This window comes from Chryseobacterium sp. CS2K3, assembly GCF_059515185.1.
On record NZ_JCAKRW010000001.1, the window covers coordinates 113,846 to 171,516 of the forward strand.

45 protein-coding genes, 4 tRNA genes and 2 riboswitches (1 of these 51 cut by a window edge) are annotated in these 57,671 nt (G+C 35.3%); of the genes, 16 read left to right on the forward strand and 33 right to left on the reverse strand.

The window, feature by feature from the left end; translation table 11 throughout:
- The first annotated feature begins 338 nt into the window (after positions 1–338).
- The gene (locus AC5YGG_RS00595; RefSeq protein ID WP_496142486.1) at positions 339–1,865 is read left to right on the forward strand and encodes a trypsin-like peptidase domain-containing protein; all 1,527 of its coding nucleotides are present in this window, start codon (positions 339–341) and stop codon (positions 1,863–1,865) included.
- Between the two features lie 185 nt (positions 1,866–2,050).
- Here AC5YGG_RS00595 and AC5YGG_RS00600 read toward each other — a convergent pair whose 3' ends face one another.
- The 3 genes from AC5YGG_RS00600 to AC5YGG_RS00610 all read right to left on the reverse strand — a co-directional run bounded on the left by AC5YGG_RS00600 (position 2,051) and on the right by AC5YGG_RS00610 (position 5,602).
- A complete protein-coding gene (locus tag AC5YGG_RS00600; protein ID WP_496142487.1) occupies positions 2,051–2,506 on the reverse strand; it encodes a hypothetical protein in 456 nt (151 codons plus the stop codon).
- On the reverse strand, positions 2,506–2,886 hold the full coding sequence (locus AC5YGG_RS00605; protein ID WP_045491236.1) for a RidA family protein: 381 nt from the start codon (positions 2,884–2,886) through the stop codon (positions 2,506–2,508). The genes AC5YGG_RS00600 and AC5YGG_RS00605 overlap by 1 nt, the downstream gene beginning before the upstream one ends.
- A 130-nt stretch (positions 2,887–3,016) precedes the next feature.
- Entirely contained in the window at positions 3,017–5,602 is a 2,586-nt protein-coding gene (locus tag AC5YGG_RS00610; protein WP_496142488.1) for a putative LPS assembly protein LptD, read from the reverse strand.
- Positions 5,603–5,655: 53 nt separating this feature from the next.
- On the opposite strand from AC5YGG_RS00610, the gene AC5YGG_RS00615 reads away from it, so the two are divergent.
- From AC5YGG_RS00615 to AC5YGG_RS00630, 4 genes are all read left to right on the forward strand, one after another.
- A complete protein-coding gene (locus tag AC5YGG_RS00615; RefSeq protein WP_496142489.1) occupies positions 5,656–6,942 on the forward strand; it encodes an N-acetylmuramoyl-L-alanine amidase family protein in 1,287 nt (428 codons plus the stop codon).
- Between the two features lie 56 nt (positions 6,943–6,998).
- Positions 6,999–7,070 (forward strand) — tRNA-Glu (locus AC5YGG_RS00620).
- A 181-nt stretch (positions 7,071–7,251) separates the two neighbouring features.
- Entirely contained in the window at positions 7,252–8,595 is a 1,344-nt protein-coding gene (locus AC5YGG_RS00625; protein ID WP_496142490.1) for a hypothetical protein, read from the forward strand.
- 20 nt (positions 8,596–8,615) lie between these two features.
- Positions 8,616–9,173 carry a DUF6705 family protein gene (locus AC5YGG_RS00630; RefSeq protein ID WP_496142491.1) on the forward strand — a complete coding sequence of 186 codons (558 nt, stop codon included), beginning with the start codon at positions 8,616–8,618 and terminating at the stop codon, positions 9,171–9,173.
- Positions 9,174–9,479: 306 nt separating this feature from the next.
- Here AC5YGG_RS00630 and AC5YGG_RS00635 read toward each other — a convergent pair whose 3' ends face one another.
- Both AC5YGG_RS00635 and AC5YGG_RS00640 read right to left on the reverse strand, forming a co-directional pair.
- Complete coding sequence (locus tag AC5YGG_RS00635; RefSeq protein ID WP_496142492.1) at positions 9,480–10,385, reverse strand: hypothetical protein; 906 nt, start codon at positions 10,383–10,385, stop codon at positions 9,480–9,482.
- 340 nt (positions 10,386–10,725) lie between these two features.
- Entirely contained in the window at positions 10,726–10,941 is a 216-nt protein-coding gene (locus AC5YGG_RS00640) for a helix-turn-helix domain-containing protein (RefSeq protein ID WP_496142982.1), read from the reverse strand.
- A 1,432-nt stretch (positions 10,942–12,373) separates the two neighbouring features.
- Between AC5YGG_RS00640 and AC5YGG_RS00645 the strand changes: the two genes are divergently transcribed.
- From AC5YGG_RS00645 to AC5YGG_RS00675, 7 genes are all read left to right on the forward strand, one after another.
- Entirely contained in the window at positions 12,374–12,694 is a 321-nt protein-coding gene (locus AC5YGG_RS00645) for a hypothetical protein (RefSeq protein WP_496142493.1), read from the forward strand.
- A gap of 67 nt (positions 12,695–12,761) precedes the next feature.
- Complete coding sequence (gene rpsT, locus AC5YGG_RS00650) at positions 12,762–13,016, forward strand: 30S ribosomal protein S20 (protein WP_062700759.1); 255 nt, start codon at positions 12,762–12,764, stop codon at positions 13,014–13,016.
- Between the two features lie 9 nt (positions 13,017–13,025).
- A tRNA-Glu gene (locus tag AC5YGG_RS00655) sits at positions 13,026–13,097 on the forward strand.
- 48 nt (positions 13,098–13,145) lie between these two features.
- Positions 13,146–13,217, forward strand: a tRNA-Glu gene (locus AC5YGG_RS00660).
- A 65-nt stretch (positions 13,218–13,282) separates the two neighbouring features.
- Positions 13,283–13,357: transfer RNA gene (locus AC5YGG_RS00665), tRNA-Glu, on the forward strand.
- Positions 13,358–14,157: 800 nt separating this feature from the next.
- Complete coding sequence (locus AC5YGG_RS00670) at positions 14,158–14,931, forward strand: T9SS type A sorting domain-containing protein (protein WP_496142494.1); 774 nt, start codon at positions 14,158–14,160, stop codon at positions 14,929–14,931.
- Between the two features lie 214 nt (positions 14,932–15,145).
- Positions 15,146–15,925, forward strand: a complete 780-nt coding sequence (locus tag AC5YGG_RS00675; RefSeq protein WP_496142495.1) for a T9SS type A sorting domain-containing protein — start codon at positions 15,146–15,148, stop codon at positions 15,923–15,925.
- A 168-nt stretch (positions 15,926–16,093) separates the two neighbouring features.
- Here the strand turns inward: AC5YGG_RS00675 and AC5YGG_RS00680 are convergent, their stop codons facing one another.
- The 12 genes from AC5YGG_RS00680 to AC5YGG_RS00735 all read right to left on the reverse strand — a co-directional run bounded on the left by AC5YGG_RS00680 (position 16,094) and on the right by AC5YGG_RS00735 (position 29,197).
- The gene (locus AC5YGG_RS00680) at positions 16,094–18,409 is read right to left on the reverse strand and encodes a DUF5074 domain-containing protein (protein ID WP_496142496.1); all 2,316 of its coding nucleotides are present in this window, start codon (positions 18,407–18,409) and stop codon (positions 16,094–16,096) included.
- Between the two features lie 31 nt (positions 18,410–18,440).
- Positions 18,441–19,658: a cell surface protein gene (locus AC5YGG_RS00685; RefSeq protein WP_496142497.1), complete on the reverse strand. Its 1,218-nt coding sequence runs from the start codon at positions 19,656–19,658 to the stop codon at positions 18,441–18,443.
- 14 nt (positions 19,659–19,672) lie between these two features.
- Positions 19,673–20,809, reverse strand: coding sequence for a YncE family protein (locus tag AC5YGG_RS00690; protein ID WP_496142498.1), 1,137 nt, complete (start codon positions 20,807–20,809; stop codon positions 19,673–19,675).
- Positions 20,806–22,857, reverse strand: a complete 2,052-nt coding sequence (locus AC5YGG_RS00695) for a TonB-dependent receptor plug domain-containing protein (RefSeq protein WP_496142499.1) — start codon at positions 22,855–22,857, stop codon at positions 20,806–20,808. The genes AC5YGG_RS00690 and AC5YGG_RS00695 overlap by 4 nt, the downstream gene beginning before the upstream one ends.
- Before the next feature lie 111 nt (positions 22,858–22,968).
- Positions 22,969–23,154, reverse strand: a riboswitch (cobalamin riboswitch).
- 236 nt (positions 23,155–23,390) lie between these two features.
- Complete coding sequence (locus AC5YGG_RS00700) at positions 23,391–24,338, reverse strand: transporter (protein WP_496142500.1); 948 nt, start codon at positions 24,336–24,338, stop codon at positions 23,391–23,393.
- A gap of 12 nt (positions 24,339–24,350) precedes the next feature.
- Positions 24,351–25,400, reverse strand: a complete 1,050-nt coding sequence (locus tag AC5YGG_RS00705) for a cytochrome-c peroxidase (RefSeq protein WP_496142501.1) — start codon at positions 25,398–25,400, stop codon at positions 24,351–24,353.
- The gene (locus AC5YGG_RS00710) at positions 25,393–26,223 is read right to left on the reverse strand and encodes an MbnP family protein (protein ID WP_496142502.1); all 831 of its coding nucleotides are present in this window, start codon (positions 26,221–26,223) and stop codon (positions 25,393–25,395) included. The genes AC5YGG_RS00705 and AC5YGG_RS00710 overlap by 8 nt, the downstream gene beginning before the upstream one ends.
- A gap of 260 nt (positions 26,224–26,483) precedes the next feature.
- Positions 26,484–26,855: a hypothetical protein gene (locus tag AC5YGG_RS00715; protein ID WP_496142503.1), complete on the reverse strand. Its 372-nt coding sequence runs from the start codon at positions 26,853–26,855 to the stop codon at positions 26,484–26,486.
- Positions 26,856–26,859: 4 nt separating this feature from the next.
- Entirely contained in the window at positions 26,860–27,534 is a 675-nt protein-coding gene (locus AC5YGG_RS00720) for a superoxide dismutase (protein WP_496142504.1), read from the reverse strand.
- A 141-nt stretch (positions 27,535–27,675) separates the two neighbouring features.
- On the reverse strand, positions 27,676–28,353 hold the full coding sequence (locus tag AC5YGG_RS00725; RefSeq protein WP_496142505.1) for an SCO family protein: 678 nt from the start codon (positions 28,351–28,353) through the stop codon (positions 27,676–27,678).
- Positions 28,340–28,612: a YHS domain-containing protein gene (locus AC5YGG_RS00730; RefSeq protein ID WP_496142506.1), complete on the reverse strand. Its 273-nt coding sequence runs from the start codon at positions 28,610–28,612 to the stop codon at positions 28,340–28,342. Before AC5YGG_RS00730 ends, AC5YGG_RS00725 begins: the two co-directional genes overlap by 14 nt.
- Positions 28,613–28,840: 228 nt before the next feature.
- Positions 28,841–29,197 (reverse strand): hypothetical protein, encoded by a 357-nt coding sequence (locus tag AC5YGG_RS00735; protein WP_496142507.1) that lies wholly within the window; start codon positions 29,195–29,197, stop codon positions 28,841–28,843.
- Between the two features lie 109 nt (positions 29,198–29,306).
- On the opposite strand from AC5YGG_RS00735, the gene AC5YGG_RS00740 reads away from it, so the two are divergent.
- On the forward strand, positions 29,307–29,459 hold the full coding sequence (locus AC5YGG_RS00740; protein WP_496142508.1) for a hypothetical protein: 153 nt from the start codon (positions 29,307–29,309) through the stop codon (positions 29,457–29,459).
- Positions 29,460–30,659: 1,200 nt separating this feature from the next.
- On the opposite strand, the gene AC5YGG_RS00745 is transcribed toward AC5YGG_RS00740, so the two are convergent.
- The 7 genes from AC5YGG_RS00745 to AC5YGG_RS00775 form a co-directional block, all read right to left on the reverse strand.
- Positions 30,660–32,654 carry a heavy metal translocating P-type ATPase gene (locus tag AC5YGG_RS00745; RefSeq protein WP_496142509.1) on the reverse strand — a complete coding sequence of 665 codons (1,995 nt, stop codon included), beginning with the start codon at positions 32,652–32,654 and terminating at the stop codon, positions 30,660–30,662.
- Between the two features lie 44 nt (positions 32,655–32,698).
- The gene (locus tag AC5YGG_RS00750) at positions 32,699–33,118 is read right to left on the reverse strand and encodes a Fur family transcriptional regulator (protein ID WP_496142510.1); all 420 of its coding nucleotides are present in this window, start codon (positions 33,116–33,118) and stop codon (positions 32,699–32,701) included.
- Positions 33,119–33,135: 17 nt separating this feature from the next.
- Positions 33,136–34,035, reverse strand: coding sequence for a cation diffusion facilitator family transporter (locus AC5YGG_RS00755; RefSeq protein WP_496142511.1), 900 nt, complete (start codon positions 34,033–34,035; stop codon positions 33,136–33,138).
- 14 nt (positions 34,036–34,049) lie between these two features.
- The gene (locus tag AC5YGG_RS00760; RefSeq protein ID WP_496142512.1) at positions 34,050–34,931 is read right to left on the reverse strand and encodes a bestrophin family protein; all 882 of its coding nucleotides are present in this window, start codon (positions 34,929–34,931) and stop codon (positions 34,050–34,052) included.
- Positions 34,932–35,060: 129 nt separating this feature from the next.
- Complete coding sequence (locus tag AC5YGG_RS00765; protein ID WP_496142513.1) at positions 35,061–36,290, reverse strand: efflux RND transporter periplasmic adaptor subunit; 1,230 nt, start codon at positions 36,288–36,290, stop codon at positions 35,061–35,063.
- A 46-nt stretch (positions 36,291–36,336) separates the two neighbouring features.
- On the reverse strand, positions 36,337–40,698 hold the full coding sequence (locus tag AC5YGG_RS00770) for a CusA/CzcA family heavy metal efflux RND transporter (RefSeq protein WP_496142514.1): 4,362 nt from the start codon (positions 40,696–40,698) through the stop codon (positions 36,337–36,339).
- 139 nt (positions 40,699–40,837) lie between these two features.
- Positions 40,838–41,164, reverse strand: a complete 327-nt coding sequence (locus AC5YGG_RS00775; protein WP_496142515.1) for a DUF6660 family protein — start codon at positions 41,162–41,164, stop codon at positions 40,838–40,840.
- A gap of 176 nt (positions 41,165–41,340) precedes the next feature.
- Between AC5YGG_RS00775 and AC5YGG_RS00780 the strand changes: the two genes are divergently transcribed.
- Both AC5YGG_RS00780 and AC5YGG_RS00785 read left to right on the forward strand, forming a co-directional pair.
- Positions 41,341–41,916 carry a hypothetical protein gene (locus AC5YGG_RS00780; RefSeq protein ID WP_496142516.1) on the forward strand — a complete coding sequence of 192 codons (576 nt, stop codon included), beginning with the start codon at positions 41,341–41,343 and terminating at the stop codon, positions 41,914–41,916.
- Positions 41,917–41,982: 66 nt separating this feature from the next.
- On the forward strand, positions 41,983–42,447 hold the full coding sequence (locus AC5YGG_RS00785; RefSeq protein WP_496142517.1) for a hypothetical protein: 465 nt from the start codon (positions 41,983–41,985) through the stop codon (positions 42,445–42,447).
- Between the two features lie 80 nt (positions 42,448–42,527).
- Here AC5YGG_RS00785 and AC5YGG_RS00790 read toward each other — a convergent pair whose 3' ends face one another.
- Both AC5YGG_RS00790 and AC5YGG_RS00795 read right to left on the reverse strand, forming a co-directional pair.
- Complete coding sequence (locus AC5YGG_RS00790; RefSeq protein WP_496142518.1) at positions 42,528–44,021, reverse strand: RagB/SusD family nutrient uptake outer membrane protein; 1,494 nt, start codon at positions 44,019–44,021, stop codon at positions 42,528–42,530.
- A gap of 17 nt (positions 44,022–44,038) precedes the next feature.
- Positions 44,039–46,984, reverse strand: a complete 2,946-nt coding sequence (locus AC5YGG_RS00795) for a SusC/RagA family TonB-linked outer membrane protein (RefSeq protein WP_496142519.1) — start codon at positions 46,982–46,984, stop codon at positions 44,039–44,041.
- An 83-nt stretch (positions 46,985–47,067) separates the two neighbouring features.
- A riboswitch (SAM riboswitch) is annotated at positions 47,068–47,164 on the reverse strand.
- 244 nt (positions 47,165–47,408) lie between these two features.
- Here AC5YGG_RS00795 and AC5YGG_RS00800 point away from each other — a divergent pair.
- Positions 47,409–47,816, forward strand: a complete 408-nt coding sequence (locus AC5YGG_RS00800; protein WP_496142520.1) for a type II 3-dehydroquinate dehydratase — start codon at positions 47,409–47,411, stop codon at positions 47,814–47,816.
- A gap of 192 nt (positions 47,817–48,008) precedes the next feature.
- Here the strand turns inward: AC5YGG_RS00800 and pckA are convergent, their stop codons facing one another.
- From pckA to AC5YGG_RS00835, 7 genes are all read right to left on the reverse strand, one after another.
- Positions 48,009–49,625 (reverse strand): phosphoenolpyruvate carboxykinase (ATP), encoded by a 1,617-nt coding sequence (gene pckA, locus AC5YGG_RS00805; RefSeq protein ID WP_496142521.1) that lies wholly within the window; start codon positions 49,623–49,625, stop codon positions 48,009–48,011.
- Between the two features lie 127 nt (positions 49,626–49,752).
- The gene (locus tag AC5YGG_RS00810; protein WP_496142522.1) at positions 49,753–50,658 is read right to left on the reverse strand and encodes a GYDIA family GHMP kinase; all 906 of its coding nucleotides are present in this window, start codon (positions 50,656–50,658) and stop codon (positions 49,753–49,755) included.
- Between the two features lie 12 nt (positions 50,659–50,670).
- A complete protein-coding gene (gene fabD / locus AC5YGG_RS00815) occupies positions 50,671–51,546 on the reverse strand; it encodes an ACP S-malonyltransferase (RefSeq protein ID WP_065395852.1) in 876 nt (291 codons plus the stop codon).
- A 69-nt stretch (positions 51,547–51,615) separates the two neighbouring features.
- On the reverse strand, positions 51,616–53,550 hold the full coding sequence (locus tag AC5YGG_RS00820) for an amino acid ABC transporter substrate-binding protein (protein ID WP_496142523.1): 1,935 nt from the start codon (positions 53,548–53,550) through the stop codon (positions 51,616–51,618).
- Between the two features lie 38 nt (positions 53,551–53,588).
- Positions 53,589–55,175, reverse strand: coding sequence for a bacillithiol biosynthesis cysteine-adding enzyme BshC (bshC, locus tag AC5YGG_RS00825; protein ID WP_496142524.1), 1,587 nt, complete (start codon positions 55,173–55,175; stop codon positions 53,589–53,591).
- 12 nt (positions 55,176–55,187) lie between these two features.
- A complete protein-coding gene (locus AC5YGG_RS00830) occupies positions 55,188–57,128 on the reverse strand; it encodes a putative porin (protein ID WP_496142525.1) in 1,941 nt (646 codons plus the stop codon).
- Positions 57,129–57,218: 90 nt separating this feature from the next.
- Positions 57,219–57,671, reverse strand: the final stretch of a protein-coding gene (locus tag AC5YGG_RS00835; protein ID WP_496142526.1) for a RagB/SusD family nutrient uptake outer membrane protein. The gene runs 1,137 nt beyond the window's last position; the window shows 453 of its 1,590 coding nt (coding positions 1,138–1,590); the start codon falls outside the window, past its right edge — the gene reads right to left on this strand; the stop codon is at positions 57,219–57,221.

Below are 57,671 nucleotides of genomic sequence, written 5' to 3' on the forward strand. Positions count from 1 at the left end.
TTTTAAGTGAGAAAAATATTTTTGCAAAGATAGTCATTTTTAATAAATGATAAATCATGAGTAATTACAGCTTCGACGAATGGTCATTTTTTCATATTATTATATTCTGTAATCGTACCATTACAAGGTGATATTACGTCACATTTTCTTTAATAATTTTTTAATTTTTGTTAACTCTGGCATTAACAATTATGACATAATGTATAAAATGACATAATACCCGTTAAATTTTAGTTAAAATTGAAACATAGCATACTAATTGCTTACTTATTTAACATTAAATTTGTTTACTCAAAAACAATAATAAGAAATTAATTAATAAACAAGAAAGATATACAATGAAGAGTACTTTAAAAAAACTATTACCATTTGCAGTAGTCGGAGTAATCTCAGGAGCTACTACCGTTGGAGCTATACAATATTTTGGACATGGCTCTAATAATGGAGATCAATCTTATTTCACAACAGCAGCACCTACCGCATCATTTGCAGGTATGAATACAGGAGCTGTAGGTGATGATTTTGTAAAGGCAGCTAAGACAACTGTTCCGGCTGTAGTTACGATTAAAAATTACCAAAGCAGAACAGCAAGCAGAGCTTCTGAACAGGATTTATTTGATTTCTTCTTCGGAGATCCATTTGGAGGAAGAGGACAACAAAGACAAAAGCAACAGGCTCCGGAAAATATGCCTTCAGGAATGGGTTCCGGTGTCATCATCTCTCCTGATGGATATATCATCTCAAATAACCACGTTGTAGCAGGTGCCAATAAACTGGAAGTTGTACTAAGCAACAAAAAATCATATATCGCAACTTTAGTGGGAACTGACCCAAACACGGATATTTCTTTATTAAAGATTGAAGAAAAAGGGCTTCCTTACCTGAACTTTGCGAACTCTGACAATATTGACGTAGGACAATGGGTACTTGCCGTAGGAAACCCACTGGGATTAAATTCTACCGTAACAGCAGGTATTGTTTCTGCTAAAGGAAGAGGAATTGGTATTTTAGGAAGCCAGGGGAAAGCAAGTAACCCGATAGAAAGTTTTATTCAGACGGATGCTGCTATTAACCCGGGTAACTCTGGAGGTGCATTAGTAAATACTAATGGAGAACTTATAGGAATTAACTCTGCCATCCAGTCTACGACAGGATATTATCAGGGATACGGATTTGCCGTTCCATCTAACTTAGCAAGAAAAATCGTTGAGGATATCAAGAAGTTTGGTATCGTACAAAGAGGATTCTTAGGAGTTTCATCACTTGACCTTTCAAATGACCAGCAGGTTCAGGCTTATAACAAACAATACAAAACTACTATTAAATCAGGTAGCGGAGTGTATGTAACAGGATTTGGAGACAACAGTGGTGCTGAAGATGCAGGATTGAAAAAAGGAGATATCATTACGAAAATAGATAATTACGACATCACTGACTTTGCTGATCTTTCTATGTCTATTGGTAGCAAACGTCCTGGTGATAAAGTTCAGGTAACTTATTCAAGAAATGGCAAAGAGGCTACAACAAGTGTAACTTTAAGAGACCAGAAAGGAGGAACTTCTACCAGAACTAAAGCAGACCTTAGTGTAACTGAAAAAATCGGTGCTGAATTTGATCCTCTTAATGAAAGATTCAAAACGGAATACGGATTGAATAGCGGAGTAGTTACTAAAAATGTATCCGAAGGAGGTGAAATGGCTAAGATTGGAATCGTAGACAATTATATCATCATTGAGGTAAACGGTAAGCCGGTTAACTCACAAAAAGACATCGAAAGTATATTGAGTAAATACCAAGGAAATGTACAGGTGAAATTTGTAGATGATTATGGAAGAATGTACACTAAAGGATTTAAAATGCCTTAATCAAGAACTAAATAATAGTTATTTTCATATCACAAAGAAAACCGCTGCAAGTATTTGCAGCGGTTTTTGATTATTTATTGACGTAAGTCCAAGATTATAATTTGATGGGGTTTAAGATTAAAAAGTATGTACAAGTACTTTCTTCCTCATTAATTTTTTCTTAATTCCCTATACTCGAACTTAGGTTATTTAGGTTTATTTATTTTCTCGGAGATTCTTTTCTTTTTATTACGCTCATAGATTACTTCTACAATCTTACCGCCAATCCATGAAAACGGAAAAAAGGTAAGAAAGATCGAGATCTTATAGAATGTGGGATGATAAGGAAATATAATCACATCCAGCATGGCAATGAAAAGCATAATAAATCCAATCAGAATAGCATAGGCAACTTTGGCATATTTAACAATGATGGCGGTTGCAACACCTCCAATTGTTGTTCCCAGTCCGGAAATAAACAAAAGAAAGCCAAAAAACGCCTTATCATCCTTCATACTGAAAAGAAACCTTTGCCAATGCTCAAAAGGAGCAAAAGCCTCGAAAGTAACCCATTGCGGAAAAACCCTGATACCAAGGGTAATGATAAGCCCTGCTATACCAAGACCCACTAACACCGCAATTGTATTTCTTATAAAATTCATTAATCCTGATGTGCGATCATAGAAATTTCGATATCCACATTTTTAGGAAGGCAAGAAACCTGTACTGTCTCACGTGCAGGATAGCTTTCCGCATCTAAATATGAAGCATAAATATCATTCATTACCGCAAAATCATCCATACTCTTAAGGAAGATTGTTGCCTTTACAACGTTCTTGAAAGTCATTCCGGCTTCAGTAAGAATTGCCTCAAGGTTTTTCATTACCTGGTGCGTTTCTTTTTCAATTCCTTCTACCAGTTTACCAGTTGCAGGATCTACAGGAATCTGTCCGGAGATATACAAAACTCCATTCGCCATATTAGCTTGTGAATAAGGTCCGATAGCTGCAGGTGCATTCACCGTGTTGATTATTTGTTTCATATGCGGATATTTATTTTTTTATGCATGAAATTGCTATTATTCACTTAAAAAAAGTTATTCAACAGAAATTTCATTAAAGTTTATTTTGGTTGCAAATATAAAATTTATATTCACAAATGCCAATCTGATATTAGAAAGGTGCATTAGGCTGGGTAAAGCTTCTGTCTTTATACTTCAGCGCATCACTTAAGATATTGGCTTTGATACCGATAAAGAAGTCATACACTTTATACTGTCCGAATGGAACCCAGTTAAAATTAATTGTAAAACTTCGTTGATCCCTTGAAAAACCTATCCTTGTATAGGCAAGTTCTTTAGTCACCAGGTCATAATGCGTACTTCCGTTGATATTCCAGTAAGGGGTCAGCTTAATACTTCCGTCAAGACCTATCGATGCAATTTTGTTACCAAATCTGTTTAATCCTTTAGAATAAGCATAATTTGCATTCACATTCAATGTCCATGACTGATCAAAATGTGCATAATTATCATCATCAAAATAATAATTTTCATTTCTTACCTCTCCTTTTGAAGAGTACTTTTTAGCATAGTCTGTCTTTTCTCCAAAGATTTCACTGCTTAAAGGATATGAAAGCTGAACATTGAATCCCTGCACACTGAAATGTCCGAACTGCTCCGTTCTGATTCCAGTATTTTCTCCCGGATTAAAAGCAATCTTATAAGGCTCAAGAGTAAGGCTGGTGTTTACAGTAAGCTTACTATTAAAGAAAGATGATTGTCCGTTAATACTGAATAATGACCAAGGGTGATCTTTAGCTGCAAAGTTATAACCTCCCGTAACGTTTAAGGATTCGAAAATCTTTACTTTTTTCACACCGGTAGAATCGCTCTTAGACTTCACTTTCATTTCAATATTGTTTCCAATACTGAAGTTCAGTGCTCCAACAGGTCCCATTGACGGGCTTCCTACAATACCTTTTTCGAAGATTGAATAGGGAGTAAGTGCTCCGTTTGCATTATAATAGTTTCTATAATATCCAAAACCTGGGCTTGAGAAATCAGGAGAATAGCTAAATCCAATACTAGGAGTCACCATATGTCGTACAGCTTCTACTATAGATCCCTTTTTGAATTTCATCATCCCATACAAAGTTGTCTGAAGACTTGCCGTGGTTGTAAATGTAGAAAAACCTGTAAAATTCTTATTGATTTCATCTACAGTAACATTGTTCACAGGATCATAATATCTGTTCAGTGTTTTTGTAGTTAAAGCATTATCAATATTTGCACTTAAGCTGAAAGTAAAATATTTCGCCAATGTAGTGTTTGTAGCCAGGGAAATGTTATTCTTAAGCCCTGTCTGCATTTTGTCCCACATTTCCTTTTTGAATAATTCGTTTTCTTGAGTATTTACAAAATTGGTAAGGTTGAAACCTGTATTTACCGTAATATTTTCAATAAGCCCTTGTCTTACTCCGGTTTTTGATTTAAATAGATAAAATTGGTTAACAGCAACGTTCATCTGTGGTAAACGAAGGTCTGCCAATCCAGTAGCAAAGTTCTGAGAATATGAAGCGGTTCCTGTAATCGTTACCGGAAGCTTTAAAAACCTCTTGGTAAGGGTTACTGTTGAATTTTGCTGGGTATTCAGAACATTTTGGTTGAAAATATAATTGTTGTTAAGCGGGTTGTTATAGAACTTTGTACTTACAACATCCACCGAAGCACTGAATGTAAGGAAAGGATTTGCTTTAGAATCCTGCGAGTGGCTCCAATTGATTCTATACGTACTGTTTCTGCTGTAATCATCCAATCCTTTAATTCCTCTTACCATTGTTCCGATATCCGCATTAAAGGTTCCCGAATAACGGTACTTTTTCTGATAATTCATTTGCGGACGTATATTCCAGCTTCCTTTTGTATAAATATCTGCCAGTACTTTAAGATCAAAGTGCTCTCCTATCGGTTGGTAATATCCAATTCCATTCAGGAAGAAACCTACATCTTCTCTTTCCCCAAAACTTGGGATCAGAATCCCTGCTGCTCTTTTATCTGAGAATGGTAAAATGGCAAAAGGAAGATATAAAGGCGTAGGAACCTTTTCAATATACATTTGAATAGGACCTGTAACAATCTGAGATTTCTTCTTAGTTTTAATAAGCTTAATATAGTAAGCTCTCATAAAATAATCGGCTGCAGTGTCTTTTTTCTTTATGAAATAATCATCGGTTGTATAATCTGCGTTTCTCATTGCGAAAACGGTATCATTATACTTTTTAGTTTTCTGAGCGATGATTACCCCCTCACTTTCTTCTGTTCTTGCATTGAAAGCGATTGCCTGTTTTGTCTTTGTATTATAACTAAACTCGTTGGTTTCGTACTTCTTACCTGCCTGGGTAGTAATTACAGGTTCTATAATCTTTCCTAATGAGTCTTGTTTACCACGGGCATAGATCAGATTTTTATTATCATCAATAGAAATATAATCTGCATCGATCTGCATATCCTGGTATTTCACCTGAGCATTTTTGTTCAGGAACGTCATTTTCTTGGGGATATCTCTTCGCTGATCATCTGCTTTAGTGCGGAGTACGTCATCTAATGCTTCTTTTTTTGCGACTATGGTATCCTTTTTGGAAATAGTATCTTTAACCGCATTTTTAGGCAATTTTTCGGGCGTTTTCTGTGCTAAAAAATTGTTAAAAATTAGGATAATTAAAATTTGTAATATATTTTTGAGGACGGTTTTGGTCAATTTTATGCTATATAATTAAGGCCCAAAATTAATATAATTTTTATAACTGTAAGATGCACAAACAAAATTTTAAAATAATTTTATCATTTCTCCTTATTCTAATCAGTAACTTTATTTTCTCTCAAAAGAAGTTCACAATCGTTCTGGATGCAGGACACGGAGGAAGTGATCACGGAGCCAACAGGACTTATTCTGACATTGGAAGGGTGGCAGAAAAAGATGTTACACTGGCAATTACGCTAAAAGTAGGCGCCATGTTAGAAAAAAACAGAGACTTCAAAGTAATCTATACCCGAAAAATTGATGAATATCCATCTTTATCGGACAGAACAAACCTTGCCAACAGAAGTAAGGCGGATCTTTTTGTATCCATTCACTGTAATTCATCAGCAAGACCTACGGCTTATGGTACGGAAACTTATGTACAGGGACCGAACCAGAATAATGAAAATCTTGAGGTCGCAAAAAGAGAGAATGACGTAATCTTTTTGGATGAGAAAGATAAACAGACTTTCGGTTCTTACAATCCTGATTCTCCGGAGTCTTTGATTGCATTGAAACTTCAACAAAGTAAATATCTGGAATCCAGTCTTCTTTTGGGAGGTCTGGTAGAAGGTAACTTCGTTAATAAAGATAAAAGATTCTCAAGAGGGGTTTTCCAGAAGAACCTTCACGTTCTTCGTATGAATGCCATGCCTTCAGTACTTATTGAGACAGGATTTATTAATCACCCTGAAGAAAGTCACTATATAGCCTCTGAAAAAGGTCAGAATGAAATTTCTGAAAGTATCTACAATGCGATCATTGATTATAAAAAAGCAATCGATAGAAAATCTGGTGGATCTATTTCTTTCAAAAAACCTGAGCCTGAAAAACCAGCTGAAGTACCCTTGAAAAATGATTTCAGAATATTACTGATGAGCTCTCCTACCAAGTATAATGAAAATGATCCGGCGTTAAAAGGGCTTAGCTATATTCTTACCATTAAGGAAAACGGACAGTACAAATACTATTACGCTGTAACGAACATGGCTTCTGTAAAGGATATTAATCTTAAATCTGCCAAAGATGCAGGCTTCAGGAATGCTTTTGCTGTAGGATTCATGCCTAATCAGAAAATAAGCATGGGTTATTACACTCTTGAGGTTTATACGGGTGAAAAACTTAATGGAAATTCTTACATTCTTCAGAACCTTAAAGATGTGGAAAGAGAGAAGGACAATGGGGTTTTCTATTATACCTACGGTAAAGTATATACTTTAGAGGATGCTGTAAAATTACAGAAAGAAGTTGAAGCAAAAGGAATTAAAAATACGGTGATTCAAAAAGTTTATAAATAATTAAAAATAATTTTGAGGTTTAAAAACTTTTTTCTAGTTTTGCGATCTCAAAATTTGGCCTATTCGTCTAGTGGTCAGGACTCAAGATTTTCATTCTTGCAACAGGGGTTCGATTCCCCTATAGGCTACAAAAAGCTATATATAGCTTTACACAAAATTAGCTAAAACCCCTTTTAAACAATGTTTATCAGGGGTTTTTATTTTTAATAATGTAAGGTGATGTAAAGCACTTTTTGTCCCTAAGATGTCCCCCCCATACTGTGAATTAAAAAATATTTTTATATTAGTAACCTAAATTATAAACATTAAATGAAAAACAAAATTATTTTAAAGCTATTCTTTCTGATAGCAATCATACCCTCACTCTACTCTTGCATTCATGATGAAGTATCTTCAGCATCTGAAATACAAAATCAAGAATACACCTCCAAAAGTCTTTGGAAAGAAGATGAAAAGTATATCAAAAACGTAAAGGCTGTCTTTGATGAGTATGCAGATAAAAGTTACTTTACAGCAAACTTTGGTACTATAAACTGGGATTATGCACTCACGATGGGTAATTTTGATGAAAGCTACTTAGAAACTCCTGTTATTAAAAACAGGAAAGTGAACTTTGTTCTTGTCGCATATAGAGAAGGTGACAGAGTCTTTTTTAAAAGAAAAGATGAAAGAGAATCAAACGATTTTTTTAACATTCTAGTATTTAAAGACAGAAAAGAATTAAAAGGAAAAATTGTAGGCAATGCTTCTCAAAACAGTAAAAGGCAATTATGCTATACTGTAGAAGTCACATGGACATGGACTAATGATGATGGGAGCACAGGAGAAACCTTTTCCTACAATAATACAATATGCAAAAGTACAGGTCCTTATTTACCCTGCCAAAGTGTAGAACCAAATAATAATTGTGGAGGTGCCACGGGAGGAGGTATGCCTAGCGGAGGAGGAGGAAATCTTGGCGGATATCCGTACACTCCTGATTTTAAAGAATTTACCGATAATTGTGCAAAAGTAAAGACTCTAAGAAATAATGCAACGTTTAAAAGTAATGTTATCAATTTAGAAGGGAAAACGGGTCTAAAAGGAGAAACCGGTTATATCCAAAGAGCTGATGGAAATTATACTTACAAAGATACAGCAGGGCAAAGTGAAACTTCCAATACTCTTTCGCTCCCAGATCCAGATTCACCAGAAAATAAAAATATAATAGCGTATATCCATACACATATTAATGACAATACATATATTGATGAAAATGGAGATGAGATAATAAGAACAGGAATAAAAATGTTTTCCCCAGCTGATATAGCCTATTTTATGGATATGCTTAGAAATGCTAAAGAACAAGGAAGACCATTATCCGATGTATATGCTGTAATGGTAACAAGCAAAGGAAATTACCAAATTCGATTTACAGGAAATCAGTATCAGATTAAAAGCTTCACAAAACAAGAAGTTGAAAACTTCACAAAAGAGTTTCCAATATTTATGGCTAAATATAACAATGATTTAGAAACTGGATTTTTGAATTTTATTAGTGAAAAAATGAATGTAAAGGCAACTAACCTTTACAAAATGGATTCCAATGGCACAAATTATGAAATAAAATTAACTGCTGAAAAAGCTAAAGTAACTACTGGATGCCCAAGTTAATAATTAAAAAATAAAAAATAATGAAAAATATATTAAGTATTATTTGCTTTGCAATTTTCACGTCGTGTATAGGACAAACTGTTTCACTTGAAACAATGGCGCAATGCGAGCCAGGAAGTTGCCCAACAGCAACATATGTGAAAGATATTAATAATTTATTGAACAATTATGTAGGAACGTGGAAAGGCACACGTGATGGTAAAAATTATGAATTCAATTTTGTTAAAAAAGAAAACTTTGGTTTAGAAAACAATTTGAAAGCAGATAGACTCATAGGTACATTAAAAATCATTAATTCCAACGGTGCTGTAGAATATGATAGTTTCAATAAACAAGATAGTGAAACGGATTTTTTTGGAAACAATTTTCAAAAAGATTTAAAAGCATATATGGTGCGTTTTGCTGGAGGAAAATTAGGATGTATAGACTATGGATATGTCTATTTAAGAATCAAACCAGAGACACAGAATAATATGAGCATTTTGTTTCTCCCTGACAATGATATAGTTAAACAAGACTGTAGTAATTTTAAAACCACAATACCAACTAGTAAAGTCATCAATTTAACAAGACAGTAAAAAAAATAAAATAAATTATCATAAATTTTCTGAGATAAAACATAAAATGATTGGCTCTACCACAGGCAGGTAAAGCCAATCATTTTAATTTTATAGTGATACAAACGATTGACTTTTCACTATATACATTATTGAATAATCAATCATTTACATGATTCTGTATCTTGTATACCATCATCTACCACCCCATAAAATAACTGTTCAAATTTCCTATCTAAAAGGTCTTTAAAATAAGCTTTTGTCTGCAACATATCATTATCTACCAATAACTTTTGAAACGTTTGTTTAGTCCTATTAATATTAGGCTTACCTTTTAGATCGCCAAAATGAGGGCTCTAAATAATTTCCAATCGCTTGTTTTACATTTTCTGCCAGACCTTCTTTTTGATTTCTGTTATCTGTCAAAATAAAATTATCCATTTTCTCACAAAAATATGCGTACAATTTCTCTATACTTCTATCAGCAAGTAAATCATCAAACCGAGTTATACACAGTTCCCTTAAATGGTTAGACTTTAACACAATCTCAACCCTCATAATATTAGTATGTAAATGCTTTTGTTTCTTCTTACTGTACACCTTAAAGCCAAATTTGCTATGTAAGAATTTTACAAAGCCTGTATTAGTATCATTATAATTACTCATTGGAGCTTTATAATTATACAGCAGGAAATTATAGTTAATATAATCGTCTGGATCACATTCCACTTTTAAATTGAAACCGAACTCAAGCTCTGTAATGGTCGCATCATTTAAATCCAGACCTTCAAAAAAATCCTGCAATGTTTCCAATGATTGTAAAACCTCAGCATAGTAGAAATCATTATAGTTATTATCCAATAAATGACTGTAATCATTATCGTCTTTCCTGCTACTTAAATCATTATGCATTAAATGATTAAAATACTTATGCATAGAACCTTCTAAAACCGCCATTTTTTCGCTTATCCTCAATTTAAGATTCTCTATATCAGCAATTATAGGATAGGTCGTAAATGAGGCTTTATTTTCCGTTAATTGCTTTTTTTGTAAAGCAGGAATATTTTTCCTAAAAACATCTAAACATTTCTCTATTAAAGTTTTTCGTCTGGATTCTGCAACATTTGTAGTTATGTGTTTTCTCTGTACAGTAGGAAATTTATCCCCATTAGCATTTAACCACTTTTCTACAATGGTTTTATCTTTAAATTGTAGTTTTATATTATCTAACATTATAAGCGGTTTTATGGTTATACAAAAACTTACATCACTATTTTTAATGAAAACAGTATCATTAGCTCCCGTTTCTTTTAATTTGCATATATCTGTCTGAACATAATTATTTGATTTTTAAGCAATAGAAATCCTATACAAAGGAATTTTCCATTGCTGATTATAGCTTAACTTTAAAATTTTAGTTTGAAAGTTTGAAAGAATCTAGAATGTTCAGACTTTTTTAGATTATAATTCTAAAACCTTATATTATATCGGCTTTGAATAGTTTGTTAAGATTTATTCATAATATTTCATTTGATATTGGTGCATTAATTAAAATTTGTTTATCTAAAGCATGTTAAGCGTTACAAAATTTCCCTGAATTACTAATAAAATTCAACACATCACTTTTTCTGTAAAGATAATTTCTCCCTGATTTACCAAAAGGTTTTAAAATGCCCTTTTTGCGCCAATCAATAATAGTAGGTCTTGATTTTCTCGTAAGCTTACATACTTCATTCGTTAATAAATATTCTTCTTCCGCATTTGAAGAGACTTTTTCAATACTTTCTATTTAGAAAGAATTACATTCATTTTCTCGTCAGAAGTACTCATTGAAGAGAAAGCTGCTAAAAACTGTGTGAGCGCAGTAATAACATTTGAGTTTTCAATGTTTTTGTTCATTATTTTATTAATTATCATTTTCTGCATAACAAATTTTTGGGTATAAAAAAAAGACCCCCTCATTCAAAAAGGTCTTTGATCTATCTTAAATTTTTATATGTCTATTGTTCTTTTTCTGCTATTATTTAATACAATTTAAAATTTAAGGACATAATTATCCTGTTAGACAATAAAACATCAATTATTGCCTTTAAAGCAGGAAACCTATGAATGCCAATGTAAAATTTATAGGTTTTTACATTATTTTGGCTTTTATTCGTCAAAATAATTAATAAAAGTCAAACTATATTATCTATTTGACAAAAATACCATTTAACTTTCTAACCAGCCACTTATCAGAAATCGTACCAAATTTATATTATTTCTGAATATTCGTATTTTATTTTACAATTGCTTGAAAGCGTTATATTATATGATACAACACACGTAAATAAACCATGATTATAATATTAGAAAAAAATGCTTATTTTTGCAACCACATATTTCTTTAAAGAGTTAAGATCAATTAAGGCACATGTCCCCAATTCATAAAAGAAAAATATAAATTATTGAATATTAATTAAATGGGTAAAGGGGTGATATCCCCCTATAGGATACAAAAAAAAGAGAAACGATACAGATCGTTTCTCCTTTTTATTTTAAATCAGTTAACCTAAATTTCAAAATATTACTCCTGTAGTTTGACATGCTAACTATACATTTTAGGGTTCCAGGAAGGTTCATATATAAGGAATCAGTCTCAAAATTTGGGAGCTAAGCAAAAAACATCTGCATACTTTTTATTAAATAAACACATTCTTTTAATTGCAAAGAAAGATGATTCAAATGTTTATTTCAGGAAACTAAGAAGGGCGACTCTATCGCTGAAAATCATTATGAATAAGCATTCGATTAGGAAGAATCAATGAAATTGATTCAACCCTTTGTTTTTAAGAATGTAAGATAAGGTTATGAAAACTTTGCGTTAAATTAAATTGAATAAATACAATATTATCCCCAGCTTTTGAGACTGATCTATAATAAGTATTAATAAAACGATTTATTATTTTATATATCTAATTATATTTACCATCAAATGCGAAAAATTTCATCACTACAGCATATTAGTAATGAAGGCGTTACAATTATTCAGGTAAAAATATCACAACTTTTTCTCTAAAAAACCATTCTATATTCGTTATATATCACAAAAGCATTATATTTGCAAAAGTTTTTTAACAACTATTAACCATAGATGGTCAAACAAATATGGTTACACAGATGAAAAATATTATTGATAACCCCCAGTCTGCAGGAAACTGTAGATTATCAAATTTTATATCATGCCGGATTTAAAGATACAAGAAGCGAAATTGCTTTTTAAGAAAATCCACTCTAACCCAAAAAGTTATGATTTACAAATCAATGAAGGCGGGATTACAGGCAGAGATGATAAAATAAGTTTCAGACTTTACAGGACCGGAGAAAGGGTTGCTTTTGAAGTAACAATAGATGAACTTACTTTCACCAATACTACTGGAGAATGGAACAACGCACTGATCATGCTGGGAAATACGATCAAAAAAATAGAGAAGGAACAAGAAAATTTAAAAATAGAACAAGCAATAGATAAGCTTAGAAAGTACCTTTCAGAAGAAAATTAAAATTTCTCAAAAATAAATTTGGTAGTTTAAAAAATAGTTTATACTTTTGCACTCACATTTGAACGATATGGCAAATCATAAATCAGCACTAAAGAGAATCAGACAGAACGAAACTAGAAGACTTCGTAATAGATATTATCACAAGACTGCTAGAACAGCATTGAAAGCCTTAAGAAATGAGGAGAATAAAGCTGTTGCAACAGAGCAACTGCCAAAAGTTATCGCTTTATTGGATAAATTAGCTAAGAAAAATATTATCCACAAAAACAAAGCAGCTAACTTAAAAAGTAAATTAACAAAACACGTTAATAAATTAGCGTAAAAGTATAGCGGCCCGTTCGTCTATCGGTTAGGACCTCAGATTTTCATTCTGGTAAGAGGGGTTCGATTCCCCTACGGGCTACTTAATTTTTAAAAACAAAGTAGAAAGCTAATACTTCATAAACTAACCGGCCCGTTCGTCTATCGGTTAGGACCTCAGATTTTCATTCTGGTAAGAGGGGTTCGATTCCCCTACGGGCTACTTAATAAGAGTTGATACTTATAAAAACAAAATCTAACACATTACTTTGGTAATGGAAGATAGAGGGCCCGTTCGTCTATCGGTTAGGACCTCAGATTTTCATTCTGGTAAGAGGGGTTCGATTCCCCTACGGGCTACCAAAAAGGACTTTTTCGAAAGTCCTTTTTTTGTTTATCTACCTTTCCTATTACTCATAGCTTCAGATAGGGCACGAAAGCCGGAAGCTAGTACACCATCTATACTTTTTTAGGATCAAGCGCAAAAGTTGTGGAGCTTAGAATATTAGATCTGTTTAATTTAAAAATTTAACGCAAAGGATTTCTATTATCTGGTATTGTATTTTAGGAAGCAAAGCTTGAATCAATTTCATTGATTCTTTCTAAGCGTACGCATATCTAGATCGCTTCATCAGCTACTTTTGTCGCTTTCTTAGCTCCCTTATCAATAATCAATTTCATCATGTCTTTGCGTTTAAATAAAATTTAAGTATAAAGCTTAAAGGAGTAAAAAGATAATTTGTTTTTTCTTCAGATTAACGAAACTTTTGCTCCTGACCCGATAAGGATTGCAACTGTCATGTTGAAGAAGCTTTTGTGGACATACATTTACTTAGAAAGAATAAATTTCATTGATTCCATCATTGTGCCTCCTTTGAAAATATGAGATAAGAGGCTGAAGCTTTGCGTTAAATTAAAACCCCAAAGCTTTTGAGACTGATCCATAACTTCTATGTTACAGAGCAAATTCTAACGCTCTTTATTCTGTTATTTCAAAATACATTCTCAGAAATCTAATCTTGGTCATCTTAAGATATTCATCAAACCTCTTTATTCGATCATATTAAATTTACTATAAAAATCACCATATTTGGAAATATTATTTTTTCCTTTTCTTCTTTATCCTTAAATTTGAATAAACTATTCATTTAAAAATAAATAACATGAAAATTAATTTACTTTTGGGAAATCATTTCTCTTTAAAAGCGTCAATGATGGCTTTATTTTTGTTTTCAGCGAGCACAGTATCATTTGCTCAGAACAGAATCTACGCACACGCTCAAAGTTCTGGGGTATTCGGAGTAGCATGTTTAGGATGTCGTGTTGAAAATCCTCAAAATGCAATTGGAAATAACCAGGATGACTATTCTACCATGATATTAGGTACAGCTTTACTAGGTGGTATTCAACAGACATTAACTTTTCCTGATTTAAGATCAAATACAAGATTGGTAGTAGGCATTGGAACAGACAGCATTCCTTTATCTGTACAATTATTAAGTGGTGTAACTCTCGAAACGATGAATGGCGGAACATCTAATGAAGATCGCAGAACAATTGATGTTAGTTTACTTAAACTAGGAGCTACTCCAAACAGAGGGACTGTAGAGTTCAAGCCAGAGAAACCTTATGATGGAATTAGAATTGGTTTAACAGGAGGTGTACTAAGTCTTGGCGGTGGATTCAGAATCTATTACGCTTATCAGGATCCTTTGGTTAATATTACGGCTCACAGCCAGGGAGGGCAGGTTACTCTTGATGCAAATATACCTTTAGAAGGCGCTGAAATAGCACTCACCAATACTTCAGGAAAGGAAGTTTTCCGTTCTACATTAAGATCTAAAACTTTTGATTCAAGTCAAACGGAAGGAATCTATTTTATGACAGTTCAAACTAAAGATGGTAAAACCTATTCTAAAAAAATTATCATTAAATAATTTAATGAAACTAAAAATCACCAAGCATTTAATGGGTATTTTTTTCACTCTTACCTCTAAGATTGTCAGTACTTAATTACAATTTATACAAAAGCAAAATGCAGTTCCTATTTTAATGATATATTAATAAATCACAAAAAATAGAAATAAAATTATCAACATAATCAATTTATGTGTACATTTACAAAAAACTAAAATCTTAAAATTTCAACATATGAAAACCAATTTATTTTTGAGACTAGGGGTAGTAAAAGCCGCTATGTCAGCACTATTTTTGTTCTTAATGAGTACAATGTCATCCGCTCAGATCACTAAGTATTATGCAAATGCCCAAATCAGTCAGACGTATGGCGTTTGTATAGGGTGTGGAGTAGTAAATCCTCTAAACGCGATTGGTCCAAATGAAAATGATTATTCTGTATTACAGGTTTCTATAGGACTATTGGCTCGTACTGAACAAACATTAATATTCCCAAACAGTGCCTACACTAACAAATTAGTTATTGGTATCGGTTCTAATGGAACTCCACTAAATGCTCAGGTGTTAGGAGGTGTTTCCATTGAGACATTCAATGGTAATGTTTCTAACAACGATTATCAAAACTTAAACAATGATATTCTGAAACTTGGTGATACAGATCCTAGCAAAGGAGAAATTGAACTTACAATGAATAAGCCTTATGACCGTATTAAAATTAACGTAAATGCAGGTTTACTGAGTTTAGGAGGTGAGCTTAGAGTGTATTATGGATACCAATACAAAGATCCATTCATCAGTATGAAAGTTGCTAGCCAAAATGGGCAGGTTACTCTTGATAAGAGTCTTCCGGCAGAAGGTTCAGAAGTAACTTTAGTGAATACATCAGGAAAAGAAGTTTTCCGTACGAAGCTACAGTCAAATACATTTGAAACAAACCAACCTAGTGGAGTTTACATTATGACTCTTCAAACGAAAAAAGGAGAAATCTATTCTCAAAAGATTATGATTAAATAAAAATATTGCAAACCAAAAGATCGGCAGGCTTTTTAAGCCTGCCGATTTTTTTTATAACCTGTACTTATTTGAAATGAAATATTCCCAGTAAAGTTTTCCGTTCAAATAAAAACCTCGTCCAAAAAATTGAACGAGGCAAGAGTGAAACAAAAATTAGCTATGCTAAAATTATTTTTTAATTATTTTTTGCTGATAAACCGCTTTATCAGTTGTCGCTTTTAGAATGTATGCTCCTTTTGGTAACATATTTACATTTACCTGCCCATTATTGAATGGTGCATTGATCAATTTTCCTGAAGCATCATAAATGGATACATTAATAATTTTTTCAGGTGTTTTGATATAAACAATATCTGTAGCTGGATTCGGATAAATACTGAATTGCAGTTTTTTCACCTCAGCTGTTGATAAAGTATTACCAAGGCTGTTTACTGTAAGTGTTTTCTCAACAAGTTTCCCATTAGAATTAAATTTGATTACAATATCTGAAGTTCCTGCGCTAAGCGGGGTTAATTCTAATACATCATCTGCATTGATCACTGCTGAAACTACAGACGAATTACTGTTTGACTTGATAGATTTTACAATTGCTACATTGAAGTTATCGGTATCCGTAACAACCGTTTTCAGATCAATAGTTATAGTATTTCCTACTGTAATCTGCGATGGTAACGTATTATTGACTGCTGGAGGAGTATTGTCAGGGAATACCGTTAATGCCGGGAACCAATAGTAATCAGTCAATGATCTTGTATTGGTCAAAGTTCCATTCACATCGTATGTATGCACCCAATGTTTTTGGTAAAGACTGTTGGTTGTATTTACAATAAGCTCACCTGTGATAGGATTTACTCTTAACGCAGCACCATAAGGGGTTTGCTTACTGCTTCCTGTTTGTCCAGGGATCGTAATAAAGGTTTCATTAAATGCTTTGGTTGTCACATCAAACTTTACAATATCGCTTCCCAATCCCCAGAAAGTACCCGCTTTGAACCAGTACAATACATTTTCGGTATTACTAGCTGCAAGACTCCCTGCATTCCATGCTCCCCAAGAGCTAGCATACGTTGAAGTAGGAATATTGTAAGATTGCGTTGCGAATGTTGTTGCATTTATATTCACAACAGCTTGCTGCTGAATTGCCCAGATACTTCCGTCCTTAGCCTGAACTACTGAATCGAAATCTCCAGAAACCGTGTGAATCACAGCATCTGTATTTGGATCAATGACTAAAATTCCTACTCCTTGCTTTATGGCATATACATGCTTTGAAGTACGGATCATATTTCCAATCTGCTCACTGTAAAGATCTGTACCTTCCGTCCCTGGAATAAGATTTCCTACCGTCAGATTATCAATATTAAATATATAGATTCCATTAGAAGCTCCGATATATCCTTTATGCTCATTCACTCCGATAAATGATCTTCCATCTCCTCCACCGATATCATTGAATGAAGCTAATTTCTCCATAGTTTGTGCATTTGCTACAACAAGTCTTCCTCCAGGAGTATATTGAGTATCCCCCCCATCAGCTGCCTGCTTTGAAACAAAGTAGAATTTGTCTCCATAAATGGTTCCGTACTGGGTAGTTGCTCCAAAAGCTTGATTATTGTTCGCGCTGCTATACACTCTGTATTCAATGGTTCCGTTGTTGTCCAGAAAGTTTACAGATCCGTTAGTATGTCCGAACCATTCTTCATTTACGATAAAGAATCCGTTGGTATAATTGTTCAGTCTGTTTGTTGATCTTAAATTCATCGCACTGGTTAAAGCAGCAGATGGAACATAAGGAGAAACAGGTGTCAATGTTGAAGAAATAGGCACTGTATTGAATGAAGGATTAAAGTTCCAAACATCCCATGATCCATTTTGTAAGACACGTGAAGATGCTCCTACTCCTGAGTATCCAAAATTAGCACTTGCAGGATTTTTGATCCAGTACGACCAATATCCGTTAGTTGCCCAACCAGATTGCCAGTGATCATTAGTATCAATTGCTGTATAACCATCAAAATTATATGCTGTTGTATTAACGATTCCGTTTACGGGAAGAAGCGGATCAGATGTATTTCCGTTATAAAATAAACCTGTCAGATTCTGTCCGTCAAGATCAAAACCGAAACCTCCTACAGCAGTTCCCTGTGGCGTTCCCTGGTAAAGTAAGGTAAAAAGTCTTTGATCTGCTTTGGCAATTGCTTTGATCATATCCGCACCCGTAGCTGTCCCATTCCATCTGAATCCCCAGACAAGAGCATCAGGGTTTTTACTGTCGTTCCATTGTACCACAAAAGCGGCTTCATTAGTACCGGTTCCTACCCAATATTTGATATCAGAAAAACTGATTGATGGAGCTGCCGCTGCTCTAAGCTGGCTCTGTGCTGTTCCGGGAATATCATTCCTCAGAACACCTTGTACTTTAATCTGTGCATTGGTAAAAACTGCAAACAGAAAAAGCAAGGTCAAAAGATAAAACTTTTTCATTTTTATTAATTTATAGTTGAATTATTGATTCTTATTTAAAGTGTAAATCATACGCTCCTGAAACTTCTGTAGACACCTCTCCCAGCCTTCCCGCTTCCTGATTGATTCCTGTGTATACTTTCACAAAATCAATTCCCGGAAGTTTTACGTATTTACCGCTTTGGTCAACAGCCCAAGAAATATCAATATTGGATGCTTCGTCCTGATTGGGAGCATTATCTGCGTATCCGTACTCATATGATTTTCCTACCCAATACGATCCGTTACCACTCTGGTCATAAAAATTGTTTTTAAGCCTTGTTCCTGTGAAAGAATAAGAAGGACCGGGAATCCAAAGAGGATAGTAACTCTGTAAATGGAAGACATTTTTTGTTTTGAACCCGTTGTTTCCTTGGTTATCCTGCCATTTGATATATTCTACATCTATATCCCAACCCAGATTTCCGGGAACGGGGGTTTTATTTTCATCCGGCTTGAAGTAAGTAATGCTGTAATTCTTTATTGTTGTATTTTTAAAGTATTCACTTCCTGCTATTTCGTACCACTCATTATCATCAGGTTTTCCGTTTTTATTTCGGTCATAGGCAACCATGATAATTCCCGGCTCACAAGATCCTGAACGGGGATCAGTAGCTGCGTTTCCAAAAAATGCATTTCCTAAAATTTTAAAGTCTCTTCCTTCTCTATTCGGAATGGTATGATCAAAGCCAAAAACAACATACCCCCCAAAACCTCCAAGAGTTATATCTGAAGTATTGGGACCCACCAGTGCTTTTTTTACTTTAGCAAGTATATCATTAGCTGTATGTCCTGGTTCATATTCAGGAATATCGTTCATGAACTGTCCTACAGCCGGACGGAAATCCAACACATCGGAAATGTATTTGCTCATGGTACCGGCTTCTTTCATTACTTTAATTTTAGAATGAAATACTTCGCCCGTACTTCCGATCTTTAAGGTTAAAGGATAAGTAGCAACCTTGGTACTGATAAATTCCAGTTCAGCATTTTGAGAAATAATAGAGTCATTAATGCTCCAAGTAATGTTGCTGTTAATATTTGTAGGAATACTCAATACTCTGAAACGGTCGATTGTATAAGCCGAATCCAATCCTTTAAAAGGTTCGGTTACTATAGGATCAGTGGGTACTTTCACCTCATCGTCATCATGTTTACAAGAAGCTATCATTCCTGCAAAAAGGAGGAATAAAAGTCCGGATATAAAATAATTAATAGTTTTTTTATTCATGTTTCTCAGTTTTACTATTTATATAAGAAAGCAAAGTGTGCCGGGATATTTCCGCCCTCTGTTTTCCATTTGAACTTCCCGTTTTTGTCGAAGCAATAGACAAACCCCATGGATACATAATTTCGGGCATCTGTAATGTAAATATCTTCTGTGATGGGATTTACTGCGATTCCGTAAGGGGTTTTGATGATGGATTCATATTCGGAATCAATAATTTTATTTGAAATCACCTGCTCGGTCTTTACGTCAATGATCCCGAATGTCTTTTTGTAGGTATGGGTATTATAATTGAACTCATTTCCATAGAAATAAAGCTTGTCATTCACGATTGTCATTTCATTGACAGCCATATGGAAGTTTTTCTTAATGGTTCCCGTAGCAGCATCGATTAAATATAAATTGGAAGGAACGTCATAATAATCTCCTCTTGAGGTCACATACAGATCTCCATAATTATCTTTTTTAAGACGGTGAAGATTGATAGCCACATCAATTTTCTTTGTTTCTGTAAAAGTGTTCAGATCGATTACGGATAAGGTTTTGTCATAATTCGGAACCATATATCCTCCTGAATTTGCTACAAAAAGCTGATTGCCTACAACTTCTATCTCTTCCGGCTGGTAACCTACCGTTGCTTCACGTTGTATTGAAAGGGATACGGTATCAATTTCCACTACTTTTCCTTTGGGAGCATTGGGGTTGATATCTACAGGTCCTACATAACTACTGGCATAGGCTTTTCCACCTTTGAATGTTAAATATCTACAGTTCTGAAGAGGAATAGATTTAATACGTTTTGCTGTTTTAGCATCCAGCACTTCTATTTTATTGGAAACATTAACCACAATATATAGCTTACTTCCATAGATCTTAATGTCATTTCCTACATCTCCCAATTCTTTTATAACTTCAGGGTTGATCTCGGCATAAATATTTCGGTAATAGGTTCCTTTTGTGTAATCAAAGAAGTCCAGTGTACATTTATTACTTCCCATATTGCCCTCATTCAGGACGTAGAATCCTTTGATTGCAGTATTTTCAACAGGAGCAAGACCGTCCACCACTTCTATTGGAATGATTGTGTCATCTGTACGACAGGCTGTAAAACATAGCAATGCAAAAAACAAAAAGTATAAATTCAGCTTTCTCATAATGTAAAATTTAAAGAGAGTTTAAAGTTTCTTCCCAGCATAGGGTAGTTGCGTACAACATCATAATATTGGTTAAAAACATTATTCATTTCAATATTGACCTTAAACGGATGCCCGTCAAGATTAAATTTCTTCTGAACAGAAAGATCATGAGTATACCAAGGCTGAATAAAATTGGCTCTGATATTATCAAGCTGTCCGTCATAGCGTTTCCCTACATAGATGGTACTATAGTTGAAACTCCAGTCTTTGTAATCTGCCATCAGGGTAAATGAACCGGTATGCCATGGTATATAAGGAATCTGCTTATTATAAAATGTATCACCGGTATCAATTCCCGATCCTTTATTAGTCTTGTCTACAGCCTTCTGATAGGTATAAGACAATAATGGTTTCAATTTCACCTGCCCAAGCATTAGTTCAGTCTGAACATTCACATCAGCTCCGATAATTTCAACTCTTCCAAGATTAAGCATCATCCAGCGGAACAAATTTTGTTGTGCCATTGCAACGATCTTGTCTTTTACCCTGTTATAGTATCCGTCAACCTTGATGTGAAAAGCCTTCAAGACAGCGTTATCATTTTTTTTCTGATAGGTAAATCCCAGATCATACTGATACGTAAATTCCGGTTTCAGGTAGGTACTTCCAATATTGGTATAGTACAAATCATTAAAAGTCGGCAGCCTGAAAATCTGTTTATGAAAAGCCCTGATGGTAAGCTCCGGAATCGAAGCAGGCTGATAGCTCATAAAGAAAGATGGTGTCCATTCTCTTCTGTCATCAGGTCTAAGATTACGTTCTACTTCTTCAAAAGTAAAAGTACCCAAAAGACTTCCCAAGAATTTGAACCTGTTCCACTGATATGTGGTAGCCAATGCCACAAGTGTTGTATATCGGATAGGGAAAGAAAAGTTTTTTAAATCGGCATCCATATTATTATACTGGAAATCTCCGCTCAAACTAATATCCCAATTGGAATTGACAGAATATATATTGGAAGAAGAAAGATAAACTTCTCGTTGGATATACGTATTTTGTGCCGGATAAACAGCTTGTGATAATACAGTATCATTAAAATAAGTATAATCATAGGCAAATTTTGCCTTCAGCTGAGTTTCAAATTTCGGAAAGAGCTTTTTTCTGAGATTTGCCTGTACAAAATAATTTTCGTCTTTCATTCTCGCACCCCTGGCATCAAAACGGCTGTTCACAATAGGTGCCGGAATCCCACGATCTGAAATAAAGCCATAGCCGCGTACATTCCAGTTTCCGTTATTTAAAATTCCATTGACGGATGTTTCAAACCGTTTTGTTTTAATATCGGAATCATATCTTTTGGCAATCGTATCGTAAGCAGTCTGACCATTGGAGTATTTTTTCCCGTAACGATACTTGTAAACTCCGTCACTTTGGAGAAATTCAGCACTGAAGCTACTGGAGACCTTCTCTGAAAGCTTTTGCTCGAGGCGGAAAGAAGGATTAAACAGATCAATAGAGGCACTTTTGGCTCTTATAATAAGGTTTGTTTTTTTCGTTCCTTTAAATACAGGAGTTTTTGGCTGCAAATAAATAGATCCTGAGGAACCGAAATCCTTTGCAGGCTGAAAGATTTCACTTTTCTGCCCGTTATATAAGGATATTTCTTCCAGATCATCCAGAGAGTATCTTCCTAAGTCTACCACTCCATTCTGAGCATTTCCTAGCTGAATCCCATCATAGAAAACTCCCACGTGCTGGCTTCCCATACTTCGGATATTAACGGTCTTCAAACCGCCCATTCCTCCGTAATCTTTAATCTGAACGCCGGAAAAGTAACGAAGTGCATCCGCAACGGAATGGCTGTTCAGTCTTTCAAGTTCCTCGCCCTGCAAAACCTGAGCAGGAATGATTTCTCTAAAATTCTTTTTATAAATATTGACAGTCTTAATGGCTTCCTCTTTAATGCTGTCTTTTTTCTTCGATTGGGAAAACAGGAATTGTGATGTTAACACACATAATGTGAAAACAACCTTATGAAGTTGAGATGTAGTCAGTTTTGCCACCATTAGCTCATTTAGGGATAATGATGACGCTAATGGATATAAGAAAGCAACGACAAAGCACAGCATTCACTGCACAGCATCATTGATGTCCTAAGCTTTATTCCACGAAAGCGTCAAACGTTTAATTGTCTGGCAGGTCTTCTGACTTACTCCATTTTTGAAATCCTTCCCATTAAAAAAACAGTGGATATACTCTTCAAAAACTTTGGTGCGGAGCTTACAGCAGCGGGTCTGTTCCGGATTCTCACCGGATTCCCTTTTAAGAGCTTTTTACGGCTCACCAAATTTCGGCAAAGATAGACAATTATTAATATAATGCCACAAATAACAAAATGATTTACAATATTATAAAAGAATAACTCGGAATAGCTACTGCTGATACGGAATTAAATATATTGAAGCGACATTGTTATTTTAACTTCTTTCTTCAAAAATCCGCATTTGATACGCTCGTTGTAGAAATAAAAAACGGGATTATTCCAAAATAGAATAATCCCGTTTAATGTATAATAATTCGTCTCTTGAATGGGAGTACGCTATATTCCAATGTTTAAGAAAATACTGAAACGTGATTTTGCTTCAATATCTCCACCAGCCAGATTAGTATATGCCGGCAGCATAATTTCACTTCCCAGACTGAACTTTTTATAAGAAGCTTCAAACCCCAGTTTTCCATATAAAGCACTTCCTGAAGTATTGGGTAATGCTTCGTTAAACTGTTTGTTCTGATCATATACTTCTCCCTGAAGCCCGGCTTTTGCTGAAAAAATAGTCTTTTCATTTCCTGCGATCTGATAAAAGCCTGTAGCCGCATAATTCCACTGGTTTCCGAAACGGTAATGTTTTTTGTTTTCTGTTTTTACGGTATAATCTGTATTAATCAATACAGCTACTTTATTTTTCTGAAATTTATAATTCAATGCTGCCTGATAATCCCAGCTCCCGGTTCCCAACTGAAAACTCGGATTGACGCCAGATGCTCCTTTTTCATCAAACTTTCCCAAAGGAACTTTTATGCCCACACCTCCGCTTAACTGATGAAAGTTATCTTTAGAAACCAGCAGCTGATAAATTCCCATTACGTTAAGATCTCCAATTCCATTGATTTTTATATCTCCCTGCATGGTTTTTTTTTCATGAAAATGGAAGGGCAGGCTTGCATACACACTTAATTTTTTAGTTAAAGGAATTTTACCCCAAAGCTGTAACGTATTAAAATACTGATCCTGCGTAAGGTCTTTTACAAATAGGTTTTCTTTTGCTTTATAATGCTGGGCAAAATATTTAATCCCGATAAACTGGGGATTCAATAAGGATTCAAAACCTGACGATCCGTTTCCTGCTGCACAACCACAGGCATCGCAGTCTTCATCAAAATCTATTGTCCTGAGATACTCGTGAGGAATATAAACGCTGTCTATCATTGTTTTTGCCTGATTCATCGTACTTACAATCAGACTTATAATTAAAATAATCTTCTTCATGTCTACTTTTAATTATTCTGCAAATTTTGGATTGGTAATAAAACTTTTGTCGGATAATGTTTTCAGGAACGTGATGATCAACTGTTTTTCCTGACTGTTTATGGCAATTCCGGTGTGATTATTCTGTTTCAGCTGTGGATCAAGGTTCGGATTATCTTCTACAGTATCAGAATAGAAATTGAGCACTGCTTCCAGCGTATAAAATCTGCCATCATGCATGTATGGAGCCGTATATTCAATATTTCTTAAACTTGGCACTCGGAATTTCATCCAATCGTTTTGATTAAGAGTCACACGATAAAGACCAGCATCCTTAAACTGGTTATTATAATACATTCCTGTATTTCTAAAACTTTCATCAGTAAACAATCCTCCGCTATGACATGAAGCACAGTTTTTGTTAAATAAAGCCATTCCCTGAGATTCTTCGGAAGTAAAACTTTCTCTACCCTGTTTTACCCTGTCATATTTGGAATCTGAAGAAATCATTGAAGCCATAAACTGAGATAATGCTTTTAAAATCCTTTCCCCGGTAATATTTTCGTCACCATAAGCGGCAGCGAAAAGCCTTTTATACTTCTGATCATCTTTTATTTTTGAAATCGCTTCCGGCATGGAGCTATCCATTTCATTAACGTCTGTCATCGGAATGATGGGCTGTTCGTTTAAATTATGAATGACACCATCCCACATATATCTTTTTAAGAAAGCCATATTTTGAATAGGTGATGCATTTCTTATTCCGATTCTGTCATCTACTCCATGGCTTACCGTATGCCCATGATGGGTAAAAGCATTTTCCTGAATATGACAGAAACCGCATGAAATTGTATTATTTCTTGAAAGCCTTCCTTCGTAGAATAACTTTCTCCCCAGTTCTACTCCATTTTTTGTTACCGGATTCGCAGATTGATCAAATGTCATTTCCGGAAAGTAAGACGGGAAGTTAAGATGATATGCTTCATCTTTTTCTAAAGGCTGCATCACCTCATCTGAGCAGGAAACAAAACCCAGCAGCACAACCATCAGGAATAGTATTGTTTTCAAAAAGAAATTAATCATTGTGTACATGGTCTACTTTAAACATTTTTGTAAGATTATTGGTCACATCTACTAAATGCTGGCTTGAGCCCATCATCATAGCATTAGATTCTGTAAGCCTTAATGGTTTTTCTCCGCTCAGGAACTGGTTGAGATCTGCAAGAATATGAATAGACGGTCTGATCTTACCATTAACTCTGGCTGTTGTAGGCAAGTCTAAAGTAACTTCTCTATACAGATCCGGTGTGTGATTCTCAGTTACTTTTCCCATATTTCCGGTATGATTCATAAATTCGGTTGTTGCTGAACCGGTTCCATATTTCCCTTCCAGTTTCACGAAAACATAGCCTGCAGCCCATGACCATGACATTCCTTTCTGTTTTGCTCTGTTCCAGAATTCAGCCTGTCCGTCCATTCCTAACAGATAAGCATCCTGGCTGATTCCTAATCCGAATTTTATTTTCTTATAATTATTTTTCGGAATCTCATTCAGGTTCAGATAAACAACTCCTGCCACTGCATCTGCCTGATCAATGATAAATGCGCCTTTATCGGGGTTATTTTCGTTATATCTGAATTCCTTTCCATTCTCATCAATTAAAGTAATATTACTGATGACATATTTTAAAGCTGAAAAATTATGCTTTTGACCTTGTGAAGACGTTTGTACGGTTTGGTTCAGGACAATATTTCCCAGATTATTAAAACCGTTCTCAAATTTGATCTGAAGATTTCCAGGGGTTGTATCTTGAGGATTATCATCATCGTCTCTGTTTGAACAGGATGAAAAGGAAAGTAAAGTAATGGCAATAAAGAATAATGATAAAAATTTATAAATTTTCATTGTTGATTTTTTAAGTTGGATAAATACAATAAGATGACGTTGAATGTTTAAAACATTCATTTTTACCACAAAGAATTTGTAACACTTAAGTTATTTAAGAGTCCTTCATAAACTTGTTAAAAAAACAAATAAGCTTATTTTAAAAATCAGAGATTCTCAAACTTTTGTGAACTTTATACATAGGATTTAGCTTATTTAAATAGTATTAAATAAACTTTTATGACTTTGTGGTTAAAATTTTATATTTAAATAGTTGAAACTTAAAAAACCGGCGGTTTGAAAATATGTTTCAGAAACAGAAAAGAATAGGCTGTTTCATATGGAAAAGAGGAATTAAAAGAAGGAATCTTTTCAGTAATGGTAACCTCTGTGATCTCAGGAAGAATATAAATATCCAGGATTTTCTGCCCGGAGTTTTTTACTTTATTGAAAGGGGTAGATTCTGTATCGTTATTCGTTTTTGCCAGTTCTTTGCTGAGGTAACATTTTCCGTTACAGTGTATCTCCGGCTTACTTTTATTGACGCAAAGAGTATTAACGATATAATCATAGTTTACAGCATACTCTACCATTGGTATCAGAGGTCTGAACACCATGTAAAAGGTAAAAAGTATGCTGTAAAGTAATTTCATGAAACTATTTTTTGCTTAAAGCTTCATCATATCTTTTGCTTACTTCTTTCCAGTTCAGCACATTCCAGATTGCAGAAAGATAATCGGCTCTCTTATTCTGATATTTTAAATAATAAGCATGTTCCCAAACATCAATTCCCAGAATCGGAGTTCCTTTTTCTTCTACAATATCCATTAATGGGTTATCCTGGTTCGGTGTAGAAGAAACGAATAGCTTTCCGTTTTTATCCACAGACAACCAAGCCCATCCTGAACCGAAACGATCTGCTCCCGCCTTACTCATTTTTTCTTTAAAAGCATCCATACTTCCGAATGCTTCATTAATAGCCTTTGCCAATTTTGCAGATGGCTGAGTATTTTTCTCCGGTGTAAGGATCGTCCAGAAAAGTTCATGGTTATAGTGTCCGCCGGCATTATTTCTTACTGCAGGGCTTAGCTTTGATGTTTCAGATAAAATCTGAATCAATGTTTGCTTTTCCTGTGGAGTTCCTGCAATGGCTTTATTCAAATTAGCGGCATAAGCTGCACCATGTTTTGAATAATGAATTTCCATTGTCTGTGCATCTATTGATCCTTCCAATGCGTTGTATGCATATGGTAAAGGAGTCTGCTTAAATTGAGCCAGTGTAAACTGAGCCGCGAATACTGCTCCTAAAGCAGCTATTTTCATAATCTTCATAATGTTTTGTTATATGGTTAAACAATATTCTGTTAAAAAATGAAAGCCTGAGTTTGGAGGATGAAAGTCATTAAGATTTCAAAGACAACTATATAATCATTTAACTTTCAGTACTTCCAGCTATCCTTTCTCCCTTTCATCCTAATTTAATAACTTCTTAATATCCTCAATCAGAATTTCTCTGTCCGGATGGTATTTTCCATTTAATCTGGGGTTCTTTCCTTCCGGATCTTCATAATTTAATCCTGAGTAATAAAGGATCGGCATATTTTCTTTATTATATCGGCAGCGAATGTTTCCTTCCTGATCCACAAGCGCAATCATACCACTGTGGTTCAGGCTTTCTGCATCATCTTCTTTGTCTCCCACATAGATGTTAAATTTATCAGCCAGATTTCCGATATAGGTTCTGTCTCCTGTCAGAAAATGCCAGTCAGGAGATTTAGCGCCAATTCTATTTGCATGTTCCTTTAAAGTTTCCGGAGTGTCATTTTCCGGGTCAATACTGATGGATATAATACCAAATTCAGAACTGTTGATCTGATTTTGGATAGCTTTCATATTGGTATTCATCACCGGACATATGGTGGGACACTGACTATAAAAAAATTCTACCAGATACACTTTTCCAAGCATATTCTTATTGGTAATTTTTTTGTTGTTCTGATCAGTCAGTTCGAAATCAGGAACCTTCATTACCGTATACAAGTTCTTTTTAAAGTATCCCATTCCTATCCCAATTCCCAGAAAAAGCAGGGCAATCACCGCAATAGGGATAATGACCTTTCCCTTATTATTTGTCTTTTTATTTTTGGGCATAGCTTGCTGGATTTTTTTTGAATTCCTCTTTGCAGTATGGGCTGCAGAAACCGTAGGTTCTTGTTTTATATACAGCAGTGTCTTTCAGAAATTGTGCCGTCTTCATATGGCAGATCGGATCTTCATCATTTACAACCTGTACATTCTTCATATTTTCTTTAGAAGAATTCATATTCGTTTTGTGCTTTACCTGGGGTTCTTTTACGCAGGAAAGAAGTAAAATTGACAGCATGGCAGTCAAAATAATCGGAGATTTCATTTTAATATTAAATTGAAATTAATAGTATTGAATAAAGTTATGAGCAGTAATTATCATAGAATATTTTGCCCGAAACGGACTTCAATTTCTCATAAAGGTTTATATAACACGAGTGTTATTTATCCAAAAATTATTTTTTTTGAAAACCTAAATGATACGTTGCATACCCTTAATCAAATACTGATCTGATAATTACATTAAACTAAAGATATAGTTTAATAATAACAATTAAATTAACGGAGGATGGAAAATTCTTGAAAAATAGTCTGAACAATGGAGATCACTATATCCCGAATCAGGAATTATAACCAACGGTTCAAATTCTTTTGGATCTAAAAAGGAAAGAATATCATGAGAAAGAAAAACATCTAATCCTGCAATTTTTATGGTTTGAGAATTACCCGTCTGTTTTTCAGTTTTTGCTAATTCTTTTTGTACATAGCATTTTCCTTTACAGGTAGACTGAGGAATTTCTCTGTTTTCACAAAGGTTCTTTACAATATAATCATAATTTACCACGTAGTTTACCAATGGCAAAACAGGGCGTAATGCAATGGTAAAAATGATGGATATGTAAATTAACAACCTCAATTCTTCAGTTCTGTGTTACAAATATACTACTTCAAAATTGTTTTCTGTTCTGTTTATGATGAATGTCATTCATGATTGTTCTAATATCTTCTTATTTAATGCCATGAATTCGAATGGTTTTATTTTGCCTGAATACTATCTAGCTATGGGATTACAAAAAGATAAAATCACTAGATTACATAAAAAAAGACCTTTTGAAGCGGCAAATCAATTAGAAGCTTTCTTGCTGAAAATATTTGATTTTCTTGCGCCTTAAATATACGCAGCACAGATAGAAATCTTTGCGCCTCTTGCGTATTCCAACCTATTCAGCACAAAAAAGGGTTTTTCTCTGCTATTGGAATACGCAAAGACGCGAAGAGCTTTTAAAGATTATGTTTTAAGGCGCAAGGATTTTATCTTAGATAAAATTGAATACTGCTTATTTTGATGCCACGGATGCACGAATGACCTTATTTTGTATAAAATCTATATGATTTTTATGGTTCAAAAAACAGACATTTAGAAAAGAGTTCTTAAAATTTGTGTTCGAAAATGTCGACCTTTTATTTGACATTAGTTGCAAAGCATTTAGAAGCTTTCTTGCTGAAAATCTTTGATTTTCTTGCGCCTTAAATATACGCAGCATAGATAGAAATCTTTGCGTCTTTGCGTATTCCAACCTATTCGATGCAAAAAAAGATTTTTCTTTGTTGTTGGAATGCGCAAAGACGCGAAGAGCTTTTAAAGATTATGTTTTAAGGCGCAAGGATTTTATCTTAGATAAAATTGAATGCTACATATTTTGATGCCACGGATGCACGAATAAGTCTTTTTGCACAAAATCTATGTGCCCTTTGTGGTAAAAAAGACAACTGCACAGGTAGAAAGAGTTCTTAAAATTTGTGTTCGAAAATGTCAACCTTTTATTTGACATTAGTGGCAAAGCATTTAGAAGCTTTCTTGCTGAAAATCTTTGATTTTCTTGCGCCTTAAATATACGCAGCATAGATAGAAATCTTTGCGCCTTTGCGCATTCCAACCTATTCGACGTAAAAAAGGTTTTTCTTTGTTGTTGGAATGCGCAAAGACGCGAAGAGCTTTTAAAGATTATGTTTTAAGGCGCAAGGATTATATCTTAGATAAAATTGAATGCTGCATATTTTGATGCCACGGATGCACGAATGAGCTTATTTTGTATAAAATCTATATGATTTTTATGGTTCAAAAAACAGACATTTAGAAAAGGGTTATTAAAATTTGTGTTCGAATATGTAACTTTTTTATTTGGCATTAGTGCAAAGCATTTAGAAGCTTTCTTGCTGAAAATTTTTGATTTTCTTACGCCTTAAAATACACAGCGTAGATAGAAATCTTTGCGCCTTTGCATATTCCAACCTATTCAGCACAAAATAAAAAAGACTCCACTGTAAACAGCAAAGCCTTCATTAATATAATATAGTCGTATGTTTAGTTTCTAAAACTTCATTCTTTGAATTCTTACCGCATTTAAAATCGCCAGCAATGCAACTCCTACATCAGCAAAAACAGCTTCCCACATCGTCGCAAGACCTCCTGCTCCAAGAACTAACACTACCGCTTTTACAGCAAATGCAAGTATAATATTCTGCCAAACGATCTTTTTCGTTTGTTTACCAATATTGATTGCCATTGGAATTTTGCTTGGTTTATCATCCTGAATCACAACATCCGCCGTTTCAATGGTGGCATCACTACCCAAACCTCCCATTGCTATTCCTACATCACTTAAAGCAACTACGGGAGCATCATTCACACCATCACCTACAAAAGCTACGGTCTGATTTTTTCCTTTGATTTCTTTTACTTTATTTACTTTGTCTTCCGGTAAAAGGTCCCCGAATGCGTTATCTATGCCCAACTGATCGGCAACGTATTTTACAACGGTTCCTTTATCTCCGCTCAACATTGTGGCTTTTACCCCCATCCTGTGAAGATTATCCACGGTTTCTTTAGCATCGGCTTTAATGCTGTCGGCAATGGTAATATAGCCTGCAAACTTTTTATCATAAGCTATTGCAATCAGAGTATATACAATATTTGCATGGTTGATGTCATAGCTGATGTTAAACTTATCCATCAACTTAAAGTTTCCTACTAAAAGTTCTTTTCCGTTTACTGTTGCTTTCAAACCATGCCCTGCAATTTCTTCTACGTTTTCCATCGGGATAGAATAATTGATGTCTCCTACATGGTTATGAATTGCCGTAGCAACCGGGTGGGTACTCTTACTTTCCAGCAGATTCACCAACTGCATGATTTCATCTTTATTAAATCCTGAACTTATATTTACTTCCTGAACTTTAAAGACTCCTTCTGTCATGGTACCGGTTTTATCCATCACTACATTCTGGATTTCTGCAATACTATCCAGGAAATTACTTCCTTTAAAGAGAATCCCGTTTCGGCTTGCGGCTCCGATCCCTCCAAAGTACCCCAATGGAATGGAAATTACCAAGGCACATGGACAGGAAATTACAAGGAAAATCAAGGCTCTGTACAGCCAGTCTCTGAACAGGTAATCACTGACAAAGAAATAAGGCAGAAAAGTAATTCCTATAGCAAGAAATACCACAATAGGGGTATATACTTTTGCAAATTTTCTAATGAACAGTTCTGTAGGTGCCTTTTGAGCAGTTGCGTTCTGAACCAGCTCCAAGATTTTGCTTAATTTACTGTCTTCATAGGCGGTAGTTACCTTCACAAGGGCAATACTGTTCATATTGATCATTCCTGCCAATACTACTTCACCTTTATTTTTGGTATCCGGCTTACTTTCACCTGTTAAAGCAGCGGTATTGAATGAAGCTGAATCAGAAATCAATTCGCCATCAAGTGCCAGTTTCTCACCAGGCTTAAGCTGGATAACATCACCTACTTTTGTTTCTTTTGCTTTTATAGTTTTAGGCTGATTATTTTCCATAATCGTTACCTCATCAGGTCGCTGATCAAGCAGAGCTTTTATATTTCCTTTTGCTCTGGTTACCGCCATAGACTGGAAGACCTCTCCTACTGCATAAAAAAGCATAACGGCAACTCCTTCGGGATATTCTCCGATGGCAAAGGCACCCATAGTTGCAATTCCCATCAGGAAGAACTCTGAAAATACATCGCCTTTGGTAATACTTTTAAATGCATCCTTCAATACAGGAAATCCTACAGGAATATAAGCTGCCAGAAACCAGACCAGCCGTATCCAGCCTGTAAACCATCCGGGGTTTATATAATTATCAAAAGCAATTCCCAGTAAGAGCATAACAAAAGATATAATTGCGGGAAGAAACATCTGAAACACGCTCTGATCTCCGGTATCATGAGAATGACCATGGTCGTCATGATCGTGGTCATGGTTATGCCCATCTCCTTCTGAGTGATTATGAGTATGTCCTTTCTGATCTTTTTTTTCTGGGGTGGTACTACAGCATTTTTCCATAACTGATATTTTTATACAAATTTAAGGGTGAGACTGATGCAATGCTATTGCAAACTTTCAAGACAATTTTCACAGATTCCTTTTGCAAAGAGTCTTATTTCATCTATTCTGAAATTGGTCTGCATATTTTCAGGGAATGAAATATCTTCTTTACAGGTGGTCTGCTTACATATTTTACAATAGAAATGAAGATGCCAGTCTTTATGGGTTTTCTCATCACAATCGTCATCACAGAGTTTATATTTTGTGGTCGTATTTTCCTGTATGCTGTGAACAATTCCTTTTTCTTCAAAGGTTTTCAATGTTCTGTATATTGTAATTCTGTCTGCATGCTCAAAATGATTTTCTATTTCAGACAAAGACATGGCAGCGTCTTGTGAACTTAAAAAATCATATACCAGAATCCTCATACTTGTAGGTTTGGTATTTTTATCAATGAGTTTACTTTCTATATCTTTTTTCATATTCAAACTTTTAAATTTTACAGATGTACTTCACTCTCTTCATATCCTTCTTCTTCAATCTGAAAAGTAGTATGGCTTATTTTAAAATTTTCTACGGTGGTATCTGTAAGGGTTTTTAATAATTGATTCTGAGAGGTTCCTGCATCTTTTACAATATGGGCGCTCATTGCATTTACACTTGAGGTGAGAGACCAGACGTGGAGATCATGAACGTTCTTTACTCCTTTTATCTGCTCCAGGGATTTACGAAGTTCATGAATATTTACATCATTCGGAGTTCCCTCCAGTAATACATTGATAGCTTCTTTCAGCAATCTCCATGTTCTCGGGAATATTAATAATCCTATTGCAGCAGAAATCAACGGGTCAGCGTAATACCAGCCTGTGGTGAGCATAATAACTCCGGCAATCATTACTCCCAGGGAAGTAAGCATATCGGAAAGTACTTCAAAATAAGCACCCTTCATATTCAGGCTTCCTTCTGAATCTTTTCTTAAAATCATCATTCCGCCAATATTCACCAGCAACCCTATTCCCGCAACGATTAACATTGATTTACTTTGTACTTCCGGTGGATTCTGAAATCTTTGGTATGCTTCAAACAATACATATATTGAAATGCCCAGCAATACAACGGCATTAATGACTGCTGCTAATATTTCCGTACGATAATAGCCATAGGTTCTGGACGGATCCGCTTTTTTCTCTCCTATTTTTATAGCTATAAATGCCAGTAATAATCCTACCACATCGGTAAGCATATGAGCGGCATCCGCCAACAGAGCAAGACTGTTGGTAAGAATTCCGCCTATAACCTCAGCAATGAGATAGGTTCCGCTAAGACAAAGCACGATCAACAGGCTTTTTTTGTGACGGCTTGCTGCTGAAGGAGTCTGTATTTGTGTTTTGGTTTCCATAATTTATGGTTTATTTACATTTCGTAATAGGATGTATTTTCTTTTTTTAAAGGAACGTTTTGTTCTCCGATCATTTGTCTGATATTGATCTCTATGGTTTGTGCCAAAGAGGTCACAGGAGTATCTACAGGTCTGTTTTCGAAAGGATCCTGCATAATGATAGATGTTTTTTCTATGGCAATGAATACAATCGGAATCAGGAAAGTAATAATGATCTCTATAACCAGTTGAGAATCGTCTAAACCAAACGGAAGTATCAACGCAAACACATAGATCAAAATATGTACTAAAATACTGTATGATCTTGGAAAAACTGTATTCTTTAATCTTTCACATTTTCCCATGCTGTCACACAGTCTTGTCATTATATCATTCAACTGCATCTGTTGGAAATCTGTAAGCCCTTTGGAAACTGCTATCTCTTTAATCTGTTTAGAATGATCATCCAGAAGAGCATTTGGAATATTGAAACCTTTGATTTGATGTGCATCCAGATATTGCTGAACTTTATCTGAAAACGGGAGTTTTCGCAGGGATTCTCCTAAAGCATAGGTCCATACAATCTGTCTTTCTGCAAAATCTCTGATGGTTTTATCATCCGCAGCAGGTAAAAACTGAATAATTAATCTTATAAATGTTCTGGAATCATTCACAATAGCTCCCCAAACGGTTCTTGCCTCCCACCATCTTTCATAAGACTGGGAGGTTCTGAAAGCTAATAACAACGATACCGCAGTTCCTAAGAGAGCCGGAATATTCAGTGGAAGTGAAATTTTCCTGAACCAGGGCATCATATCCAAAAGTCCTATGGCTATGGCAAATATCCCGACAAACAGAATTTGAGATTTTATTTCACGGATGAAATACCAGACTGATATTTTTTTGTTTAATAGCATAATGTTTCATGTATTAAATTGGATAAGATAATCTTTACTTTCCTTCAGTCAGTTTTTATGCTTAAGCTGTTCCGTAAACAGTTCTAATTTAAGCATAAAAATCGACATTTCCGATCCTGATCGTATTCATTAATGCTCGTGTTCTCCGGAATTCACCAGTTTAGCATTTACAAAAAAGGCTCCTTTTACCACAATTTTAGCATTATCAGGAATTTTTCCTACTGGTGTAATCGCTGTATATCCCATATCTGAAGTTCCTTTCACCACTTCTATTTTTTCAAAATTTAAAGTTTTAGGATGAGGTTTTCCGTTCTCTTCATGCTCTTCTTCCGGTTTTTTATCAGTCTGAATGAAGACATAGAATTTTCCATCGGCTTCTACAATAGCTTCGGTGGGAACTGCCGGAGTTGTACTTTTATCAAGGCTCACAATCCCGGTGATATTCATTCCGTCAATTAATCCTGATTTGTTTCCAATCACTTCGCAGTGCATTGAAATGGTTTTACTTTCATTTTCGAAAGAGGAACCGATGCTGTAAATTCTGGCATCATATTCAGTTTCCGGGTTATTGGTCAGTTTAAAATGAACAATTTGCCCGACTCTCATTTTTGGAAGATCTTTTTCAAATACTTCAAGGTCCAAATGAATGGAACCATTGTCTATAACCGTTGCTACAGGTGAAGAAATATCCACATAGCTTCCTATCTGCGCAGAAATACCGCTTATTGTTCCACTGATCGGAGCTGTAATCACCAATCCGGATCTCATATTTCCGTTATTTACACTTCCCGGGCTGATTCCCATCATCTGAAGCTGCTTGAGCAGAGAGGCTCTTTTTGTTCTTAAGGTTTTCAATTCTGCATCTGCACTCTGAAGGTTTTTCTTTGCTCCCGCATCATTATCAAAAAGTTCCCGCTGTCTTCTGAATTCCTGCTCGGCATAGGTAATTCTGCTGTTTGTCGTCAGATAATCTTCCTGAAGCTGAATATATTCGGGATTGGCAATGGTGGCAATTACCTGTCCTTTTTTCACAATGCTTCCCACCTGGATATTAATTGTCTTAATAATTCCGCCGTAGAGAGACGTGATAGTGGCTTTATTGCTATTGGGAACGCTCAGAAGACCGTTTGCCTTGATTGTTGAGGTAAGCTCTTTCATTTCCATTGATCCCAGGATAACCCCTACCGATTTCATCTGCTCTTCTGTAAGGGAAGCAATTGTTTGCGGTCCTTCTTCATGAGCATGCTCTTTCTGTTCTGTTTTTTCCGGAGTTTTTTCTTCAGGGGTTTCTTTTTTTCCACAGCTTATTGCGAAAAGAGAGATGAAAACAAGGGATATGATATTATATTTGAGTTTCATATTCGAATATTTATTTTTTATAAGGTCGTATGAAATAGAGGTCATATTATTTATTAATGATTGAATTGATGGTCACTACAGATTGATTCACCTGCTGAATAGATTCCAGATATTTTAACTGAATATTAGTTGCCATCTGTAGGGCAAAAAGATATTCCACATAAGAGATTTCTCCTGTTTTATATCCTAATTGAGCTGCTTTTACAATTTTTTCGGCGTTCGGCAGTGCTTGGCTGTTATAATAATCATATTGCTGTATATCCTGCTGATATTGGTTGAATGCGTTTTCCAGCTGAGCGGAAAGTTGTTTTTTCTGCATTCTTGCATTGGTTTCAGCCATCTGCTTTTCATATTCCAGCGCCTGAATTCTTGCTTTTGTCGCTCCAAACGTCAATGGAATGGCTACTCCAACGGTTGCTGACTGAAAGCGTTTCCCTGAATCATAAAAGTTCTCCTGACCATTGATGGTATGAAACCCGATCAACGACTGATTGGTATATCCAAGACTAAAATCCGGCAAGCCGGTAGCTTTTTCTACCTTCTTATTCTTTTCCGCAATTTCCATTTCATGATAGAATGCCTTTACGGTAGGGTTGTTTGCTACGACAGCACTATCCAATACATTTTCTGCTTTTAAAGGTTCGTAATCTTTTCTGAACGGTACTTCAAGATTTTCCGGAGTATTCAGAAGAGTTTTTAAATTTTTATAGGCATTATTTAAATACACTTCATTCTGCCTCAATAAGAGGTCAATTTCTCCTTTTTGAGTTTCGGCTGTATTAATTTCAATCTTTTTAATATCTCCGGCTTTAAATCTTACAGTCGCAATTCTGATGAATTCTTCATAAAAACCAGCCAGAGCAGTCAGCTTTTCTTTGTTATACTGAAGATATTCAATCTGATAATAATAGGTACGAACGTCTTTCACCAGTTCATTCACTGTGATTTCTTTTTCAATCTGTTTACTTTTAATGGTTTCATTAATAAGTTCTTTTCTCGCTTTAAACAAAGTAGGAAAGGGAATGCTTTGTGAAATGGCGAAAGACTGGTCAAATTTCGGACTGTTGTATTGCCCCAACTGTGCATCAAAGCTTAACTTAGGAAGTTCTTTTGCTGTTGGTCTGAGCGCTTCTGCCGATTTAATGCTTAAATCCTTTGATTGTAAGGTTAAATTATTCTTCATCGCCAGTTCTACTGCTTCATCTACAGATATCGGTCTGGACTGAGCTTTAAAGTTTTGTCCCAGCATCATTAATCCTAAAATAAGAACAATTGTAAATGACTGTGTGTGGTTATTTTTTCTTTTCAAAATCTTTGTGTTGAAAATGATGTAAAGCATTGGCAAAACAAACAGTGTAAGGAATGTAGCGGTTACCAAACCTCCAATTACGACTGTTGCCAAAGGTTTCTGTACTTCTGCGCCTGCTCCGGTAGAAATTGCCATTGGCAAGAACCCTAAAGAGGCTACGGTAGCGGTCATTAGAACAGGTCTCAATCTTGTTTTTGTTCCTTCGAAAACACGTTTTAAAATATCAGTCTCACCTTCTTTTTCCAATTGATTAAAAGTTCCAATCAACACAATCCCGTTAAGTACTGCAACCCCAAATAAGGCAATAAATCCGATTCCGGCGCTGATACTGAAAGGCATATCTCTTACAAGAAGGGCAAATACACCTCCTATCGCACTCATCGGAATCGCTGTAAAGATTAAAGCTGCCTGCTTGAATGATTTGAATGTAAAATACAAGAGCATAAAAATAAGCAGCAATGATACGGGAACCGCAATCATTAAACGTTTGCTGGCTTCCTGCAGGTTTTCAAACTGACCTCCGTAAGTAAAGTAGTAGCCGGACGGTAATTTTACTTTATCCAATTTTGTCTGAATATCTTTTACTACACTTTGTACATCACGGTCTTTAACGTTAAATCCAATAACAATTCTACGTTTTCCCTGCTCACGGCTGATCTGCGCGGGACCCAGTTTATAGCTCACATTAGCAACCTGAGACAACGGAATCTGAACTCCGGTACCGGAAGTGATCATTAAGTTATCAACATCTGAGATATCTGTTCTGTGAAGGCTGTCCAGACGTACTACCAAATCAAAACGTCTTTCATTTTCAAAAACCTGCCCTGCTGATTTTCCTGCAAAGGCAGTACTTACCGCATTGTTGACGTCTTCGATATTTAATCCATAATTGGCAATTCTTGTTCTGTCATACTGCACATTGATTTGCGGAAGCCCGCTTACTCTTTCAATCTGAGGAGCTGTAGCCCCATCCACAGTCTGAATAATCTTCCCGACTTTATCTGCATATACGGCTAATGAGTCCAGATTTTCTCCAAAGATCTTTACGGCAACATCCTGTCTGATCCCTGTCATCAACTCGTTAAAACGCATTTGTATAGGCTGATTTTTTTCAAAGAACACTCCAGGAATTGTTTCAAGCTTTTCACTGATCTCATCAGCCAGTTCTTCGTAAGATTTTTTAGTTTTCCATTCACTTTTAGGCTTTAATACAACAATCATATCTGTTGCTTCCGGCGGCATCGGGTCTGTGGGCACTTCTGCTGATCCGGTTTTCCCAACAACCATCTTCACCTCATCAAACTGTTTAATGATTCTGGATGCCTGCATAGAGGTTTCTATACTTTGGCTAAGTGAGCTTCCCTGTGGTAATATGCAGTGAAAGGCAAAGTCTCCTTCCTGCAATTGCGGAATAAACTCACCGCCCATATTTTTAAATATAAAGGCTGAAACTATAAAGACAACTGCCGTAGCTGAAACTATAATATATTTTACTTTAATAGCTTTCTGCAATAATGGCTGATAAACCTTTTGGAGGCGGTTCATCATTTTATTTGAGAATGTTTCTTTATGTGATATTTTTTTGGATAAAAACAATGCGCTCATCATCGGGATATATGTCAATGAAAGAATCAGAGCTCCCAAGATTGCAAATCCTACTGTTTTTGCCATTGGGGTAAACATTTTACCTTCTACTCCTGCCAATGTAAGAATCGGGATATATACAATGAGGATAATGATTTCTCCAAATGCTGCGCTGCTTCTGATCTTTGAAGCGGAAAGAAACACTTCTTCATCCATTTCAGACTGGGTAAGTGCCCGGGTGGTTTTTCTTAAGCCTAAATGATGTAAAGTTGCTTCTACAATAATAACGGCTCCGTCTACAATCAAGCCAAAGTCTATTGCTCCTAAGCTCATCAGATTGGCACTTACTCCAAAAACGTTCATCATTCCCAGTGCAAATAAGAGGGAAAGGGGAATTGCCGAAGCTACAATAAGCCCGGCTCTCAGGTTTCCAAGGAAGATTACCAAAACGAAGATTACGATCAAAGCTCCTTCAATCAAGTTCTTTTCAACGGTACTGATGGCTCTGTCTACAAGATCTGTTCTATCAAGAAAAGGTTCTATCACCACATCATCAGGAAGTGATTTCTGAATGGTCGGGATTTTTGCTTTGATATTATTTACGACTTCATTACTGTTTGCTCCTTTCAGCATCATCACAACTCCACCTACAGCATCCACCTTTCCGTCATAAGTTAATGCTCCGTAACGTACAGCACTTCCCAAACGAACATCTGCAACATCTTTTATAAAAATAGGGACACTTCCGGTTTCATTTTTAACGGCAATGTTTTTAATGTCTTCCAGAGATGTTACCAATCCTATCCCACGGATAAAATAGGCATTGGGTTTTTTATCAATATAAGCTCCTCCGGTGTTCTGATTATTTTTTTCAAGGGCTGTAAATATTTCGGTAATGCTGGCTCCCATTGCTTTCAGCCGGTTGGGATTAATGGCTACTTCATATTGTTTTAGTTCACCTCCGAAACTATTGATCTCAGCAACTCCCGGCGTTCCGTTAAGCTGTCTGCGGACGATCCAGTCCTGCATTGTTCTGAGTTCTTTGGCATTGTATTTCTTTTCACTGCCTTTCTTGGGGTGAAGAATATATTGATATACTTCTCCAAGACCTGTACTTACAGGAGCCAGCTCAGGAGTTCCGACACCTTTAGGGATTTCTTCAACAGCATTTTTTAGTTGTTCATTGATCAGCTGTCTGGCAAAATAGATGTCTACATTTTCTTTGAAAACTACAGTAATTACAGAAAGTCCGAATCTTGAAATACTTCTCGTTTCCTGAATATCCGGAACATTAGCAATACTTTGTTCTATGGGAAACGTCACTAATTGTTCAACTTCCTGCCCTGCCAATGTAGGGCATGCGGTAATGATCTGCACCTGATTGTTGGTAATATCGGGTACAGCATCTATAGGTAATTTTGTGGCACTCCATGTTCCCCAAATGATCAATAGCAAGGTCATAACACCAATGATCACCTTGTTTTTGATACTGAATTTTATGATTTTATCTAACACGATTTTTATTTAATTTATATTGAAAATAAATGCATACAGTATAAAATACTGCAGCAAAAATATCCTGAAAACCTCTGCAATGGTATTGCAAAGTTTCAAGTGTACTTAGAAAGCGTAACTTTCTAAAAATCAATAAAAATTAAATTTTAGGAGGTTGCCAGATAGGATCGTATACCTGATAGGCAAAGTCGTTTTTATGAAACAGAATCTTTTTTGAAAAGTAAGCAGGAATCTGCTCAGGAATCTCCAGTAAAGGATGCATCTTAAATGCTGATACCGTAATTTGGCAACAGCTGCATGCACACAATGGCGAACAGATATCACCTTTATCTGTTGAATGTGCCCCGTGAATATTTAATGAAATTTTCTGTCCCACAGGCTCTGAAGAAAGATGAGACACGTCTTCACATGGCATCAGTGATAACGCCACAAAATAAATTGCCAATATCCATCTTAAAAGGTTCATTGTGACAAAGGTAAAGATTTTTTATAAAATGGGGTGAACCCGAAGCTTAATACAGCTTTATTATCAATCTATATTTTCTTGTTATCAAAACAAATACCATTTTTTTTATCCTAGAATAATGTTCTTACCTTTGTAAAATCAAACAGGCTTATTACTCATACGAATTCTTAACCCTCATGAAATTATTCAATCAATTTATTATTTCCTTACTTCTATTATGTATTATTTCCTGTACAAAAAACGATAGGGATAAAGTAGAATTATCTTATTCGTTTGAGAAGAAAGAAAAGAAGATCAACCTGATGTTGCGTAATAATACCAATGAGAATTTCCTGGTCATTATCTCCAAAACATTGAACTTTGATGGAAAGCAATCGGGAAGTGAAAAACTTGAAGAGAATAAACCTGTGAATGCATATCTTATAAACCAAGAACAAACGGTTTTTTCTAAACAAATTGACTCAATTCACTCATTTTTAAGTCCAAGTGCTTCACCAAATGATATTAAAACATTATTTCCCACCGCGGTATTCGTCAAGAAAAAAAGTACAAAACAACTGGAATATAAGTTCAATAATCATTTTATTCTAACTAAGGAATACAAAACTTCTTTCGGTAAAATGAGAGATATTTTAAACACTCCATATAATTTAGAAATGGTACAAAACATGCTCGAATGCAGGCAAGACGGACAGTATAAAATTTATCTGGATGATTTTGTGATCAAGGATAGCATAAAGGTTAAATTTTAAAAGTAGATTAACGACTTAGATATTACTTTTTTTTCTTTATAAACTCTATAAACCTTCAGCATTTAAATGAAATCTTTTACTGTAAAAGCTCTTATTATCTGTTTTTGTTTCATCATATTTTCATGTGAGGAAAAGGAAACATTAAGCAATGACATTACCATTCTAACCACAGGCAGAAGTCTTTCTACGTCTAATGGAACTGATATTTATACATCGGATCTCCAGATCGAACCGGATACTTCTGATACCCTCAGATTTAAATTGACAGAAAATGATTGGGCTATTTTAAAAGAGAGCTTTGACAAGAATCAGATTTATCTTATCAATGACAATACAAAAATCGGAAAGAGAGTACATTCTATTTATATGCCTGATAGGATTAAAATTAAAACAAATAAAAGGCAGTTATCTGTAGAATACCGTTATTTCATTGGAGAAAGAGAAAAATTTGATAGTGTAAAAAGTATCAGTTTCAATAAGTTTATGAAGACTTTTGACTCTCTTGTCTATTACCGGTCTCGAGGTAAATAATTTTAAAACCCTTTTGTAAAAAAACAAAAACCACCGCAAAAGCGATGGTTAAAAAATCAAATCTAATTATGGACTATAGATTATAAATTCGGGTTATTCTCAAGTTCTTTTTGTGGAATACTGAATAAATAATACTTACTGTTCGGTACAAATTCACTCTTATCAGGGAAATTAAAGATTGAATGCCCTCTTCCGTCAACAGTTTTTACTGTTCCATTTGGAGTCGTAATCTGAACCTTAATCGGTTTTCCTGCTGAATCTACAAATGGTTTTCTTACCACTGATCCCTGTGTTCTGATAATATCTGAAAGAGAGAACCCTTCACCAAATAATTCTTTTCTTCTTTCAATCAGTATTTCATCTACTACAGCACTCTGAGCTAATGAACCAGTGTAAGTATTCGCAAGTCTTGCGGATTTCAATTGGTTTAAAACTGTTACAGCCTGAGTTACATTTCCGCTTCTTGCTTCCGCTTCCGCTTCGATAAGGTACATTTCAGCAGCTCTCATATAAACGATGTCTCCGATAAGGGTTGGTTTAAATTTAAATTTAGCATATTTTAGCAATCCTTCTCTTGCCGGAAGATTATCCCATGAGAACAACTGAGATCTGATATCGTTGGTATCAAACAAAGCTTTAAAGTATGGATCAGCCATAAAACTATAGTAGAAACTTCCTGATGAAGACACATCCAGATAGTGGAAAGCGTAACTTGCATCAGACTGCTCCTGAGTTTGAGCATGCCCCCAGATCCATTCTACATTGGTGATATCATTGAAGCCATCTTTATATTTTTCCGGTGCCATTAAAGGATATCCTTCCTTCGCAATTTTTGCTGAGGCTGCCGCTTTACTCCATTCTCCGGTATTCAGGTAAACTCTTGCCAGAATTCCGTTCACAACGTTTCTGTTGATCTTATCCTTATTATTTCTTGTGTAATCTTTCAACAAATTATCTGCATCTGTAAGATCACTTTTAATCAAAGTATAAATATCTTCAAGACTGGATTTGCTCTTTCCAACGGTATTGATCGTTGAAGGTTCTGTATAAATAGGAGCCGTTAATGCAGACTTATTTTTAAGATAGCTGAACTGATAAAAGCTTGCAATATTAAGATAACAGAAAGCACGCAATGCTTTTGCCTGACCTTTTACCTGATTCTTTTTTTCCTGGCTTCCTTCGGTCCCATCAATTTTTGCAATAACATTATTCATATTATTAATGGTGGAATAAAGCATAGACCAGATAAACAACGGGCGGCTAGCAGTTCTGTTTTCCATTTCTGAAAAAGTGTAAGTACTTGCAAACCCGTATTTATTAGTCAATACAGCCACATCACTTCCCATTGCATCACTTGCTCTCATGACAGTTGAAAAACCAATGTTTGCATATGTTGTCCCGTCATTATTGAATTTTGCCCAGGTTCCGTTGATAACGGTTTCAGCACTTTCTGCTGTTTTGAAAACCTCTGTACTGTTGGATTGATCTGTAGGTGCTGTATCCAGCTCGCTTTCACAGCTTGTGAATGACCATAATCCAACCAGAGCAAAAGATAAATATTTTAATTTTTTCATTGTTTCAATTTTAAAGATTAAAGAGTTGCCTGAAGACCAAAAGTGATTGTTCTCATTGCCGGATATCTGTAATATGTTGTACCATCCAAAGCCTGCTCAGGATCCATTCCTTTATGCTTATAGAAAGTCAGAAGGTTTTCTGCCTGTACATAAATCCTAAACTTTTTAAGCCCAATTTTCTCAAAATAATCTGATGGAAGCGTATATCCTAAGCTTACATTTTTAAGTCTCGCATACGTTCCTGAATATAAAAATCTTGAAGACGTTGAAGTCCAGTTATTCGTTGTTGTATTCAGAGCAGGAACATCCGTGTAACGATTTTCCGGAGTCCATCTGTTTAGCATTTCTGCACTCCATGAACGTCCTCCTGCACTACCACTATGCATGATGGAAGTATAATCTGTATCCAGAATCTTTCCACCGATCTTAAAGGTTAGTAATCCAGAAAAGTCAAAGTTTTTATAAGTAATACTTGTACTGATCCCTCCGGTAACTTTTGGCAAAGCTGATCCCTGTAATGTTTTCACGGCTTTACCATATTCTGAAGTTGTTCCTTCTACTGAGTTTCCGTTAGCATCCTGATAAATAGTTTTCCATAGTGGATTTCCATTAGTTGGATCTACCCCTACCCATTCAGGGATATAGAAATCATATACAGAACCTCCCACTCTTAATAGCTTAGTTGTTCCAGATACGATAGAACCTCCGGGCAGCTTGGTAATTGTATTATTCAGAGTACTTAAGTTCACATCTACGTTCCATTGGAAATTATCATTTCTGATAGGCGTTGTAAATAATGAAAACTCAAATCCTGTATTTTTAATTGTTCCGATATTCGCCGGAAAATCACTAATCCCTATAGACGGAGCTACAGGCATGTTAAATAAAAGATCCTGACTTTTTCTCTGGAAATATTCGATGTTACCTTTAATTCTGTTATTAAGAATTGCAAACTCAAGTCCTACATTCAGATTTAGATTGGTTTCCCACTTCAGGTTCTCAGTTCTTGCTTTCTCCAGTGTTGTTCCTGCTTCACCACCAAGGTTTAAGTTTCTATATAATTCCTGATAAGCATAGTAAAGAGGTGATCCGTTTGGTCTTAGCAATTTATCATTTCCTTGCCCTCCGTAACTTGCACGTAATGTTAAAAGATTGAAGAAATCAAGGTTTTTAATAAACTCTTCATTGGAAACCTTCCATGAACCTCCTACTGACCAGAATCTACCCCATCTGTTATCCGGAGAGAATCTTGAAGATGCGTCAGCTCTTCCTGAAGCTGAAATGAAATATTTATTAGCATAGTCATACTCCACTTTTCCAAGGAAACTCAGTAAACTCAACTTATCACTATTCCCGCTGAAACTTACCAATAAAGAAGCTGCATCCGGCTCATAGTAATAGGGAAGAGAGAAGTTATTTCTACTTCCGGAAATGGTCTGGTAATCATATTTATAAAATTCATGACCTGCTAAAACATTCACATGGTGCTTACCAAATTTTTTATCATAGGTCAGGATATTACTCGTAGTATAAGACAATGTTCTGGTATTGGATCTTGTCACTGAACCTCCAATTTCTGCTCCCTGCCCTAAAAGCGGATTAGAATATAAATGTCCGTTATAATTCACTAAATCCACAGAAAAGCTCGATCTGAATTTCAATTCCGGAAGGAATGTAAGTTCCATAAAACCTTTTCCTGAGAAGTTATCTTCCTTATTCTCATTTTTATCCAATGGTAAACTTGCCGCAGCATTCTGATTCTGAAGAGCTGCCGTAGGTCTGTACTTACCAAAATCGTAGATTTTGTTTCCCTCTTTATCCAACACATAAGAACCGTCATCGTTTCTTTCATAATAAGGATAGAAGGAAGGAATAGATCTCGCTGCATGGATAATATTACTCGCTTTAGAATCTGATGAAGGAGGTGCCTGCTGAATACTGTTGGTATAACTTAAGTTCACTCCAACATTCAACCAGCTTTTTACTTCAGAATTAATCTTTAATCTGGTATTATATCTTTTGAATCCGGATTCAATTGCCATTCCTTTATCATCCAGATATCCTAATGAAAAGAAATAATTACTTTTATCACTTCCACCACTAATATCAAGATCAACCTGATTTCTGGAAGCGATTCTCTGTAAAACATCTCTCCAGTCATCATTCCATAATGCTTTTGCACCCGGCAATAATTTTCCGTCCGGACCTACGGGCTTGGGATAATTAGCCCCATACGGATTAATTGATAAACCTGCAGGACCATAAATAAGATTATCTGAAGCCATCTGACCAGCCTGTTGTGCAGAAATTTGCTTAGACTGATATCCATTTCTCATCGCTTCCCAATACAATTGGAAGTATTGATCTGTATTTACTTGTTCGTAGTCTTTTACTGCCCTGCTTGAAAATCCCTGGCTTATGTTGAAATTTACTTTAGCCTCACCTTTTTTCCCGGATTTTGTTGTAATGATGATAATCCCATTGGCACCTCTTGATCCATATAATGCACTAGCCGTAGCATCTTTTAGTACACTGATAGACTCAATATCACTAGGGCTTATTGCATTTAAGTTCCCATCAAAAGGAATTCCGTCTACAACATATAAAGGATCACTTGAAGCACTTACAGAACCAATTCCTCTGATTCGGATGGTAGAAACAGCTCCCGGTTGTCCTGAAGCACCTGTAATTTGTACCCCTGGCACCTGTCCGTCCAATGCTTTTGTAATATTGGTTACCGGTCTGTTATTGATTTTATCGCTTGAGATAGTAGCTACTGAACCTGTATAGCTATTTCGCTTAGCTTTACCATAAGCAACCACTACTACTTCATCAATCTCTTTTTCTTTAAGGGTATCTTTTTTCGGCTTGGAGTTTTGCCCGCTTACGCTTACAATTCCTAAGAAAAACGCTGCCACAGGGGGAATCCAAACTTTAGAATTAATTAGTTTTTTATTAATCATAATCAATTTTGTTTATCATATATTAAAATTTTACCCTTTGCAGAAAAGTCAGCAAAGGGCATCGATTAATACGATAAACCAAACGCTTATTTTTCCTTTAAAGGCTGAATGTAACACCTTGCGCGTAGCAGGTTGTTAAGATTTCGCAGGGTCAGTTCCCTCCATCTTTCTTTATAAGCCGATCGAAATATGATTGCAAAGCTATAAACTTTTAGTCTACAAAACAAGTAGACTTATTTGTTTTTCATGATAAATTTTCAAAAATTAACATAAGATTATATTAAAACCCATCAAAATAAGGACTTACACAAATTATCACTTTCACAAACATGACAAATATCATTATTAATAATTCAATGAAACAAATGAGATACTAGGTAAATATTTTTAACATTTAATTGAAAAAACTTTTTAATTTTATAGAATGAAAGTTTTGATTATAAATGGTCCCAACCTTAACCTGTTAGGAACCCGAGAACCCGAAATCTATGGAACAGTTTCTATGGAAACTTATTTGGAAAATTTAAAATCCGAATTTACATCTCACCAACTTCAATATTATCAATCAAATATTGAAGGAGAAATCATCAACAGACTTCAGGAAGATGATTTTGATGCTGTCGTGATTAATCCCGGAGCTTTCACGCACTATTCTTATGCAATTGCAGATTGCTTAAAAAATATCAGAAAACCAAAGGTTGAGGTTCACATCAGTAATATTTATAAGAGAGAAGAATTCAGACAAAAGTCTGTAACCGCTGCTAATACTGATGCGGTTTTATCAGGATTTGGAATGGATGGATACAGATTAGCTATCCTTAGTTTAAAGTAAATCAATGATAAATCACCTGATTTATACTGTATGTAATATTTAGCTCGCAAATTGAGCAGATTAGGCAGATCTTAATTGTATAAGTTTATATATTCACCCCAGAGCCATCTGCGAAATCTGCCTTATCTGCGAGAGATAAAAATAAAAAAGCCTCATCAATGATGAGGCTTTTCTGTATTATAAATAATCTGATTAGATCGTTTGTTCCTGTAATTGAGGTCCTGAAGGGATCAATCTCTTACCTTCTTCAGTATCACAATACTGCTCGAAGTTTTTGATATATCTTGAAGCAAGATCTTTTGCTTTTTCTTCCCATTCTGAAGCATTTTCATAAGTATCTCTAGGATCAAGGATTCCTGTAGATACATTTGGAAGCTCAGTAGGAATCTCAAGGTTCATGATTGGAACCTGAGTTTTAGGAGCATTATCGATAGAACCGTCAATGATTGCATCAATGATCGCTCTTGTATCTTTTAGAGAAATTCTCTTACCAGTACCATTCCAACCAGTGTTTACCAAATAAGCTTTAGCTCCGTGTTCTTTCATTTTTCCGATCAATGTTTTAGAATACATTGTTGGGTGTAATGTAAGGAACGCTTCACCGAACGCCGGAGAGAAAGATGGCTGAGGCTCAGTAATTCCTCTTTCAGTTCCTGCTAATTTAGAAGTATAACCGCAAAGGAAGTGGTATTGTGCCTGATCTTCATTCAGGATAGAAACCGGAGGAAGTACTCCGAATGCATCTGCTGAAAGGTAAACGATCTTTTTAGCATGACCAGCCTTAGATGGTAATACAATTTTGTTGATATGATAGATTGGATAAGAAACTCTTGTGTTTTCAGTGATAGATCCGTCTGTATAATCTGCTACTCCATTGTTAATTACAACGTTTTCAAGAAGTGCATCTCTCTTGATCGCTCTGAAGATATCTGGTTCTTTTTCTTCTGATAAGTCAATTACTTTAGCGTAGCATCCACCTTCGTAGTTGAATACTCCGTTGTTATCCCAACCGTGCTCGTCATCACCGATAAGATATCTTTTTGGATCTGCTGATAAAGTAGTTTTTCCTGTTCCTGAAAGACCGAAGAATAAAGCAACATCTCCTTTTTCACCTACGTTTGCAGAACAGTGCATAGAAGCCATACCTTTTAACGGAAGGTAATAGTTCATCATTGCAAACATTCCTTTCTTCATCTCACCTCCGTACCAAGTACCTCCGATAATCTGTAGCTTTTCAGTAAGGTTGAACATTACAAAGTTTTCAGAATTTAATCCTTGAGCTTCCCAGTTAGGGTTCGTTGTTTTAGAACCGTTGATTACAGTGAAATCTGGTTCTCCAAAGTTTTCAAGCTCATAGTGAGAAGGGCGGATGAACATGTTTGTAACAAAATGTGCCTGCCATGCTACTTCCATGATAAATCTTACCTTAAGTCTAGTATCTGCATTGGTTCCACAAAAAGCATCTACTACATAAATTTTCTTAGCTCCTGAAAGCTGATTCATCACTAGTTCTTTACAAGACCCGAAAATTTCCGACGTTGTAGGTAAGTTTACTTTACCATCCCAGAAAATTGTATCTCTTGTAACATCATCCTGAACAATATATCTGTCTTTAGGTGAACGACCTGTGAAAATTCCTGTTTTTACTGATACCGCGCCCGATTCCGTAAGTTCCGCTTTCTCAAACCCCTGATTTTCAGGAGAAACTTCAGCCTGATATAATTCTTCGTAAGAAGGATTATACACTACTTCATAGTTTCCTTTAATCCCTAATTTCTCTAAATCCTGGATGATTTTAGTGTTTTTCATTTTACTTATATTTTCTATTTCTTTATTGACTTCAACAAAAATAATATTAATTATTTGTTAAAGGTGGTTTAAATATACTGATATAAGTCAGAATGACAAATAAAAAAACAGGATTGTAAAATATTGATTATAAATCAATTATATTTGACCATTCAAAAACGGTAGTAAAACCTTTCTCCCAAAAATAGTCTTTATAGTCCCCAAATTTGGCACTCATTACAAAATCTCCGCCCCAGGCACCCAAACTTTTCACAAAAGAAGGACAATCTGAGAATAACTTTTCCTTAACTGTAGGAATTTCAATAAAATCTGAAATTTTACGTTCATGAATCATCATTAATTCGGAAAAATTTTCTAATTCATTGCATAATAAAATCTTCTTTGTGATATCTGAAAATTCATTGATCAATTCCGGAGATTTACTTTTTGACTTGTAGAGATTAATACCTTCACGGCTATCCTGCTTCTGATTTAAATGGATAAAAATTAATTCATTTTTAAACGAAGGGTTAAAATTTACCTTCTCGAATTTAATCTCAGGTTTACTTTGAAACAGAACTGCAGATTTTTCTTTGGCAACAGCAATATCATATCCGCTTCCTCCTAAACTAATCGTATTTAGGTAAAAAGGGTCAATTTCTGCCCATTCTGCAAGGTTGTTCATCAATGTAGAACTGCTTCCAAGCCCGAAATCTGCGGGAAACTGAAGATTTGTTTTTAAATGATACGTAAAATCACTCTTGAATTTAGTGGTAGAAAGCTGCTGAACGTTCTTTAATGTTTTTAGAATAAATTCAGCGCTTGAAGGAATATTGGCTTCCAGAATCTGCCAGTTTTTATAATCAATGACAGCTTTTAGCCAAGGTTTGTCTTGATGGAGTGCTTCCCAATGAATTAAAGACTGATGATCATCCTTTTCTTCAAAGAAAAACTCTTGTCCCAGCTTGGTAGGTACCGCTAAGACAAGAGCTCCATCTATTGCGAAATATTCTGAAGTAAGCATAAGCTTGCCCGGTGAAAATATCGCGTTCATATTTTTTATTAATTAGATTGCAGAAGTAGCATCTACTGATCCGTCAATTTTTTTGATTAATCCCTGAAGGGTTTTTCCTGGTCCCACTTCCACGAAATTGGAAGCTCCGTCTTTAATCATATTTTGTACAGACTGTGTCCATTTTACAGGACCTGTAAGCTGAGCGATCAGGTTTTGTTTGATCTCATCAGGGTTAGTTACAGCTGTCGTCGTGATATTCTGGTATACAGGGATGGTAGCTTTTCTGAATTTTGTTTTTTCAATAGCTGCGGCTAATCTTTCTTGTGCCGGCTGCATCAAAGGTGAATGGAAAGCTCCGTTTACCGGTAACAATAAAGCTCTTTTTGCACCTGCTTCTTTTAGTTTAGCACAAGCTTCTTCTACTGCAGGAGTTTCACCTGAAATTACCAATTGCCCCGGGCAGTTATAGTTTGCCGGAACGACTACTCCACTGATCTGAGCACAGATTTCTTCAACTTTAGCATCTTCTAATCCTAAGATTGCTGCCATAGAACTTGGATTCGCATCACAAGCATCCTGCATTGCCTTAGCTCTTTCTGATACTAATTTCAAACCATCATCAAAAGATAAAACGCCGTTTGCTACCAATGCAGAGAACTCTCCTAAAGAATGTCCTGCTACCATCTCAGCTCCAAGCCCGTTTACTGCTTTTAATGCTGCTACTGAATGTATAAAAATTGAAGGCTGGGTAACCTCTGTTTTCTTAAGATCCGCATCTGTTCCGTTAAACATAATGGAAAGAATATCGAAACCTAAAATTTCATTGGCAGATTCCATCAGATCTTTAATATCTTTTCTAGAATCATACAATTCTTTTCCCATTCCTACGAACTGAGACCCCTGCCCTGGAAATACAAGTGCTTTCATGTATTGAATTAAATATTATGCAAATATAATTATAATGTTAATAATATTCTGTGTAAGAGTTATAAATCATTAAGGAACTAATCTAATCACTCTGTAACCTGTGTTTACATAAGCTCCGTTCGCTTTGGATTTTACGAACTCAAATTTTGTAGCAAGCTGCGTTTGAACCTTGTTCATTTGCTTAAAGATTTCTCCTTTTTTATTTTCTCTTGTCAACATATCATTAACGACGTCAAAACCTACGATAGCGTATTTTGGAGGTGTTTTGCAGTATTTGTTTTTATAAGCTGCAAGAATCTCTTTTTCAAAATTACCATCCGTATTAATCTTTCTGTCCATTAGATATACTAAGCTAGCCTGGCTCAATTCATCTACCTTCTTTTCAAAAGTCGGAGAATAGAACATACTGAATGCTTTCACCCCCTGCACTTCTTTAGAAAGAGCGATTACTTTGGTAGCAAAAGCATCTCCCATATCGTCATTAGCTAAAATTGCAATAACCGGAGCAGATTGTCCTGTCATCATATTTTGATCTAACTGGATTTCTGAAGGTGAATTTACGATAACGATATTAGGATTTTTAACAGCTTTTTCAAGTCCAGATTTAATGTAGTTTGCATTTTCCTTTTTAGAATCTGCCACTACATATATCTTCTGATCTGAATATACTGCTTTTACTTCTTCTACAATTTTATCTGCATAGGTTTGACTGTTCGTTTCCACGATAATCAAATTGCTATAGTTGTACAATTCCGGTGTGTTGGCAAATGGTGCTACTACAGGAATTTTTTGATTTTTAGTGAAATCTAAAACGTCAATTACGTTAGACTTAAAGAACGGACCAATAATAAGGTCTGTATTTTCAGGATTGATCTGCGTCAAAGAATTTTTGAAAGAAGCTTCATTTCCTGAATCTACTACTTTAATATCCAGCTTCTGCCCGCCTCTTGCATTTCTTTCGATGGCAAGTTTAGCACCTGTCAAGAAATCAAGAGCCATTGTTCTGTATTGTGTTTCATTGGTACTGTATCCGAAAGGAAGCATCAAAACAACACTTAGAGCGTCTCCGTTTTTCTTAACATAAGCAGGATCCTGCTTTTTGATTTTTAAAACCATTCCGGCTTTTAATCCTTTTGAAAGATCAGGATTAAGAGCAATTAATTCGTCGATACTTACTCCAAATTTATTTACAATAGAGAATACGGTGTCTCCTTGCTGAACAGTATAGGTTACGTAATCATCTCCTACAACCACATTATTGGAAGCTGTTGTAGACTTTTCGGTCCCTGAATCCATTTTTTCTTTTGGATTAGCAGTTTCAACAACAGTATTATCGTTATTTGTTCTTTTTATTCTGATGGTATCACCAGGCTTTAATCCTTTTTCTTCCAATCCTGGATTTAAAGCATAAAGATCCTGTTGGCTGATACCAAACTGTTTTGTAATTCTGTAATAATTATCTTTAGCCTGAATCACATAAGCTTCTCCTTCTACAGTTGGTGTAGCTGTTTCTACTTTTTCAGCAGGAGTTTCTACATGTTTAGGAGGAGCAACTACCGTTTGCTGATCACCATATTTTTTGATGCTAGCAAGAGGTAATGTAATTTCGTCACCGATTTTCATGTGAGAATCCAATTCAGGATTCAGTTTTCTTAAATCAGTTTCGGAGATTCGGTATTGTTTTGTAATTCCGTAAATTGTTTGTTTTGGCTGTAAAACGACCTTACCTACAGCAACGCCACCAGCAGCATTTACTTTTTCAGTCACGGCAGTTTTTGTTACAACCGGAGTTACTGCTTTCTCTGATTTTATAGTTAAAACATCTCCGATAGCCAATTTACCATCTTTGTGCTTTGGGTTTAGCTTCAGCAATTCATCTACAGTCATTCCATACTTTTTTGCAATGTTGTAAGGGTTATCACCTTGTACAACCGTATGTGACTTCTGGGCTGAAACTCCCAAAACCATACATAAACTGGATAGAATAAAAAACCTCTTTATCATATTCGATAATTATAATTTACAAAAATACTTCTTTAAAATTAAATGGCAACAATTATTAATTTGGAATCTTGAACCACCATCTCTTCCAAACAATTTTCAAGCCATGAATAGCCATAATCTGAAAAGAATACACTAAAGTTATATACTCTTTCCTGCCATGTTTTGGAAGGGTGAACGTCCATGAACAGATTTTCAAGTCTTTCCAGTAATTCACTCTGCTTTATTTTTTCTGCATGAAGCAAACGTTTTTTCATTCTTTTAAATGATTTCAACTGTCTTACTTCTTCTGCTTTCACCATATTCCCAAAAGATTTTTCGGTATTTTCGGCAGTGAGTTTTAATTGATTGAAATTATTGACAAGGAGCTCTTCTTTCTCTTCCAGCAATTTTAAAATCGTATTATCTTTTAAAATTTTTTGGTTGGTAATAGCGGTAAAGTTTTGAAAGAAATCTTCTATTTTAAGATTCAGCTTTTCAATTTTACCTAATGTTTTTTCTTTAAGGAAAAGCATTGAGTTCCTTGGAATCAAAATCGGGAAAGGAATATTCACTGTTGAAAAATAGTCCTTCAGCTCCAGCCAATACATGATTTCTGCATTTCCTCCAATATAAGCAAGATTGGGTAGTACTTTTTCCTGATATACAGGACGCATCAATGCATTGGGGCTGAATCTCTCAGGATGATTTTCCAGTTCTATGAGAATTTCTTCTTCTGTAAACTGAATATCTGTGTCTACAACAATATATTTCTCCCCGTTAAAATCAATTCTGTCTCTCGTTTCTGAAAGATAGAAAAGATTAATTTCTCGTGGGTTTACCTGAACCTTTCCATATTTTTCAGTCAGGAAATCCACTTTATCTTTTGATGCTTTTTGTAAACTAAAATGAAGTAATTCATCTTTGAAAACATCTTTAATCTGTTCTTTAAGTTCTCTTGAATCTCCGTCGAGGATCAGAAGTCCGAATTCAGAAAAAATACGGTTCACCAGAATTTGAATAGCCTGAGTTAAAGTATTTCCGACTTTATAGGCTTCCTTCAACATTAAAATCAATTCTGTCCCAAAGATTGAATCTCTAAACTCTTTTTCAAACTCAGAGATAAAATAGGTATCATTAATTTCAATTCTGCCTACGGGACCTCCAGACTTTTCATTGGTTTCGTAATAATTATTCTCTGTCTTAAAATGATTAATCTCTACAAAATCATGATCTTCTGAAGCCATCCAATATACAGGAACAAAATTGAAATCCGGAAAGTTCTCTTTCAGATAGGTACATGTCTTAATAGTCTGTAATATTTTATAGACAAAGAAAACAGGTCCTGAAAACAAATTCAGCTGATGCCCTGTTGTGATCGTGAATGTATTGTTCAACTTTAGATTTTTCAGATTTTCTTCTTGTTTGGAAGAAAGGGAAAGACCTGAAAGTTGCTTTTCAAATGCTTCTGATAAAATATTTCTCTGTTCTTTTGAAAAGGTATCTTTTTTCAGATGAATCTGTTCGTTAAAATGATCTAAGGAAAATGTTTTATTTTCAAAACCTTCAATCTTTTGATTCAAAAAATCTTTAACCAATTGAGGCATGCTTTCTATATCGTTAAATGATATTTTATTAATTGTTTTCAACCCGTATAATTTTTAGTTGAACAGATACCACACAATCCCGATATTCAATCTGAAATCATATACCGGATAATGCGGAAATGCATATGCTTTGTTATTGGAAATAATGGTTCCTATCTGCTGTCCTTCTATGAAAAAGAACATTTTTTTAACCTTCATATTAATATATAAATCGGCAATAGGCTGTCCACCGATGGAAAACGCTTTTGAGTCCGGAAGAAGGTATTCGTTAAGAATTGGAGAATAATCTCTTGAACCAAATTTCGAGAAATAATATATTTTTACCCCAGCCTGAATCTCTGCTGCTTTTTTAAATGCTAGCGTCTGATAGAAAAGGTTTACTCTTCCGATAAAGCCAGGCATAGGCAATAGCTCTTTATTCGTTAATGCATTCTGGAAGTGCAGTCTTGTGTTTAAATGAAATTTGCCATAGCTGAATGTGGCGTCACCTCCTATCTGAGAGATATTTAATGAACTTTCGCTTTGTTTTGGTGCTGCATTGCTGTCAAAATAAGTGTAGTTATCTATTCTGAAATAGTTGGCGAAAAGTTCTGTTTTAAACCATTTCAGATTTATGCTTCCGCCAAGTTCCATTACGGATTGATTTTTTGCATCTTCAAGATAGTAATTGAATTTGTTGTAAACAGAAGTATTCAATAGATAATTGAATGAAGGATAAGCGCTCTGGAAGTTTACTTTTGCATTCACAAAATAATCTTTTATCGGCTCGAACTTTAGATTATTAGTTGTTTTAAGGTAGCTTTTAAATTGGCTTCCGTTTGAGAATTCTAAAAATGAATTCAATTGAACCTTGTCCCAAAGTTTAACTTGTAAGTTTCCAACAGCACCAATTCTGTTTTCTTTAAGTTCTTCCGGAAAAGGAACTCCGTTTAATGCAACGACATCTCTTATTCCCAGTTTAATAGACTGATAACGAACTCCGGCATCCAACTTGAATTTTTCATTGTTAAAAACCAAGCTTAAAGTATTGCTGAAGTTGCTTGAATATTTTTTTGTTGTTAAAGGAAAACCATCGACTAATTCTATCGGATCTTTATACCAATATCCTTCCAATACTCCTTGGTTATAATAATATTTATTCCCTTGGTGAGAAATAGTATGTCTTATACTGAAAGGAAATTTCTCTGAATTGAAAGGTGTAAACTGATGACTTAAATAATATCTTCTGTAGGCAAACTGCGAGCTGCTTGACTCTAAATTGACCTGGGCATTTTGTCTGTTTTTATAATCACTGCTGCCTGATTGAAATAGATCATCCTCTGCAATACCGCCATTTTCCTGATTATTTACATTTTGGTGAATATAGTGTGCAAAAAGTTCATAGTTTCCACTTTTTGATGTATAGTGTCCTGAGAATATTGTATTGTTATTCGCAGACAAAGCATTTCTGTAAAGTCCTTGCGAACGAAGTCCCATATATTCCAGTGCAAAATTGAATCTTTTACCAATATTTTGAGTGTAGGTAGACCTTAAGGCAGCTCCGTTTCTCATAGCATTGTGATAGACAAATGCGGCTGTCGGAGTTTTCACATCATAATATTTCACATCATTTGCACCCAGAATCATATAAGATTTATTGGAAGGTAATAATGATAAGTTTTGCTCAGCATTCATTTCAAATACTAAAGGATTAAATCCTGATCCGATATTTGCCGGCTGTACTCTGCCAAAGTTATCTGTATTGTTATACTGTGAAAATATATAGGTTTTATCAAATGTCATCACGGTATCAAAAACTTTTTTTTCTGAGAATTGAGTCTGATACTGGTAATCGTTGATAGTAGGTTTGAAGATCTTTAAAGAGTCTTTTTTTCCTGAGTCTATGACAAGTGTATCCTCCGGTTTCTGCTGAGTTTTATTGTTATCTGTTGTACTAACAACCTGTGCTTGTGCAGCGAAGCCAAAGAAAGTAAGTATGAAAAGGATGTACTTCATTATTCATTATTGTACAGCAAAAATAAGAAATAATAGCAAATAAAAACCCCTGCTTTGAGCAGGGGTTGTGTATAATATGATTATTGTTGATTAATAACCATCATTTTGTTGAATACCTGGATTACCAGCAACTTCACTACTTGGGATAGGTAAAGTATATCTGTAATCACCATTCTCCAGATTGAATACATTCACAACATCGTCAGTTTCATTTCTATCCATTTTTACACCAGCTTTAACAGCTAATCTCTTCAAATCGATATATCTGTGCCCTTCAAAACAAAGTTCAATTCTTCTTTCTGCTAAAATATCCTTATAAGCAGCCATTGAATTAGCATATACAGGCGCAGTAGCTGTTCCTGAGAAAGATCTTGCTTCTCTAATCTTCTTAATATTGTTTGCAGCACCAGTAAGATTACCTTCGTGAACAGCAACTTCGCTCAAAATGAAATACATTTCTGATAAACGAACTGCTTTAAGATCATTTCTAGTATTCGATCCTGTTTTACCCGGATATTTATCAACGATTAGAATATCTACCAT

What these genes read in the sequence shown, in the direction of transcription:
- AC5YGG_RS00755 (WP_496142511.1), bottom strand. Translation starts at nt 34,035, where the DNA reads ATGGAAACCAAAACACAAATACAGACTCCTTCAGCAGCAAGCCGTCAC.
- AC5YGG_RS00685 (WP_496142497.1), bottom strand. Translation starts at nt 19,658, where the DNA reads ATGAATAAAAAAACTATTAATTATTTTATATCCGGACTTTTATTCCTC.
- AC5YGG_RS00775 (WP_496142515.1), bottom strand. Translation starts at nt 41,164, where the DNA reads ATGAACCTTTTAAGATGGATATTGGCAATTTATTTTGTGGCGTTATCA.
- AC5YGG_RS00765 (WP_496142513.1), bottom strand. Translation starts at nt 36,290, where the DNA reads ATGAAACTCAAATATAATATCATATCCCTTGTTTTCATCTCTCTTTTC.
- AC5YGG_RS00830 (WP_496142525.1), bottom strand. Translation starts at nt 57,128, where the DNA reads ATGAAGTACATCCTTTTCATACTTACTTTCTTTGGCTTCGCTGCACAA.
- AC5YGG_RS00715 (WP_496142503.1), bottom strand. Translation starts at nt 26,855, where the DNA reads ATGAAATTACTTTACAGCATACTTTTTACCTTTTACATGGTGTTCAGA.
- AC5YGG_RS00780 (WP_496142516.1), top strand. Translation starts at nt 41,341, where the DNA reads ATGAAATTATTCAATCAATTTATTATTTCCTTACTTCTATTATGTATT.
- rpsT (WP_062700759.1), top strand. Translation starts at nt 12,762, where the DNA reads ATGGCAAATCATAAATCAGCACTAAAGAGAATCAGACAGAACGAAACT.
- AC5YGG_RS00740 (WP_496142508.1), top strand. Translation starts at nt 29,307, where the DNA reads ATGAATTCGAATGGTTTTATTTTGCCTGAATACTATCTAGCTATGGGA.
- AC5YGG_RS00710 (WP_496142502.1), bottom strand. Translation starts at nt 26,223, where the DNA reads ATGAAAATTTATAAATTTTTATCATTATTCTTTATTGCCATTACTTTA.
- AC5YGG_RS00680 (WP_496142496.1), bottom strand. Translation starts at nt 18,409, where the DNA reads ATGAAAAAGTTTTATCTTTTGACCTTGCTTTTTCTGTTTGCAGTTTTT.
- AC5YGG_RS00600 (WP_496142487.1), bottom strand. Translation starts at nt 2,506, where the DNA reads ATGAATTTTATAAGAAATACAATTGCGGTGTTAGTGGGTCTTGGTATA.
- AC5YGG_RS00720 (WP_496142504.1), bottom strand. Translation starts at nt 27,534, where the DNA reads ATGAAGATTATGAAAATAGCTGCTTTAGGAGCAGTATTCGCGGCTCAG.
- pckA (WP_496142521.1), bottom strand. Translation starts at nt 49,625, where the DNA reads ATGAAAAACACTAAAATCATCCAGGATTTAGAGAAATTAGGGATTAAA.
- AC5YGG_RS00790 (WP_496142518.1), bottom strand. Translation starts at nt 44,021, where the DNA reads ATGAAAAAATTAAAATATTTATCTTTTGCTCTGGTTGGATTATGGTCA.
- AC5YGG_RS00700 (WP_496142500.1), bottom strand. Translation starts at nt 24,338, where the DNA reads ATGAAGAAGATTATTTTAATTATAAGTCTGATTGTAAGTACGATGAAT.
- AC5YGG_RS00800 (WP_496142520.1), top strand. Translation starts at nt 47,409, where the DNA reads ATGAAAGTTTTGATTATAAATGGTCCCAACCTTAACCTGTTAGGAACC.
- AC5YGG_RS00725 (WP_496142505.1), bottom strand. Translation starts at nt 28,353, where the DNA reads ATGCCCAAAAATAAAAAGACAAATAATAAGGGAAAGGTCATTATCCCT.
- AC5YGG_RS00615 (WP_496142489.1), top strand. Translation starts at nt 5,656, where the DNA reads ATGCACAAACAAAATTTTAAAATAATTTTATCATTTCTCCTTATTCTA.
- AC5YGG_RS00605 (WP_045491236.1), bottom strand. Translation starts at nt 2,886, where the DNA reads ATGAAACAAATAATCAACACGGTGAATGCACCTGCAGCTATCGGACCT.
- AC5YGG_RS00785 (WP_496142517.1), top strand. Translation starts at nt 41,983, where the DNA reads ATGAAATCTTTTACTGTAAAAGCTCTTATTATCTGTTTTTGTTTCATC.
- AC5YGG_RS00745 (WP_496142509.1), bottom strand. Translation starts at nt 32,654, where the DNA reads ATGGAAAAATGCTGTAGTACCACCCCAGAAAAAAAAGATCAGAAAGGA.
- AC5YGG_RS00670 (WP_496142494.1), top strand. Translation starts at nt 14,158, where the DNA reads ATGAAAATTAATTTACTTTTGGGAAATCATTTCTCTTTAAAAGCGTCA.
- fabD (WP_065395852.1), bottom strand. Translation starts at nt 51,546, where the DNA reads ATGAAAGCACTTGTATTTCCAGGGCAGGGGTCTCAGTTCGTAGGAATG.
- AC5YGG_RS00690 (WP_496142498.1), bottom strand. Translation starts at nt 20,809, where the DNA reads ATGAGAAAGCTGAATTTATACTTTTTGTTTTTTGCATTGCTATGTTTT.
- AC5YGG_RS00750 (WP_496142510.1), bottom strand. Translation starts at nt 33,118, where the DNA reads ATGAAAAAAGATATAGAAAGTAAACTCATTGATAAAAATACCAAACCT.
- AC5YGG_RS00625 (WP_496142490.1), top strand. Translation starts at nt 7,252, where the DNA reads ATGAAAAACAAAATTATTTTAAAGCTATTCTTTCTGATAGCAATCATA.
- AC5YGG_RS00695 (WP_496142499.1), bottom strand. Translation starts at nt 22,857, where the DNA reads ATGGTGGCAAAACTGACTACATCTCAACTTCATAAGGTTGTTTTCACA.
- AC5YGG_RS00810 (WP_496142522.1), bottom strand. Translation starts at nt 50,658, where the DNA reads ATGAACGCGATATTTTCACCGGGCAAGCTTATGCTTACTTCAGAATAT.
- AC5YGG_RS00630 (WP_496142491.1), top strand. Translation starts at nt 8,616, where the DNA reads ATGAAAAATATATTAAGTATTATTTGCTTTGCAATTTTCACGTCGTGT.
- AC5YGG_RS00675 (WP_496142495.1), top strand. Translation starts at nt 15,146, where the DNA reads ATGAAAACCAATTTATTTTTGAGACTAGGGGTAGTAAAAGCCGCTATG.
- AC5YGG_RS00635 (WP_496142492.1), bottom strand. Translation starts at nt 10,385, where the DNA reads ATGTTAGATAATATAAAACTACAATTTAAAGATAAAACCATTGTAGAA.
- AC5YGG_RS00730 (WP_496142506.1), bottom strand. Translation starts at nt 28,612, where the DNA reads ATGAAATCTCCGATTATTTTGACTGCCATGCTGTCAATTTTACTTCTT.
- AC5YGG_RS00820 (WP_496142523.1), bottom strand. Translation starts at nt 53,550, where the DNA reads ATGATAAAGAGGTTTTTTATTCTATCCAGTTTATGTATGGTTTTGGGA.
- AC5YGG_RS00595 (WP_496142486.1), top strand. Translation starts at nt 339, where the DNA reads ATGAAGAGTACTTTAAAAAAACTATTACCATTTGCAGTAGTCGGAGTA.
- AC5YGG_RS00705 (WP_496142501.1), bottom strand. Translation starts at nt 25,400, where the DNA reads ATGATTAATTTCTTTTTGAAAACAATACTATTCCTGATGGTTGTGCTG.
- AC5YGG_RS00645 (WP_496142493.1), top strand. Translation starts at nt 12,374, where the DNA reads ATGCCGGATTTAAAGATACAAGAAGCGAAATTGCTTTTTAAGAAAATC.
- AC5YGG_RS00795 (WP_496142519.1), bottom strand. Translation starts at nt 46,984, where the DNA reads ATGATTAATAAAAAACTAATTAATTCTAAAGTTTGGATTCCCCCTGTG.
- AC5YGG_RS00760 (WP_496142512.1), bottom strand. Translation starts at nt 34,931, where the DNA reads ATGCTATTAAACAAAAAAATATCAGTCTGGTATTTCATCCGTGAAATA.